This is a genomic window from Cupriavidus sp. 21MJTG02-4, assembly GCF_057798975.1.
In genome coordinates this window covers 1-57,671 of record NZ_JBYOJP010000021.1, presented here as the reverse complement: position 1 = coordinate 57,671, position 57,671 = coordinate 1, and the positions used below count along the sequence as shown (strand labels likewise).

Sequence of the window (57,671 nt, the reverse complement as noted above, 5' to 3'; positions counted from 1 at the left end):
TGCCTTCGCCCACGACGTACAGGGTGAAGCCCTTCACGGTCGTGTTGACAGCCTTGAGCATCTGCTCGACGGTCTGCTTGTCGTTCTTCACGAACGGCTGGTTGAACAGCGACACTTCCTTCAGGTACTTCTGGACCGAACCTTCCACCATCTTGGCGACGATTTCAGCCGGCTTGCCCGATTCGGCAGCCTTCTGCTCGGCAATGCTGCGCTCCTTGGCGATCAGCTCGGCAGGAACCTGCTCGGCCGACAGCGACACCGGCTTCATGGCGGCCACGTGCATGGCGACGTCCTTGGCGGCAGCTTCGTCGCCATCGAACTCGACCATCACGCCGATACGGGTGCCGTGCAGGTACGAAACCAGCTTGCCGCCGTTGGCGTAGCGCACGAAGCGGCGGATCGTCAGGTTCTCGCCGATCTTGCCGATCAGGGCGGTACGGGTGGCTTCGACGCTCACGCCATCGATTTCCAGCGCGGACAGCGCGGCCACGTCGGCCGGGTTCTGCTTGGCGATCAGCTCGGCGACCTTGGCCGAGAAAGCCAGGAAGTCGTCGTTCTTGGAGACGAAATCGGTCTCGCAGTTCAATTCGACCAGCACGCCGGTGGTGCCGTCGATGAACGAGGCGACCACGCCTTCGGCGGTCACGCGCGATGCGGCCTTGCTGGCCTTGTTGCCCAGCTTGACGCGCAGCAGCTCTTCAGCCTTGTTCAGGTCACCGTCGGCCTCGGTCAGGGCCTTCTTGCATTCCATCATCGGCGCGTCGGTCTTCGCGCGCAGTTCAGCCACCATGCTTGCGGTAATTGCCGCCATTTGTCACTCCTTGAATGGTTCGCGCCGGGTGCCCCAGTTTCCTGTCTGGCAACCGGCCGGGGTGTACAGCCTCACCCGCGGCAGAGCTTGCCTGCGGCGGATGACAACAATCCAGATACTGCAAATTTAAAAAAAGGGGGCGCCGGATGTGCCCCCTTTTCTTCTTGTCGCCGTGCCGAGGCCGGTATTCACCGGCTCCGCGCAACGCCCCGTACCTTTTGTCAGGTCCGGTGGCCGATGCATTGAGATCGTTCCGTGGCGATGCGCGTGATCGGGGTCCTCTCGGCAGCCGGCTATCAGCCTTCCTGCACTTCGACGAAGTCGTCACCGCCGCGAGCGGCTTCGACAACTTCCTGAACGGCGTTGGCACGGCCTTCCAGGATCGCGTCAGCCACGCCGCGCACGTACAGGGCCACGGCCTTGGACGAGTCGTCGTTGCCCGGGATCACGTAATCGATGCCTTCCGGCGAGTGGTTGGTATCGACCACGCCGATCACGGGGATGCCCAGCTTCTTGGCTTCGGTCACGGCAATCTTGTGGTAGCCGACGTCCACCACGAAGATGGCGTCAGGCACGCCGCCCATTTCCTTGATGCCGCCGATCGACTTTTCCAGCTTGATCATTTCGCGCTCGAACATCAGCGCTTCCTTCTTGCTCATGGTTTCCAGCGCGCCGGCTTCCTTGGCGGCTTCCATGTCCTTCAGGCGCTTGATCGAGGTCTTGACCGTCTTGAAGTTGGTCAGCATGCCGCCGAGCCAGCGGGCGTCGACGTAGGGCATGCCGGCGCGGCCAGCTTCTTCAGCCAGGATTTCACGCGACTGGCGCTTGGTACCCACGAACATGACGGTGCCGCGATTGGCAGCCAGTTGACGCACATACTTCATTGCGTCCTGGAACATCGGCAACGTCTTTTCGAGGTTGATGATGTGGATCTTGTTGCGGTGACCGAAGATGTAGGGGGCCATCTTCGGGTTCCAGAAGCGGGTCTGGTGGCCGAAGTGGCAACCGGCTTCCAGCATTTCGCGCATGGTAACGGACATGTGATTCTCCAATAGGGTTAGGTCTGAAGTCCGCCCCGACATTCCTGAAAAGGAACACCCCGGATGGGCGGACCAGCGATTTCACGATTCAAAAACGACCGGCGGCGGCAAATGTTGCACCGCAATCAGGCCAGCCCGCTATTCTAGCAATAAATGCCCGCACCACTCAAGCGGAGCCGAAAGCCGCCGATGGAGCGCGGAAAAACGGCCAGGCCCCTTTCATCTGACCCCGATTGCCGGGCGAACCGCTGCGATGGAGCCCCGATGGTGCGATAATCCCACATTCCCTATTCGATTCTGGCGCGGCCCGTGGCCTCGCCTTCACTTTTTCTGGCGAAGCAGCATGAGCATCTACCTGAACACCGCCGAAGACATCGCCCAAATGCGCGTGGCTTGCCGCCTTGCCTCGGAAGTCCTCGATTACATCACGCCGTTCGTCAAGCCGGGCGTGACCACCGGCGAGCTCGACCGCCTGTGCCATGCCTATATGCGTGACGTGCAAGGCACCGTGCCGGCGCCGCTGAATTATGCGCCCCCGGGCTACCCGCCCTTCCCTGGCGCAATCTGCACCTCGGTCAATGACGTGATCTGCCACGGCATCCCCGGCGACCGCGTGCTCAAGAGCGGCGACGCGGTCAACCTCGATATCACCGTCATCACCAAGGAAGGCTACTACGGCGATACCAGCCGCATGTTCCTGGTCGGCGAGGCCTCGATCCTGGCCAAGCGGCTCGCGCAGGTGACCTACGAATGCATGTGGAAAGGCATCGCGCAGGTGCGCGGCGGCGCGCGCCTGGGCGATATCGGCCATGCCATCCAGGTCCATGCGGAAGCGGCCGGCTACAGCGTGGTGCGTGAGTACTGCGGCCACGGCATCGGCAAGAACTTCCATGAAGATCCGCAGATCCTGCACTACGGCCGTGCCGGCACCGGCGCCGAGATCAAGGCAGGCATGATCTTCACCGTCGAGCCGATGATCAATGCCGGCAAGCGCGATATCCGCACCATGCCCGACCAGTGGACGGTCAAGACGCGCGACCGCAGCCTGTCCGCGCAATGGGAACATACCGTGCTGGTGACGGAAACCGGCTACGAGGTGCTGACGGTGTCCGCCGCCACGCCGGCACCACCGGCCTTTATTACGGAGTCGGTCGCGGCCTGAGCCGCAACATGGTTGGGGGCGCCTGACGGGCGCCTTTCTTTTTCCAGCCATGCCCACGAATCTTCCCGCACAGCCCATGGACACCACGCCGGAACTCCTGCTCGCCGCACGCGTTCGCGATCAGCTGAAAGCCGACAAGCAGGCCCTGTTTGCCGACTTCGCGCTGACGGCGCACGTCGGCACGCTGATCACGCGCCTGCGCCGTGCCGTGGACGCCGCGCTGGTCGAAGCCTGGCGCGGACTGGACATGCCCGCGGACGCGGCGCTGGTCGCCGTCGGTGGTTACGGCCGCGGGGAACTGTCCCCGTATTCCGATGTGGATGTGCTGCTGTTGCTGTCGTCCGAACCCGACGCCACCACTGCGAGCCGGCTGGAGCGCTTTATCGGCATCTGCTGGGACCTTGGACTGGAGATCGGCTCCTCGGTCCGGACCGTGGAAGACTGCATCCGTGAAGCCCGCGCGGACATCACCATCCAGACTTCGCTGCTGGAGGCGCGCCTGCTGACGGGCGAGCGCAAGCTGTTCAACGCGATGCGCGCGCAGCACAAGGCCGACCTCGATCCGGCCGACTTCTTCCAGGCCAAGCTGCTGGAAATGCGCCAGCGCCACGCCAAGTACCAGGACACGCCCTACTCGCTCGAACCGAACTGCAAGGAAAGCCCGGGTGGCCTGCGCGACCTGCAGGTGATCCTGTGGATGACCAAGGCCGCCGGCCTGGGCGACAGCTGGAAGGAACTGTTCGAGAAAGGCCTGCTGACGCTGCGCGAAGCGCAGGAACTGGCCCGCAACGAACGCCTGCTGAAGACCATCCGCGCCCGGCTGCACCTGATTGCCGGACGCCGCCAGGACGTACTGGTCTTCGACCTGCAGACCGCCCTGGCCGAATCGTTCGGCTACCGCCAGAACGACAACAAGCGCGCCAGCGAGCAGCTCATGCGCCGCTACTACTGGGCGGCCAAGGCGGTGACCCAGCTCAACAGCGTACTGCTGCTCAACATCGAGGCCTTGCTGTTCCCCAGCGAATCGCAGGTGACCCGCGTCATCAACGAGCGCTTCGTCGAGCGCCAGGGCATGCTGGAAATCACCAGCGACAGCCTCTACGAAGACGATCCGCACGCGATCCTGGAAACCTTCCTGCTGTACGAACGCACGCCGGGAATCAAGGGATTGTCGCCGCGCACGCTGCGCGGCCTGTACAACGCGCGCACCGTGATGGATGCGCGCTGGCGCAACGACCCGGAAAACCGCCGCCTGTTCCTTGCCATCCTGCAGGAGCCGCAAGGCATCACCCACGCGCTGCGCCTGATGAACCAGACCAGCGTGCTGGGCCGCTACCTGATCAATTTCCGGCGCATCGTCGGACAGATGCAGCATGACCTGTTCCACGTCTACACCGTGGATCAGCACATCCTGATGGTGGTGCGCAATATGCGCCGCTTCGCGATTGTCGAGCACACGCACGAATTCCCGTTCTGCAGCCAGCTCATGGCGAGCTTCGACAAGCCGTGGGTGCTCTCGGTGGCGGCGCTGTTCCACGATATCGCCAAGGGCCGCGGCGGCGACCACTCGAAGCTCGGCACCGTCGATGCACGCCGCTTCTGCAAGCGGCACGGCATTGCGCGCGAAGACGCCGACCTGATCTGCTGGCTCGTGGAACACCACCTGACGATGAGCCAGGTGGCCCAGAAGCAGGACCTCACCGACCCCGAAGTGGTCCACGCCTTCGCGCGCGTGGTGGGGGATGAACGCTACCTCACCGCGCTGTACCTGCTGACCGTCGCCGATATCCGCGGCACCAGCCCCAAGGTGTGGAATGCCTGGAAGGGCAAGCTGATCGAAGACCTGTACCGCATCACGCTGCGCGTGCTGGGCGGCGCCAAGGTCGACCGGCATTCCATCTGGGCGCAGCGCAAGGAAGAAACCGTCTCGCAACTGCGCCTGAACGCATTCGATCCCGAACTGGGCAAGCCGTTGTGGGCCCAGCTCGACGTGGCCTTCTTCCTGCGGCACGATTCCCGCGATATCGCCTGGCTGACGCGCCACCTGTTCAACAAGGTGGACAGTCCGGTGCCGGTGGTGAAGGCCCGCATCTCGCCGGCAGGCGAAGGCCTGCAGGTAGCGGTCTATGTCAAGGACCAGCCCGACCTCTTCGCGCGCATCTGCGGCTACTTCGAGCGCAAGGCGTTCTCGATCCAGGACGCCAAGATCCACACCACGCGCCACGGCTACGCGCTCGACACGTTCCAGGTGACCGACCCTGGCATGGTTGGCGAAGGCGGCAACTACCGCGACATCCTCGCGCTGGTGGAGCACGAGCTGTGCGACCGCCTGCAGCAACAGGCCGCGCTGCCGGAGCCCAGCCAGGGCCGGCTGTCGCGCCAGTCGCGCAGCTTCCCGATCAAGCCGCGCGTGGACCTGCGGCCCGACGAGCGCGGCCAGTACTACTTGCTGTCGCTGTCGGCCAATGATCGCACCGGCCTGCTTTACGCGATCGCGCGCGTACTGGCGAAGCATCGCGTGTCCGTGCATACGGCTCGCATCAATACCCTTGGCGAACGCGTCGAAGACGTGTTCCTTGTCGACGGCAGCCGTCTTGCCGCCGACAACCGATTGCAGATTCAGCTTGAACAGGACCTGCTCGCCGCGCTGGAAATCTGACCCGGCCGCGCAGCATTGAAGATATGACCGACAGCAATTCGCCGAAGCGCAAGACGCTCGGCATCAAGCCGCCCGAAGACAACGCCGCCCGCAAGCCGGCCGGCAACCGGCCCGTGCGCGTCTCGGACCTGAACCGCAAGCGCGTGCAGGCCGTCGCCGACGGCATCCGGCGCGCGCAAGGCGGTGCGAAGTCCGCCAAGGGTACAAAGTCACCGGGCGATCCTGCCACTGGCCGCGCCCCGCGCCAGGGCCGTCCGGCCGATGGCGAGCGGCAGGCACCTCCGCGCCGTTTCGACGATGAACAGTCGCGCCCGCGTCGGTTTGGCAATGACGATGCACGCCCGCGACGTTTCAGCGATGACAACCGGCCGCCGCGCCGCGAGGGCGGTGAAGCCCCGCGTCGCTTCGGCAACGACGACGCACGCCCGCGCCGCTTCAGCGACGACAATCGCCCACCGCGCCGCGAAGGCGGTGACGCACCGCGTCGCTTCGGCAATGACGACGTACGCCCGCGCCGCTTCAGCGACGACAGCCGTCCGCCGCGCCGCGAAGGCGGTGAAGCCCCGCGTCGCTTTGGCAATGACGACGCGCGCCCGCGCCGGTTCAGCGATGACAACCGGCCGCCGCGCCGCGAGGGCGGTGAAGCGCCCCGTCGCTTTGGCAATGACGACGCGCGCCCGCGCCGCTTCAGCGACGACAACCGTCCGCCGCGCCGCGAAGGCGGTGAAGCCCCGCGTCGCTTTGGCAATGACGACGCGCGCCCGCGCCGGTTCAGCGATGACAACCGGCCGCCGCGCCGCGAGGGCGGTGAAGCGCCCCGCCGCTTTGGCAATGACGACGCGCGCCCGCGCCGCTTCAGCGACGACAACCGTCCGCCGCGCCGCGAAGGCGGTGAAGCCCCGCGTCGCTTTGGCAATGACGATGCACGCCCGCGCCGGTTCAGCGACGACAACCGCCCGCCGCGCCGTGAGGGTGGCGAAGCGCCCCGCCGCTTTGGCAACGACGACGCGCGCCCGCGCCGCTTCAGCGACGACAACCGCCCGCCGCGTCGCGAAGGCGGTGAAGCGCCGCGCCGCTTCGGCAACGACGACACACGCCCGCGCCGTTTCAGCGATGACAACCGTCCGCCGCGCCCGCGCCGCACCGAGGGCGATGCGCCGGCGCGCCGCTTCAGCGACACCGCCGACCGCGCGCGGCCGCCTCGCGCCGACAAGCCGTCCCACGCCGACGCCGACGCGCATGAATCCAGCCACGATGACGGCCTGGTGCGCCTGTCCAAGCGCATGTCCGAACTGGGCCTGTGCTCGCGCCGTGAAGCCGACGAATGGATCCCGCGGGGCTGGGTGCTGGTCGACGGCAAGCCCGTGACCGAACTGGGCTCGCGCGTGCGGCCTGATGCCAGCATCGAGATCCACCAGGCCGCACGCTCCGAGCAAGGCGAACGTGTCACGGTACTCCTGCACAAGCCGATGGGCTTTGTCTCGGGCCAGGCTGAAGACGGCTACGAGCCCGCCGCCGCGCTGTTCACGCAAGAGAACCAGTGGCCGGAAGACCCGACGCGCAAGCGCTTTGCGCCGTGGCAACGCAAGGGCCTGGCGCCGGCCGGCCGCCTCGATATCGACTCGACCGGCCTGCTGGTCCTGACCCAGGATGGCCGCGTGGCCCGCGCCCTGATCGGCGAGGACTCCAACGTCGAGAAGGAATACCTGGTGCGCGTGCAATGGCACTCGCCCGAAGGCGTGGTCGACCGCAAGGTCAGCGAAGTCTTCCCGGAAGACCAGCTCGAACTGCTGCGCCACGGCCTGTCGCTCGACGGCGTGATCCTCAAGCCGGCCAAGGTGAGCTGGCAGAACGAAGAGCAATTGCGCTTCGTTCTGCGTGAAGGCCGCAAGCGCCAGATTCGCCGCATGTGCGAACAGGTGGGGCTGGAGGTGGTGGGCCTCAAGCGCGTGCGCATGGGCCGCATCGTGCTGGGCGACCTGCCGCCGGGGCAATGGCGCTTCCTCGGGCCGTTCGAGAAATTCTGAGGTATGGCATCACTGCCGGCGCGCTCGCATCGCCGGCAGGCACCAATGCAAACGGGGCGCCAGATGGCGCCCCGTTTGCATTGGTATCACATCCCGTCAATCGTCGCTGTTCGGCGGCAAGTTGGGAAACAGCACCTCGGTAAAGCCGAAACGCGTGAAATCGCGGACGCGCATCGGGTACAGGATGCCTTGCAGGTGGTCGCATTCATGCTGCACCACGCGCGCGTGAAAGCCCTCGGCGACGCGTTCGATACGCTCACCCCGCAGGTCATAGCCGCTGTACTTCAGCCGCGTGTGGCGCGGCACCACGCCGCGCAGCCCCGGCACCGACAGGCACCCTTCCCAGCCGTCTTCCATTTCGTCGGACAGCATCTCGAGCACCGGGTTGATCAGCACGGTCTTGGGCACCTGCGGCGCGTCGGGATAGCGCGGATTGCGGTCGAAGCCGAAGATCACCACCTGCAGGTCCACGCCGATCTGCGGCGCCGCCAGGCCCGCGCCATTGGCATGGTCCATGGTGTCGAACATGTCTTCGATCAGCGCGCGCAGTTCCGGCGTATTGAAGCGCTCCACCGGCCGCGCCACCTGCAGCAGGCGCGCGTCGCCCATCTTGAGAATCTCTCGGATCATGCCTGTTCCCCCGGTTGCCCTGCTCCGACCGATTCCAGTAACGCCAGCACGCCGGCCTCATCGAGCACCGGCACGCCGAGAGCTTCGGCCTTGTCCAGCTTGCTGCCGGCTTCCGCGCCGGCCACCACGTAATCGGTCTTCTTCGACACCGAGCCGGCCACCTTGGCCCCGGCGGCTTCCAGCATTTCCTTTGCGGCCTCGCGCGAAAGCGTCGGCAAGGTGCCGGTCAGCACGAAAGTCTTGCCGGCCAGCGGGGCCGGCGCCCTGGCGGCAGGCTCGTTTTCGGCCCAGTGTACGCCCGCCGCGCGCAACTGCTCGATGACCTCCACGTTGTGCGGCTCGCCGAAGAAGTTGACGATCGACTGCGCCACCACGGGCCCCACGTCGTTGACCTCGAGCAGCGCGGCCTCGTCAGCCACCATGAGCGCGTCCAGCTTGCCGAAATGGCGCGCCAGGTCCTTGGCCGTGGCCTCGCCAACATGCCGGATGCCCAGTGCAAAAATAAACCGGTTGAACGTGGTGCTGCGCGACGCTTCAATGGCCGCCACCAGGTTGCCGGCCGACTTGTCGGCCATGCGGTCCAGTGCGGCCAGCTTGGCCACGCCTAGCTTGTAGAGATCCGCGGGCGTATGGACGATGCCCTGGTCCACCACCTGCTCCACCACCTTGTCGCCCAGCCCTTCGATGTCCATGGCGCGGCGTTGCGCGAAATGCAGCAGCGCCTGCTTGCGCTGCGCGGCGCAGATCAGGCCGCCCGTGCAGCGTGCGATGGCCTCGTCCTCCAGGCGCTCGATATGCGATCCGCATACCGGGCAGGTGGTCGGCATGACGAACGCGCGTGCGTCGGCGGGGCGCCGATCCAGCACCACGGCGACCACTTCGGGAATCACGTCGCCGGCGCGGCGCACGATCACGGTATCGCCGATATGCACGTCCTTGCGGCGCACCTCGTCCTCGTTGTGCAGCGTGGCATTGGTCACCGTCACCCCGCCCACGAACACCGGCTGCAGGCGCGCGACCGGCGTAATGGCGCCGGTGCGGCCGACCTGCACTTCGATGTCCTCGACAATCGTGGTCATCTCCTGCGCCGGGAACTTGTGCGCCAGCGCGAAGCGCGGCGCACGCGACACGAAGCCGAGCTGCTCCTGCTCGGCCAGCGCGTTGACCTTGTAGACCACGCCATCGATGTCGTACGGAAGCTGGTCGCGCTTCTCGCCCACCTTGCGGTAAAAATCCAGCAGGCCCTGCGCGCCCTTCACCACCGCGCGCTCCTGGCAGACCGGCAACCCCATGGCGGCAAAGCCGTCCAGCATGGCGCTGTGCGTGGCAGGACGCTCCATGCCCTGCAATTCTCCAAGCCCATAGGCGAAGAAAGACAGCGGACGCCTGGCGGTAATGCGTGGATCAAGCTGGCGCAGGCTTCCGGCTGCGGCGTTACGCGGATTGACGAACGTCTTCTCGCCGGCCTCGGCCTGGCGCGCATTGAGCTTGTCGAAATCGCGCCGGTACATGAAGACTTCGCCGCGCACTTCGAGCACCGGCGGCGCCGCGCCACGCAGCTTCAGCGGAATCGCCTTGATGGTGCGCACATTCACCGTCACGTCTTCGCCGGTCTCGCCGTCGCCGCGCGTTGCCGCCTGTACCAGCCGGCCGTCCTCGTAGCGCAGCGACATCGCCAGGCCGTCGAACTTCAGCTCGCTTGCGTACTCGACGGCTTCCGCGGCGCTGAACAAATCCTGCGCGCCGCCCGCCGCGCTGCGTCCGAGCCCCTGTGCGCAGCGGCGGTCAAAGCCGATCACGTCTTCGTCGGAAAAACCGTTGTTGAGCGACAGCATCGGCACGCGGTGGCGCACCGTATCGAAGGCCGATAGCGGTGCGCCGCCCACGCGCTGCGTCGGCGAGTCCGGCGTCAGCAGTTCGGGGTGCTCGGCCTCAAGCGCCTGCAGTTCGGAAAACAGCGCGTCGTACTCGGCATCCGGGATAGTCGGGGCATCCAGTACGTAATACTGGTAGTTGTGGCGATCCAGTTCCTCGCGCAGCCATTGCACGCGTTCAGCGGCGGCTGCGGGCGACAAGCCGCCAACCGGCGCGGAGGCATCTGCCTGCGCGCCGCGATGGGTTGCGTTCATGACAGGCTCCGGCTAGACGCTGAACAACCGTACCGCGACCGGCGAACCGGCGGGCATGCCGCGTGCCTCCAGCTTCTGGTAGAGGGTCTCGAGCTGGTTGAAGATCGCGACGAACGAAGCTTCGGTCAGCGGCCGCATATTGTCGTCGACCAGTTGCGCGCCCATGCGCTGGGCCAGCGAGTAGCCGTATTCGCAGACCGTCTTGAACGGCTTGCCGCCCTGGTCCGCTTGCGGTACGTCGAGCAGCAGCGTGATCTGGCCACCGCCCTTGACGGTCAGGTCATCGCGCAGGAAGTTCGTGTCGCCGAACTGCAGCGCGAACAGCGTGCGCTGCACGCCTTCGGCATTGGCCAGGTAGCGGATGAAGCGCGTACCATCGCGCGACAGCACCAGGCCGTCCTGTGTCGCCACGCTCTGCACGTAGGCGGCCGACCACGGTGCGCCGTCCGAGATCACGTTGACGCCAAGCTGCACGTCGCAGCTTGCGGCGAACCCGTCGAGTTCGCGCGCGTTGGCGACGGTCTCGCCCATGTCGGGGAGGTCGGCCGAGGCATCCAGCGACTCGGCCAGCGCTTCGACCGCGTTCACGAATTCGGAGAACTCCAGCGCATTGAGCGGGCCGCTGCGGCTGGCCAGTTGCACGGCCACCTGCAGGTCCTCGTACTGGTGGCCGGCGGTCACCGGCTCCCAGGCATTGGCTTCCACGCGCAGGCCCTCGATATGGATCTGCTTGGTCCCGGCGCGGCGTAGCCGGCCAGTCAGCGGCAGGATGCGGTCGCCCGATGCCTTGCGCTCGAGGTGCAGCGGCACGATGCAGTCGATCAGCGGGTCGATCGTGGCCGGCTGCGGCTGGCCGTCGGGCACTACAGGTTCAGCCACCTTGGCCGACGGCACCGCTTTCTCTTCGGCCTTGCTCTGCGCCTCGCTCTCGTCTTCTGCTTCCACTTCGCCTTCGTTCGCGGCAGAGGCGGCCGGCGCGGCCGCCAGTGCCACTTCGTCGGCCACGGCTTCATCGGCGTCCGCCGAACCCGCCGCGGCGGCGGCAGCCACCGCCGCCACCTCATGCGGCGCCGGGCGCGCGGCCGGCGTCAGCGTGGGCTCGCGCCGCTCGACATGCTCCGGCGCAGGCGCCTCTTGCAGCTTGGCCGTCACCTCCGGCGTGGTGGACTCGCCCACCACGGGCTCGCGCATCGGCGGCAGGTCATCCTCGGGGCGCAGTTCGCGCGGGCGGCGCGCCTTGCGGATCTGCCACTGGTTGTAGCCGAACAGCAGCGCCAGGAAAACGAGCCCGGCGACGATCAGCGAGGTCTGCAAATCCATATTGATGTTCATGCTGCCTCCGCCATCGAAACAGCCGCGTCCATATCCACCGCCACGATGCGCGACACGCCCTGCTCCTGCATGGTCACGCCGATCAGCTGGTGCGCCATTTCCATGGCGATCTTGTTGTGCGAAATAAAGACGAATTGCGTCTTGTCGGACATGCGGGCCACCATATTGGCGTAGCGCTCCGTATTGGCGTCATCGAGCGGGGCGTCCACCTCGTCCAGCAGGCAGAACGGGGCGGGATTGAGCTGGAACATGGCAAACACCAGCGCAATCGCGGTCAGCGCCTTTTCGCCGCCCGACAACAAATGAATGGTCGAGTTCTTCTTGCCCGGCGGCTGCGCCATCACCTGCACGCCGGCATCGAGGATTTCCTCGCCGGTCATGATCAGGCGCGCCTGGCCGCCACCGAACAGCGACGGGAACAGTTCGCCGAAATGGTGGTTGACCTGGTCGAAGGTGCCTTGCAGTAGCGCGCGGGTTTCCTGGTCGATCTTGGCGATGGCGTCTTCCAGCGTGGTGATCGCATCGTTCAGGTCGGCCGACTGCGCGTCGAGGAAGGTCTTGCGTTCGCGCGCCGCGGACAGCTCGTCGAGCGCGGCCATGTTCACCGGGCCCAGCGCATTGATCGCGTTGTTGATGCGCGTGACTTCGCCCTGCAGGTAAGACGGCTTCAGGTCGGTCGTCAGCTTGTCGGCCAGCGCCGCTTCATCGACCTGGGCCTCGGCCAGCTGCTCGCTGAACTGCTCCTGGTTCAGGCGCGCGGCCTGCTCCTTGAGCTGCGATTCGGTGATGCGGTCGCGCAGCGGCTGCAGGCTGCGCTCGGCGGCCAGGCGCTGCTCATCGTGCTGGCGCAGCTGCGCCGTCAGCGCATCCAGCTCGATGCGGGCAGCGCCAAGCTTCTCTTCTTTCTCTGCGCGGCGTTCCAGCGCATCCTGCAGGCCGGTATGCGCGGTCTGCTCGTTGATCGTTTCGAGTTCCGCGCGTGCGTTCTCGAGCGATTCGGCGATGCGCTCGGCCTGGTCGCTGGCCACCTGGATATTGCGGTGCAGCTCGTCGATGCGGCTGGCCAGGTTGCGTTCGCCAAAGACCGCCTCCTGCGCCGCGCGCTCGAGGTCGCGCAGCTGGTGGCGCGCCGACGACAGCTTGCTGTCCAGCGCTTCGAACGCCATCTGCTGGTCTTCATGCGTGGCCTGCATCTCGGCCAGCGCGGCATCGTGCTGCTCGAAGCTTGCTTCGGACTCAGCCCGGATGGCGCGCTGCTCGTCGATCTGCGCGCCGATCTCGGCCAGTTCCTCGCGGATCTGGCCACTGCGCGCCGCGTAGCGCTCCATCGCCTGCGACAGCTTGAGGACGTCCATCTGCAGCGCGTGCGCGCGACGCGTGGCCTGCTCGCCGCGCGAGCGCGCCTCGGCCAGTGCCTGGCTCGCCTGCGTATAGGCCGCTTCGGCACGCACGGCCTGGCTCTTGGCCTCGTCCGAGAGCAACACCTGCGCGCGCGCCTGCTTCTGCAAGTTCTCGATTTCCTGCTCGCGGGCCAGCATGCCAGCCTGCTCGGAATCGGCGGCATAAATCTGGATGGCGTTGCGGCCGATCAGGTGACCTTCGGCCACCACGAACGACGCGCCGTCGGGCAGCGTGTTGCGCACGGCCAGCGCCTGCGCCATGTCCGTGGCCGTGTAGATATCGGCCAGCCAGTCCTGCATCACCGCCCGGATCCCGGGTTCCGTGATCTGCACCAGCGACATCAGCGCCCGCAGGCCTGCGGGCGCCTCGATGGGCCGCGCGGCCGGCGGCGGCGAATAGAACGCCAGCTTGGCGGGCGGCGCATCCGACAGGAAGGCCTTGACCCAGTCCAGGTTCGACACCTCGAGCGCGGCGAGCTTTTCGCGCAGGACCGATTCCAGCGCGCTTTCCCAACCAGGCTCGATATGGACCTTTTTCCACAGCCGCGGCAATTCCGCCAGGCCGTGCCTGGCCAGCCATGGCTGCACCTTGCCGTCGGTCTGAACGTTTTCCTGCAACTGCTTCAGCGCGGACAGGCGCGCCTCCAGCGCGGCGATCGCGGCGGCTTCGCTCTGCACGCGCTCCTGCGCGGCACGGCGCTCGCCATCGAGGCGCGGCACGCTGTCCTCGGCATCGGCCAGGATAGCCTGCGCTTCCTCCAGCACGGCTTCCTGCTCGGCCAGTTCGGCACGCGCTTCTTCCAGCCGCGTCTCGTCCGGACGATCGAGTCCCTTTTCCTCGCCCGACAGGCGTTCGCGGCGTTGTTCGAGCTGCTGCAGCATCTGGTCGGCGCTGCGCTGCTGCGCGGCTTCGAGCTTGAGCGCCTGTTCGGCCTGCATGATGCCGGAGCGCTGCTCGTTGAGCAGTTGCTGCGCGTCGCGCCACTGCGCTTCCAGCGTCGGCAGCTCATCGGTCTTCTGGGCCACCGCTTCCTGCGCTTCGACGGTGCGGCCTTCGGCCACGGCGAGGTTTTCCTCGGCCTGCGCGAGTTCGTCGCTGGCCTGCTCCGACTTGCCCTGCCATTGCTCGCGCTGCGTGGTCAGTGCCGCGATCTGGGCCTGCACGCGGTTGCGCGATTCCACCACGTAGCGGATCTCGGCTTCCAGCTTGCTGACTTCGGCATTGGCCTCGTACAGCGCGCCCTGCGCTGCGTGCATGCCGTCGGACGCCGCGTAGTGCGCGACACGCATGGTCTCGAGGTCGGCTTCGACGTGGCGCAGTTGGGCGGTCTGGGCTTCGAGGTCGATCTGGGCCTGCTCGATGGCACGCTGGTGGCGTTCCTGCTCGACCTGCGCCTCGCGCTTGCGCAGCAGCCACAGCAGTTGCTGCTTTTCTTCGCCGTCGGCCTGCAACGTCTTGAAACGCTGCGCGACTTCGGCCTGCCCCTCGAGCTTCTCGAGGTTGGTTCCGAGCTCGCGCAGGATGTCTTCGACGCGCGTCAGGTTCTCGCGCGTGTCGGACAGGCGGTTCTCGGTTTCGCGGCGGCGCTCCTTGTACTTGGATACGCCCGCGGCCTCTTCGAGGAAGATCCGCATGTCATCGGGCTTGGCCTCGATGATGCGCGAGATCATGCCCTGGCCGATGATCGCGTAGGCGCGCGGCCCAAGGCCCGTGCCCAGGAAGATGTCCTGGATATCGCGGCGGCGTACCGGCTGGTTGTTGATGTAATAGGACGAGGTGCCATCGCGTGTCAGCACGCGCTTGACCGCCACTTCGGCGTATTGACTCCACTGGCCGGCGGCGCGGCCTTCGGCATTGTCGAAGACCAGTTCGACGCTGGCCCGGCCGGCCTGCTTGCGTGCCGTGGAACCGTTGAAGATGACGTCCTGCATGGATTCGCCACGCAGTTCGGACGCACGTGACTCACCCAGCACCCAGCGGACTGCATCGATGATGTTGGATTTGCCGCAGCCGTTGGGACCTACGATCCCGACCAGCTGGCCGGGCACCTGGAAATTGGTCGGATCGACGAATGATTTGAAGCCCGCCAGCTTGATCGAAGATAGTCGCACGGTTGTCGTGTGGTATCGGCGCTGATGGCAGCGCGCGCAGCATTAGAGCGTTCAGGAATGAGCGGCGCACGCGGACAGACGGACGCGCGGCGTGCCGCCAGCGTCCCTTCTCGCCCCCCGTGCCCGAGAATTGGCGGTAATCATACCATCGCGCCCCGGCGATCCGGCCGCTCCGGCAGTGGGTTCCACGGCATTTTTGGCGGCCGGTTTCCCTTTGCTCACAGCCATTTGCAGGCGTTTTTGCAAGCACTTCTGGAGGGGCCGGTGCCTCGGGTGTCGGAATAGTTGGGTAATAACCGGGAAACTAACTAGGGTAAATGCCAGTCTCTTTGATATGCCAGCGTGACGCCGGATGCCCTCCGGGTGACAATCAGGGCGGCACCGGCCCTTTGCGGAGGATCCAGCATGACCCAGCCGTCAGCGGCAACCCTGCCGTGGTCTGTCAGCGAGATTGATTACCGGGCCATCCAGTCCGAACGCGTGCGCAACAACCGCGACCTGTTCTACCTGCTGGTATCGGCGTCGTTCATCGAAAGCGGATCGGACACCTACGCCGGCAACCTCGCCACCTACTACGCCGGCGAGCCGGAAGCGGCCAATTGGCTGTCCGACCATTGGGAAGCCGAGGAATTGCAGCACGGTCTGGCGCTGCGCCGCTATGTCGAGCATGTCTGGCCGGAATTCGACTGGGAACGCGGCTACCGGCGCTTTTTCGCGGAGTACAGCCAGACTTGCTCGATCGACCAGTTCGAGCCGACCGAGGCGCTGGAAATGGCGGCCCGCTGCGTCGTAGAGACAGGCACGGCGGCCTACTATCGCGCGCTGGAACAGGCCAGCGACGAACCGGTGCTACGCGCCCTGACGCGCCGCATTGCCGATGACGAGGTGCGCCACTACAAGCACTTCTATCGCTTTTTCAACCACTTTGCCGAGTCCGAAGGTCTGGGCCGCGCCCGGGTGCTGGGCGCCCTGGCGCGCCGGCTGCTGGAAATCAAGAACGAGGATGCGGCCATCGCGCTGCGCAATGTCCTGCGCATGGAGCGCGGACAGGAAGACATCCCGGAACATGAGGTGAAAGCACTCAACTCGCGCGTCAGCGCCGTGGTCAGGCGCCACCTGCCCGTCGAAATGACCGTGAAAATGCTGCTGCGGCCGTTGCATCTGCACAGCAAGCTGGAGCGCGCGGTGCGCAAGCCGCTCGTGGCCGTCGTGAGCCGGGTCATGCTGCACTGACGCGACGCCATGCCCAAGCCGCTCAGGCGGCGGCTTCGGCCCCGCCCGATACGGCTTCCGGCGCGCGCCGGCTGCGATGCACCAGCCCCGACAGCGCCCCGGCGGCCACGATGCAAAGGCCGCCCGCGGCCTCCTTCCAGCTCAGCGTCTCGGTCGCCAGCCACCACGACGACACGGCCGCCACCACGATCTCGAACAGCATCAGCAGCGACACGCGGTTGGCCGGCAGGCGCTGCAGGCCATACTGGACCACCGAGTTGCTGAGCACCAGCACCGCGGCCAGCGCCGCCACCAGGGCCAGCACGGCGCCACCCGCGCCCGGGACGATGGTCACCGAGGGGCCATCTAGCAGCAGCGCGCACGGCACGCCGACCGCGGTACAGCCCAGGTAGACCACCACCGTGCGAAGGCGCGCGTCCATCTCGGGAAAGCGCTGCCCGGCGCGCCGCGACAGCACGTTGTTGACGGCGAAGCCCATGCCGCCGACCAGCCCGGACCATTCGGCGGCACTGCCCGGCAGCGGCACGCCAACCTCGGGCGTCCACAGCATCAGGCCGGCGCCCGACAGCGCCAGCGCAATCAGCGCCAGGCCGCCGGCCGAGAGCCGCTCGCCCAGGAACATGCGCGCGAACAGCGCCGTCCAGACCGGAGTCAGGTAGAACAGCAGCAGCACGCGCATGACGTGCCCGTTCACGCTGCCCCAGACAAAGCCCGCATTGGTCACGCCCGCGGCCACGCCGATCGCCACGAACAGCCACGATGCGCGCATGCCGCGCAGCTGCCTGCGAAAGGCCAGCAGCGACAGGAGCGCGGCCGCACAGCTCACCAGCGCCGCGGCGCTCATGCCACCCAGGCCCCAGCCCGCCAGCACACGATACGGGAACCAGGCAATGCCCCAAACCGAGGCACCGATCAGGATGGAAAGCGAGGACTTGACCGCATGGCGGTCGGCGGCGCCATGTTGCGCCGCAATATTCTTGTTGGTCATTTGGAAATGGCTACGAGGGACCGGCTTGCCGGGGGAAACGCGGTACATCCGGCGCCGGCATCACATGCCGGTGATGCCCGGCATCCGCACACCGCATGCGCGGCGCGGACCGCGCCATCGCACGGGAAAGGGCGCCGTTCCCTTATAATGCTGCGTTTCAACCGGCCCCATCCAGAACGTGAATCCGCGCCTCGACCTGCTCCAGCCCTACCCCTTCGAGAAACTGCGGGTGCTCTTCGCGGAAGTGAAACCGGCCGACAAGCCGGCAATCAGCTTCGGCATTGGCGAGCCCAAGCACCCGACGCCCGAATTCATCAAGCAGGCGTTGGCCGAGTCGCTGGCGGGGCTGGCGAATTATCCCACAACGGCTGGTTCCGATGCACTACGACAGTGCATCGCCAGCTGGCTGGAACGCCGCTATGGGCTACCTAAGGTCAATGCCGCGACCGAGGTACTGCCGGTGACCGGCTCGCGCGAAGCGCTGTTCGCGTTCGCGCAGACCGTGGTCGACGGCACCCGCCCAGGCGCGCTGGTGCTCTGCCCGAACCCGTTCTACCAGATCTACGAAGGCGCGGCGCTGCTGGCCGGCGCCACGCCGGTGTTCGCGAACAGCGACCCGGCGCGCAACTTCGCCCCGGCGTTCGACCGCATTGCCGACGAAGTCTGGCAGAAGGTGCAGCTGCTGTTCGTCTGCTCGCCCGGCAATCCGACCGGCGCGGTGCTGTCGCTCGAAGACTGGAAGCAGCTGTTCGCGCTGTCGGACAAGTACGGCTTCGTGATCGCCTCGGACGAGTGCTACTCGGAGATCTACTTCGACGAGAGCCGCGCACCGCTAGGTGCGCTGGAGGCCGCGCACAAGCTGGGCCGCGGCTTTGAACGGCTGGTGATGTTCTCGAGCCTGTCCAAGCGCTCCAACGTGCCGGGCCTGCGCTCCGGCTTCGTCGCCGGCGACGCCGCCCTGCTGAAGAAATTCCTGCTATACCGTACCTACCACGGCGGTGCGATGAACCCGGCCGTGCAGACGGCCAGCATTGCCGCCTGGAACGACGAAGCCCACGTGCGCGAGAACCGCGCCGCCTATGTGCGCAAGTTCAGCGAGGTCACGCCGATGCTGGCCGAGGTGCTGGACGTCGCGCTGCCCGACGCCGGCTTCTACCTGTGGGCCGATGTCTCGCGCACCGGCCTGACCGATGTCGAGTTCGCCGCGCAGCTGCTGTCGGCACAGAACGTCACGGTGCTGCCGGGCAGCTATCTCGCGCGCGAAGCGGGCGGCATCAACCCCGGCGCCAACCGCGTGCGCATGGCGCTGGTGGCCACGCCCGAGGAATGCCTGGAAGGCGCGCGGCGGATCGTGGAATTCTGCAAATCGCTGGGCTGAGGGGCAGTTTGTGTCCAATTGTGTTCCCCTCTCCCCTCACGGGGAGAGGGGAGCAGACAAAAGGTCGAGGCCCTGGCCCGACGATCGAACATCAACATTCAACACCTGAGAAGACGAACATGACGCAAGCTCTGCAAGCCCTGATCGACCAGGCCTGGGAAGACCGCACCAGCCTGTCGCCGAAGTCCGCCCCCGCCGATATCCGCGAGGCCGTCGCCAATGTCATCGGCCAGCTCGACGCCGGCACGCTGCGCGTGGCCGAGAAGCAAGGCAAGGACTGGATCGTCAACCAGTGGGTCAAGAAGGCCGTGCTGCTGTCGTTCCGCCTGGAAGACAACGCGCCGATGAGCGCCGGCGGCTTTGCCCAGTTCTACGACAAGGTCCCGACCAAGTTCGCCAACTGGAGCGGCGACGACTTCGCCAAGGCCGGCTTCCGCGTGGTGCCGCCCGCCGTGGCGCGCCGCGGCTCGTTCATCGCGAAGAATGCCGTGCTGATGCCGTCGTACGTGAACATCGGCGCCTATGTCGATGAAGGCACCATGGTCGACACCTGGGCCACCGTCGGTTCGTGCGCGCAGATCGGCAAGAACGTCCACCTGTCGGGCGGCGTGGGCATTGGCGGCGTGCTGGAGCCGCTGCAGGCCAATCCGGTCATCATCGAAGACAACTGCTTTATCGGCGCCCGCTCGGAAGTCGTGGAAGGCGTGATCGTCGAAGAGAACTCGGTCATCTCGATGGGCGTGTACCTGGGCCAGTCGACCAAGATCTATGACCGCGAAACCGGCGAGATCCACTATGGCCGCGTGCCGGCCGGCTCGGTCGTGGTGGCGGGCAACCTGCCGTCCAAGGATGGCAAGTACAGCCTGTACTGCGCCGTGATCGTCAAGAAGGTGGACGCGCAGACCCGCGCCAAGACCAGCCTGAACGACCTGCTGCGCGGCGACTGATCACCCGCGGCTGGCCCGGCCAGAAGCTGCGCGATGCGCGCGGCGGCTGGCCGGGCCTTCTCACTGCATCACCCCGCCACACCGCCCGCGACGTGCCCTCCCTCCGCAAGCGACTCATGGCCCTGGATCCTGCTACCGTCAGCACCGTGCTCTCCCTCCTGCCCACGATCCTCGAACAGGCCAACAAGACCATCGACAAGATCAAGAAGGGCCGGCGCAAGGATGACGGCACCGATGGCACCGCGCCGGAAACGCGCGACCCGGCCGCACGCATTGCGGAACTGGAAGCCGCCGCCGTGCAGCAAGCCGAGGCAGTCAAGCTGCTCGCGGAGCAGCACGCCATCACCATCGACGCCCTGCGCAAGGAAGCCGCGCGGCTGGACCGCCGACTGCGCCTGATGACGACCGTTGCGATGGCTGGCGTGGCGCTTGGCCTTGGCGGCCTGGTGATCGCCCTGAACCTGCTTTTCCGCTGAACCGCTGAACCTCGGCACAAGACCCGACACGCCATGACCGTCCTGCTCTACGGCATCCCGAATTGCGACACCGTCAAGAAGGCCCGCACCTGGCTGGATGCCAACGGCGTTGCCTACACCTTCCACGATTTCAAGAAGCAAGGCGTCGATGAAGCCATGCTGCGCGGCTGGCTCAAGCACGTGCCGCTGTCGACCCTGCTCAATCGCAAGGGCACGACCTGGCGCGCGCTGTCGGACGCCGACAAGGCGCGCGCCGAGCAGGAAGCCGGCGCCATTGCGCTGATGCAGCAAAGCCCGTCGCTGATCAAGCGCCCGGTGCTCGCGCACAACGGCAAGGTCAGCGTGGGGTTTTCCGCCGACCAGTACGCCAGCCAGTTCTGAATCTCCCTGCCCTGCCATGACCGCCACTCTTGCCCTCACCGAAGACCTGATCCGCCGCCGCTCCGTCACGCCCGCGGACGAAGGCTGCCAGGCCGTGCTGGAAACCCGCCTGAAGGCGCTAGGCTTCGCCTGCGAAGCGCTCGTCAGCGGCCCCGATGATTTCCGCGTGACCAACCTGTGGGCCGTGAAGCGCGGCACGCAAGGCAAGGACGGCAAGCTGCTGGCCTTTGCCGGCCATACCGACGTGGTGCCGACCGGCCCGCTCGAGCAGTGGAACTCCGACCCGTTCGAGCCGACCCACCGTGACGGCCGCCTGTTCGGCCGCGGCGCCGCCGACATGAAGACGTCGATCGCCGGCTTTGTCGTGGCGGTCGAGGAATTCGTCAAGGCGCATCCGGACCATGCCGGCACCATCGCGTTCCTGATCACCAGCGACGAAGAAGGCCCCGCGCATGACGGCACCATCAAGGTGGTCGAGGCGCTGAAGGCGCGCGGCGAACGGCTGGACTACTGCGTGATCGGCGAACCGACGTCGGTCGACACGCTCGGCGACATGGTCAAGAACGGCCGCCGCGGCTCGCTGTCGGGCAAGCTTGTGGTCAAGGGCGTGCAGTGCCATATCGCTTACCCGCACCTGGGCCGCAACCCGATCCACGAAGCCGCCCCCGCGCTGGCCGAACTGGCCGCGCAAGTGTGGGACCAGGGCAATGAATACTTCCCGCCGACGAGCTGGCAGATGTCGAATATCCACGGCGGCACCGGCGCGACCAACGTGATCCCGGGCCACGTCACGATCGACTTCAACTTCCGCTTCTCGACCGCGAGCACGCCGGAAGGCCTGAAGTCGCGCGTGCATGCGATCCTGGACCAGCACAAGCTCGAATACTCGCTCGACTGGACGCTCGGCGGCGAGCCCTTCCTGACGCCGCGCGGCGAGCTGTCCGACGCGCTCTCGGCCGCGATCGAGGCCGAGACCGGCGTCAAGACCGAACTGTCGACCACGGGCGGCACCTCCGACGGCCGCTTCATTGCCAAGATCTGCCCGCAGGTGATCGAGTTCGGCCCGCCCAACGCGACCATCCACAAGATCGACGAGAACGTCGAAGTCCGCTTCATCGAACCGCTCAAGAACGTCTACCGTGGCGTGCTGGAACGGCTCATTGCCTGATCGCCTGCCGATCGCACCCTTATCGACACAGGATCACACGACCATGGCAACTCCCTCCCCGCTGCGCACCGTGCGCGACCTGCTGCGCCTGGCGGTGTCGCGCTTCACGGCCGCGCGTCTTTCGTTCGGCCACGGCAGCGCCAACGCCTATGACGAAGCCGCCTACCTGGTGCTGCACACGCTGAACCTGCCGCTCGACACGCTCGACCCGTTCCTCGACGCGCGCCTGCTGCCCGAGGAAATCGACGCGGTCATGCAAGTCATCGACCGCCGCGTCACCGAACGCGTGCCGGCCGCCTACATCACGCATGAAGCCTTTATGCACGGCCTGCGCTTCTACGTCGATTCGCGCGTGATCGTGCCGCGCAGCTTTATCGGCGAACTGCTGCAGGACGGACTGGAGCCGTGGATCGGCGACACCGCCAAGATCGGCCCCGTGCTGGAACTGTGCGCGGGTTCGGGCTGCCTGCCGATCATTGCCGCCCACGTCTGGCCCAACGCGCAGATCGATACCGTCGACATCTCGCCCGATGCGCTCGCCGTGGCGCGCCGCAACGTGGCCGACTACAAGATGCAGGACCGCATCCACCTGTTCGAGGGCGACCTGTACGCACCGCTGCCGCCGGGCGCCACGTACGACGTGATCCTGACCAACCCGCCGTACGTCAACGAAGCCTCGATGCAGGCGCTGCCGCCCGAATACCAGGCCGAGCCGCGCATCGCGCTGGCTGGCGGCGACGACGGCATGGACATCGTGCGCCGCATCATTGCCGGGGCCAAGGCTCGCCTGAACCCGGGCGGCGTGCTGGTGGTGGAAATCGGCAACGAGCACGCCAATGTCGAAGCGGCGTTCCCGGACCTGGAGATCGTCTGGCTGCCCGTCAGCGCGGGCGACGAACAGGTCTTCCTGCTGACCTACGACGCTCTGCCGGGGTAATTCCTCGTTCTACATGATCGCAACCCTGTGCCGCGGGAGAAGGAGTTGTCCGCCGGCACAGGCTACGCCCACGCAATCTGGGCGAACACCGGCCATGTATTGATTCCTCAACACGCGCAGGCTCTACACTCGCGGCAGAGATAGCGCCACTGACGCCGTGACCCCTAGCCCCACCCCACTTCCCGGATCCCCCGCCCTGCCCGCCCGTGCCGCAACGACGCACGCTTTGCGCGGCATCGCCATCCTGACCTTCGCCTTCGCGCTCAGCCAGTTCTTCCGTTCCTGCCTGGCGGTCATGGCGCCGGAACTGCAGCACGATTTCGGTCTGTCCCCGGCCGGATACGGGGCCCTGTCCTCTTCGTTCTTCCTGGCCTTTGCCGTGGCCCAGATCCCGGTTGGCATCGCCTTCGACCGCTATGGCGTAGGCCGGCCCACGGCCGGAATGCTGGCGATCGGCGCGGGATCGTCGATCCTCTTCGTCCTGGCGCCCAACGGTGCAGTGGCCACGCTGGCGCAAGTGGGGCTGGGGCTGGCGTGCGCGCCGGTATTCATGGGCCTGCTGCATTTCGCCTCGGAGCAGCTGTCCGAGCGCGACTACACGCAAGTGGTCAGCAAGTCGAACGCCATGGGGATGATCGGCGCCTTGTGCGCGACCGCGCCGCTGGGCTGGGCGACCGAACTGGTGGGCTGGCGCCCGTCGATGGCGGTATCGGCACTGGGCATGGTCGTCGCCGCGTGGGGCGTCTGGCGCTTCGTGCGCGACACCGGCCACGCGGAGGCGCGCAGCGCCTCGTGGCCATCCATGCTCACGCAAAGCGCCCGGCTGCTGGGGCTGGTGCCGCTGTGGACGCTGATCCCGCTGTGCGTGGCCATGTCCGCGGGCACGGCCTTCCGCAATGCATGGAGCGGGCCTTACCTGGCCGATGTCTACGGGCTCAGTTCGGGGTCCCGCGGCGTGGCGCTCACGCTGCTGAGCGTGGCCGGATTCCTCACCGCTTTCCTGCTGCCCGTCCTGGTACGGCGCAGCACGCTCAAGACCGCCATCCTCGCGTGGTCCGTCCTGTCGATGTCCGGTGGCGTGCTGCTGACGCTGTGGCCCGCGTCCGGCGTCGCGAGCGGCGTGGCGATGATGGCCCTGCTCTCGACCATCGGCATGCTGCATCCGCTCGTGATGGCGCAGGGCCGCAGCCTGATCCCGCCGTCCAAACGCGGGCGCGGGCTGGGGTTGCTCAATACCTTCGTGTTCCTCGGCTCGGCGCTGACGTCGTGGGGCTATGGTCTGATCGCCAATATGGGGCATCTGCAGCGTTGGGGCGAGCCGGCGACGTATGCGGCGATCTTCCTGTCGGCGGCCGTGCTGGTGGCTGCAGCGCTGGTGCCCTATTTCTTCAGTCCGGCGCAGGGCAATCATTAGTTTCAGGGCTGAATAAGCCCGAACGCAGCCATTCCGCCTGCAGGCATGCGGGCTCCTGTACACGAATCTTCATCCTTTCACGTTAAGCCTCCGGAAGCGGATCAGCCGGCGTCCTGCGCGGACCATGAGCTCCCGCTTGGTCAGACAAAAACAACCCGGAAAACGTGAGAAAGAGCCTCCTCGCATGCGCCGCGACGTCTGCCGTCGTCGCGGTTTGCGCCAGCATTGACAGCGCTGGCGCCACGCCTCAAACCATCGTCGCAAACCTGTCGCGCAAACCGACCGTCAGCAAGGAACTGACTTCGCCTGCTCCGGCCGGAATCGCGCATAGATCCACGTACTTCCGAACCGACCCGCGCTTCGAATTCTTCAACGCGCTCAACGCCCTGCGGGTCGCAATGGGGGTCGGGGCGTTGCGCCAGGACCCCGCCCTGGACGCTGCGGCCGAAAACCACCTCGAGTATATGAAGCTCAATGCGGTGATGAGCCATACGGAGATCCCCGGGAATCCCGGCTTCACCAGCCCCGATCCGTACCGCCAAGTGCTTGCCGTGGGCGGCGCGCACCAGCAATGGGTCGGACAGAATGCCTACAACGGCGATATCGGCCGCTGTCTGGCCGCGCTGGCGAACTCGGTTTATCACTTGCAGGGAATCACCAGCAATCAGGAGACCATCGGCCTCGCCATGCGTGACAACTACTGCGTGGCGAACTTTGGCGTGGTGACCGCGGCGGGTACGGGTGGCTATGGCCTCGCCCAATGGGGCGGCCAGCAATTGCCTGCTGGCGCTGCCGCGCACTACCCCGCCAACAATGCCAGCGTGCACGGCCTGTTCATTCCCGCGGACGAGACCCCGAATCCGGCGCCCGACCTGGCCGCCGCGGGCACCCCGATCATGTTCCGGGTCAACGTGGAAAAACCGGCTGACGTGCTGACGGTTTCAAGCTTCACGCTAACGGGCCCGCGCGGCGATGCCGTGCCCGCTCGCATCCTGGTGCCTGCCGAATCGAAGGCTGGCTCGGTGGCTTCGGCCATCGCGGACGCGAGCCTGTATCGAGGCGTGGTGTTCCTGCTGCCGACGCAGCCCATCGCTGCCGGCACTTATACCGCGAGCTTTGCCGGTGCGCGAAATGGCGTGGCGATCAACAAATCGTGGCGCTTTACGGCGTATTGAGGCGGCTGCGCCGGCGGTTCAGCCGCGAAACTGCTGGTCGATTTTCTTCAGGGCCGAGCAAGCGGCAGATGAAGTCGACCATCCAGGCAGGCGTTTCAATCGTGATTCAGCCTTGGGCGGTTGCTATCGCCCGTTTTCACGATAGGCGCACGTGCCGCGTTGCACTACGCTCGAAGCAAAGAATCACACCAGTGAAACCGGGGGAATCATGGGTGAACGAATGTCGCGCGCGACGGATCGGCGATCGGGGGCAGACGATCCGCTGCTGGGCTGCTTGCTGTTGGTGAACCGTGCCTTGCAACGGCCGGTGTCGTCCACAGCCCTGTCGGAAACGGGCGCTGTGGACGGCATGCACCTGACGTTACCGCTGCTGGACGTCGCAGCGGCGCATCTCGGCTTGTCGACCCGGCCGGTGGATTGCAATCTCGATGAGATCTCCGACACCACGCTGCCCGCCATCCTCTTGCTCGACGGAAACAGGCCATGCGTGCTGCTTCGGCGCTGCGATAACGGACGGCTGATCGTTGCCCTGCCAGGTTGGGGCGGCGGCGTGCAGGAGGTCGATCACGATGAACTGCTGGCCCAGTACAGCGGACACGCAGTGTTGGCACAGCCCGCTTCAAGACTCGATTCGGCGGCCGATAGTGAAATCCCGCAGCCTTGCCCGTCTGGCGCGGCGCCGCAGCCAGCATGGCTTCGCCACGGCGGACGACTGCTTGCTTCGACCGTTACGAGGCTATGTCGCGCGGGCAGTCGGCTGAAGATGTGGTCCCCACTGCTTGCGAGCATGGCATCCCGCAAGCAGGTTTAGGATCGCTCAGGCCACGCAGCCGTCCACCGGTGCATGGACCGATGACCGAATCACGTTGACGGCGGCGTCTCTGCACGCAGCTCTCCCTCGTCAGGCCGCCCGCAGCGCGAGCGCGTAGTACGACACGCCGTCCTCGCTGCGCTCCAGTATTGCGCGAACCGTCACCGCCAGCGCGCTTCCGTCCCCCCGTTGCAGTTCGGCGCCGAACTCCGCCCGCGGCCGGGCGCGCGTCGTCCTGCGCAGGCGCGCCGCGGCATCGGGGAGACGTCCGGCGAACCCATCGCCCAACAGATCACCTGCATCGCAGCCGGCCATCTCCACCAGCGCCGCGTTGACCGACTCGCAGCGCAAGTCCGCGTCCAGCAATGCCATGCCTTCCGATGTCAATTCGAACACCGCCCGGAACCGCGCCTGCTGGTCGCGCAGAGACTGCTCGGCGAGCTTGCGCGCGGTGTTGTCCATGCTGATGCCGACGATCTTGACGATGCGCCCGTCCAGTTCCCGCACCGGCGTGGCGCGGGATGAAATCCAGCGGATGCTGCCGTCGGGCTGGTACAGGCGGAAGTCGAACTCGTGCGCCTTGCCCGTGCGCACCGATTCCTCGTAGGCGGCGTTCATCATGGCCACGTCGTCGGCATGCACATGCTTCCAGAAGCTTTCGTTGCTGACGATGCGCCAGCCGTACACGGCTTCGACGTTGGACGAGTAGGTCACGTCGTCCGTGATCAGGTTCCATTCCCACGTGACGATGCGCGCGCCCTCCTGCGCCAGTTTCATGCGCGCCTCGCTCTCCATGATTTCGGCCGTGTAGCGGCGGCGCACGTCGGTCATGGGAATCTCCATCGCGCTTGAGGTTTCCGCCTCTTGCCGCGCCTGCTCGCCGTAACGCAGCCAGATCCAGTTGACGCCAAGGAACCCCGCCAGCTTGCGGAGCTTCTCGTAGTCGATCTCACCGCCCTTCGTCCATTTGTGGACGGCCGGGCGCGACACGTCGAGCGCGTTCGCCACCGCTTGCAGCGTGAGTTTCTTGTGTTCGAGCAGTTCCTTGAGGCGGAATGCAAAGCTGTTTTCTGTCATGTCCTCGATTCCCCGGTGGCATCCCCGAGATGCCGCATGAAAAACTCGACGCAGGCGCGCAGCCGTGCGGAGCCGGAAAGCCGCGAAGGATACACCGCCCAGATATCCGCGTCCTGGCGGTAGTCGGGCAGCACCTGCACCAGGCGGCCGGCCTGGAGGTCAGGCTCGACGTCCCACATGGAGCGCAGCATGACGCCATGCCCGGCCAGCGCCCAGCTCGTGACAATCTCTCCGTGGTTGGACGACAGGCGCCCGCCGACCTTGACGTTGCGGTCGCCTTCCGGCCCGGTCATGCGCCAGATGCCAAAGGGATGGTCGCGCTCCTTGGTGACGAGGCAGTCGTGCTCCGTCAGCGCGTCGAGCGTCTGCGGCACGCCACGCGCCGCGAGATAGGACGGGGCCGCGCACAGCACCCGCCAGTTGCGCGCCAGCCGGCGCGCGATCAGGTGCGGGGCGATATCGTTACCGATGCGGATGTCAAGGTCGATCCCCTCGGCCACGAGGTCGACCAGCTTGTCGAACACGTCGAAGCGGATTTCCAGGCCGGGGTACTGCTCGCACAGCGTGGCGATCAGCGGTGCGACATGCCGCCTGCCGAAGCCCACACTGCTGCCGATCCGCACCAGCCCGCGCGGCGCGCCGCCGGCAGCAGAGACGTCGTCCATCAACTGGCCGATCTCGTCGAGCATGTGGCGCGCCCAGCGGCACACGCGGTCGCCGTTTTCCGTCAGCGACACCTGGCGCGTGCTCCGGTGCAGCAGCTGCGCGCCCATCGCCTGCTCCAGCGCCTTGACGCGCTTGCTGACATAGGCCGGCGAGCTGCCCAGTTCCTCCGCAGCGGCGACGAAGCTGGCGCGCTGGGCAACCAGGCAGAACACCCGCAGGTCTTCCAGTGGGGGCAGATTGTTCACGGTTCGTGTTTCCTGTATCCACGGTTGCGCGGATGATCCGCGCGGAGTTTCCCGGCATCCTCGATCGCGTCCTGACCACCAGACACGAGCGAGACACCGCCATGACCAAACCTTCTCCGAATGCATTCCGCATCGCTGCCATTGCCGGTGACGGCATCGGCAACGAAGTCCTCCCCGAAGGACTGCGCGTCGTCGAAGCCGCCGCGCGCAAGTTCAGCCTGCCCATTGAAGTGCGTCACTTCGAATGGGCCAACTGCGACTACTTCCTCCGCCACGGCAAGATGATGCCTGACGACTGGAAGGAACAACTCGACGGCTTCGACGCCATCTACTTCGGCGCAGTGGGCTGGCCGGACAAGGTGCCCGACCACGTCTCGCTGTGGGGCTCGCTGCTCAAGTTCCGCCGCGAGTTCGACCAGTACGTCAACCTGCGCCCGGTGCGCCTGCTGCCTGGCGTGCCTTGCCCGCTGGCGGGCAAGAAGCCCGGCGACATCGACTTCTACGTGGTCCGCGAGAACACCGAGGGCGAGTACAGTTCGGTCGGCGGCCGCATGTACGAGGGCACCGGGCGCGAGATCGTGATGCAGCAGTCGATCTTCAGCCGCCACGGCACCGACCGTATCCTGAAGTACGCCTTCGAACTGGCACAATCCCGCCCCCGCAAAAAGCTGACCTCGGCCACCAAGTCCAACGGCATTGCCGTCAGCATGCCCTGGTGGGACGAGCGCACCGCCGCGGTGGGTGCCGAGTATCCCGAGGTCAAATGGGACAGCCAGCACATCGACATCCTCTGCGCCCGCTTTGTGCTCCAGCCCGAACGGTTCGACGTGGTGGTCGCCTCCAACCTGTTCGGCGACCTGCTCTCCGACCTCGGCCCGGCCTGCACCGGCACCATCGGCCTGGCCGGTTCGGCCAACCTGAACCCGGAGCGCAAGTTTCCCTCGCTGTTCGAGCCGGTGCACGGCTCGGCGCCGGACATCTACGGCAAGCAGATCGCCAACCCGATCGGCATGATCTGGTCGGGCGCGATGATGCTCGATTTCCTTGGGGGTGCCGCAGGAAAGCAAGCGCATGACGCCATCCTCGCCGCCATCGAGACCGTGTTGCGTGAAGGCCCGCTGACGCCGGATGCCGGCGGCAAGGCCGGAACGAGCGACGTGGGCAAGGCCATCGCCGAAGCGCTCTGATCCCGCTTGCGCGTGGGGACGTGACGCACGGTTCGCGCGACATGTTTTCCACGCCAGGGGAGGCAGGGCCCATCCGGCACATACGCAGTTTTTTTCAGCGCGGAGCTTGTGCATCCCCGGAATTTTGCATAGAGTTTCCGTAAACCAATAGTTACTGTAAACCATTGGTTTACATAAAGCAAATCAAAAAACGCGGCACCCCACCGCGCCGGCAGACAAGCTTCACCACAAAGCACCCATGCGCAAAGACGCATCGGAGGAGATCAACTTGAAAACGTCCACGCCCCGCCTCGACGGATTCCTGACCGTCTGCACGCTCACCGCCGTGCTGGTCACCGTCATCGCCATGGTTCGCTGGCCCGCGGAAGCGGCCGCCACCGCCACCCAGCTCTTCGAATGGTCCACGCGCTCCTTCGGGTCGCTGGTCCAGATCTTCGTCTTCGGCTGCGTCATCGCCTGCCTGGCGCTGGCCTTCAGCAAGTACGGCAACGTGCGCCTGGGCGAAGGCAAGCCCGAGTACTCCACACTGTCGTGGGTCTTCATGTTCATCTGCGCAGGCATGGGGTCGTCGACCATGTACTGGGGCGTGATGGAGTGGGTCTACTACTACCAGTCGCCCGGCCTGAACGTGCCCACCGGCACGCGCGAGGCGCTGGAATACTCCATCAGCTACTCGTTCTTCCACTGGGGCCTGAGCGCCTGGGCGGTGTACGCCCTGCCGTCGCTGGCGATGGCGTACCACTTCCACGTGCGCAAGAACAAAGGGTTGAACCTGGCGTCCATCGTCGAAGCCATCACGGGCTTCCGCGCTACCGGGCCGGTGGGCCGGCTGGTGGACCTGATCTTCCTGCTGACGATGTTCGGGGCGCTGACGGTTTCCATCGCGCTGACCGCGTCGACCTTCACGCGCGGCCTGTCCGGCCTGTTCGGCGTGCCGGATACGTTCGTCACGCAGTTGATCGTGATTGTCGGCGTGTCGGTGCTGTTCTCCGCGAGCGCCTACATTGGCATCAACGGCGGCATGCAACGTCTGAGCCATATGGTCTGCTGGGGCGCGCTGCTGCTGGCCGCCGTCGTGTTCGCGATCGGGCCGACCTTGTTCTCCGGCAACAACATCGTCAACGGCCTGGGTCTGATGTTGCAGAACTACGTCCACATGAGCCTGTTCACCGACCCCACCGGCGACGGCGCCTTCAGCCGCGGCTGGACCGTGTTTTACTGGCTGTGGTGGGTGTCGTACTCGCCGGGCGTGGCGATGTTCGTGGCGCGCGTGTCCAAGGGTCGCAAGATCAAGGAAGTCATCTACGCCCTGCTGCTGGGCGGCAGCGTCGGATGCTGGTTCTTTTTCGGCGCGCTGGAAAGCTACAGCATGCACCAGTTCATGTCAGGCGCCATCGACGTGCCGCGCATCCTGAAGGAGCACGGCGGCGAGACGGCGGTGGAAATGCTGCTGAGCGCGCTGCCAGCTGGCAAGGTGTTCCTGGCCGTGTACCTGGTGATCATGATCGTCTTCCTCGCCGCCCACGTCGACGCCGTGGCGTACGCCGTGGCCGCCACGACCACCCGCAACCTGGAGGAAGGACAGGACCCGTCGCCGACCAGCCGCGTGTTCTGGTGCGTGATGCTGACGCTGGTGCCACTGGCGATGCTGTTCATCAAGGCGTCGCTGGAGACCATGAAGACTGCCGTAGTCCTGACCGCCATCCCGTTCCTGGTCATCCTCTCGGTCAAGCTTTTCGGCCTGTTCCGCTGGTTGCTGCAGGATCACGCCGACACGCCGGCACACCTGATCGAGTCACGGCCCGAAGGCGAAAGCCGCGCCGTGAGCGCTGTGGCCACCAGCCGCGAAACCGCCGGCGCCAAGGTCTGACGGATTGATTGACAGGGCGGCGCCCCTGCCGCCCGTTACCGACACATTGCCCGCCCGCGGGCCTTTTCTTCCGCGTTGTTGTTAAATGTTATTTAACTCTTAACTAACGTTTAACGAACGATTAACCAACGATTAACCAAAGGAAACAGAATCATGGAGAAGACCCTGGACAATGCCGCCGTCAAGCTGCCCGCTGACTTCTGCGCCGACGACGAAAACGCCTGGACCCTGCCCGCCTCGTACTACACGAAGGATGCCGTCTTCGAGTACGAAAAGGAAAAGATCTTCGCCGACAGCTGGATCTGCGTGGCTCACCGCAGCGAACTGGCCGAGTCGAACGACTACGTGACCCGCGAGATCATCGGCGAGAGCATCGTCGTGCTGCGCGACCGCGAAGGCGTGCTGCGCGCCTTCTACAACGTCTGCCCCCACCGTGGCCACCAGCTGCTGCAAGGCAGCGGCCGCGCGAAGAATGTCATCACCTGCCCGTACCACGCCTGGACCTTCAAGCTCGATGGCGAACTGGCGCTTGCCCGCAATTGCGACAACGTCCCCAATTTCGACAAGAGCAAGTCCAGCCTGGTCCCGGTCAAGGTCGAGGAATACGCCGGCTTCGTCTTTATCAACATGAACCCGGAAGCCGGCACGGTCGAGGAGCAGCTCCCCGGCCTAGAAGCCCGCATGCGCGCCGCCTGCCCGGTCATTGACGAACTTCACCTCGGCGCCCGCTTCGTCACCGAAACGCCGGCCAACTGGAAGTCGATCGTCGACAACTACATGGAGTGCTACCACTGCGGCCCGGCCCACCCCGGCTTCTCGGACTCCGTGCAGGTCGACCGCTACACCCACACGCTGCACGACAACTGGTCACTGCAATTCGGCCACGCCAAGTCGTCGGAGAAGTCCTTCAAGCTGGACGAGTCCGTGAAGGACCCGAGCTTCAGCGGCTTCTGGGCCTGGCCTTGCACGATGTTCAACGTGCCGCCGGGCGCCAACTTCATGACGGTGATCTACGAGTTCCCGGCGAGCGCCGAAGTCACGCTCCAGCACTACGAGATCTACTTCCTGAACAAGGAACTGACCGAGGACCAGCAGAAGCTGGTCGAGTGGTATCGCGACGTGTTCCGCCCGGAAGACCTGCGCCTGGTCGAAAGCGTGCAGAAGGGCCTGAAGTCGCGCGGCTACCGCGGCCAGGGCCGGATCATGGTCGACCGCCAGCGCAGCGGCATCAGCGAGCACGGCATCGTGCATTTCCACCGCAAGGTGGCGAAGGAATACGAGGGCGCCTGAGCCCCATCCCACCGAATCGGAGACCAGACCCATGCAACTGAAGGACAACGCCCTCTTCCGCCAGCAGGCCCTGATCGGCGCCGAATGGACCGACGCCCCCGACGTCGCCACCGTAGCCGTGTCCGACCCCGCCACGGGCGAGCAGGTCGGCACCGTGCCGCTGATGCGCGAGGCCGGCGCCGTGGCCGCCATCGAGGCCGCCAACGCCGCCCTGCCCGCCTGGAAGGCCCGCACCACCAAGGAGCGCGCCGCGCTGCTGCGCAAGTGGTTCGACCTCATCATCGAGAACGAGGACGACCTCGCCGCCATCATGACCCGCGAGCAGGGCAAGCCCCTGGCGGAAGCGCTTGGCGAGGTGCGCTACGCCGCCTCATTCATCGAGTGGTTCGGCGAGGAAGCCAAGCGCCTCTACGGCGACGTGATCCCGTCCCCGGCCGCCGACAAGCGCCTGGTGGTGGTGCGCGAGCCGATCGGCGTCTGCGCCGCCATCACGCCGTGGAATTTCCCCGCGGCGATGATCGCCCGCAAGGCCGCGCCCGCGCTGGCGGCAGGCTGCACGATGGTGGTCAAGCCCGCCAACGAGACGCCGTTCAGCGCGCTGGCGCTGGCCGAGCTGGCGCTGCGCGCAGGCATCCCGGCGGGCGTGCTGAACATCGTCACCGGCGACGCGGCGGCCATCGGCAGCCAGTTCACCGGCCATCCGCTGGTGCGCAAGCTGTCGTTCACCGGCTCCACGCCGGTCGGTCGCCTGCTGATGCAACAGTGCGCCGGCACGGTCAAGAAGGTGTCGCTGGAACTGGGCGGCAACGCGCCGTTCATCGTGTTCGAGGATGCCGACATCGACGCGGCGGTCGAGGGCGCGATCCAGGCCAAGTACCGCAACGCCGGCCAGACCTGCGTCTGCGTCAACCGCCTCTATATCCACGACGCCGTGTATGACCAGTTCGTCGAGCGCTACGTGAAGAAGGTGGCCGAACTGCGCGTGGGCAACGGCTTCACGGCCGGCAGCGAGATCGGTCCGCTGATCACCGAAAAGGCGGTCGCCAAGGTCGGTGAACTGGTGGCCGATGCCGTCAGCAAGGGCGCGCGCATCGCCATCGGCGGCGGCGTGCATGAGGCTGGTTCGCAGTTCTTCGCGCCGACGGTGCTGGCCGATGTCAAACCCGGCATGCGCGTGCTGGACGAAGAGATCTTCGGGCCGGTCTCGCCGATCGTGCGCTTCACTTCGGAAGCCGACGTCGTGCACATGGCCAACGACACCATCTACGGCCTCGCCGCCTACTTCTTCAGCCGCGATATCGGTCGCGTCTGGCGCGTGGCGGAGCAGCTGGAGTACGGCATCGTCGGTATCAACACGGGCCTGTTCTCGAACGAGGTGGCGCCGTTCGGCGGCGTGAAGCAGTCGGGCCTGGGCCGCGAGGGCTCGAAGTACGGCATCGAGGACTACCTCGAGATGAAATACCTCTGCATGGCGCTGTAACGCGCGGCAGCACACCCGGAAGACAGCAGCATGGGCAATACCTACCAAACCCTCCAGGTGCGGGTTTCGCGCATCGAGCACGTGACCCCGCTGATCAAGCGCTTCACCATGGAAGCCATGGACGGCAGCGATCTGCCGCCCTTTACCGGCGGCAGCCACGTCATCGTGCAGATGCGCGACGGCGAGCGCCAGTACAGCAACGCCTACTCGCTGATGAGTTCGCCCGATGCACTCGGCAGCTACCAGATCGGCGTGCGGCGCGAGGAGAAGTCGAAAGGCGGCTCCGCGTTCCTGCACGACAAGGTGGCCGAGGGCGACGCGCTGACCATCACCACGCCGAACAACCTGTTCGCACTGGATGATGGCGCGCATCACCACGTGCTGATCGCGGGCGGCATCGGCATCACGCCGTTCATGTCGCAGATGCACGAACTGCGCAAGTGCGGCGCGTCGCACGAGTTGCACTATGCATTTCGCGCGGACGAGCACGGCGCGTTCCGCGATGAACTGGCGGCGCTTGCGCAGGAGTCTTCCGGGGGACGCATCCGCTTCTATGTCGACAGCAAGGGACAGAAGCTCGACCTGGCCAGCCTGCTGGGCGGCATGGCGGCCGGCGCGCATGTCTATGTCTGCGGTCCCGCCCCGCTGATCGATGCCGTGTGCCAGGCCGCGCAGGACGTTGGCCTTGATCCGTCGCGTGTGCACTGGGAACAGTTCGCCGCGCCGGAGCAGGCGGGCGACGCCTTCACCGTGGTGCTGGCGAAATCCGGCAAGACGGTGGAAGTGGCTGCCGGCGAGTCGATCCTGAAGGCCATCGAGCGCGACAGCACCGTCCCGGTCGAATGCCTGTGCCGCGAAGGCGTGTGCGGCACCTGCGAGACCCGCATCCTCGAAGGCGAAGCCGTCCACTTCGACCAGTACCTGAGCGACAAGGAGAAGGCGTCGCAGAAGACGATGATGATCTGCGTGTCGCGGGCAAAGGGCGGCAAGCTCGTGCTCGACCTGTAAGTCACAAGAAAGGCCGGCGCACAGGACGCCGGCCGCCATCCCTCCCGAGGAGACCCCATGAGGAAACCAGCCAGCCTCTGGCTGCTGGCGGGCACGCTGCTGCCTGCCGCTTTGCCTTCCACATCGCATGCACAGTCGAACGTGATGCTCTATGGCATCGTCAGCACTGCCGTGCGCTACACGTCGAATATCGACGGCCGCCACAATGACAAGACCGAACTCGTTTCAAGCGGCATTGGCGGAAGCCGCTGGGGCCTGAAAGGCAACGAAGACCTCGGCGGCGGCAACAAGGCCGTTTTCCTGCTGGAGAACGGCTTCGGCACCGACGACGGCAAGACCGCCTACAACGCCCTGTTCGGCCGCCAGGCCTACGTCGGCCTCTCCGGCGACTGGGGCGCCCTGACCTTCGGCCGCCAGTACAACGCCCTGAACAACATCGGCTGGGCCTTCGACCCGCTCGACCAGAGTTGGGGCAACTTCTGGTCGGACCCGCTCTACACCGGCGGCGACATCTTCTTCCAGGGCTACCGCATCAACAACAGCCTGGTCTACAAGAAGACGGTCGGCCCGGTGAGCATCCAGTTCGACTACGGCTTCGGCGAACAGCCAGGCAGCATGGCGCGCGGGGCAACTTTCGGCGGCGGCGTGATGTTCCAGCAAGGGCCGCTGTCCGCCGGCGTGGCCTATGACCAGCAACGCCCGGGCATCGGCGACAACACGCTGCACAACTACTCGGTCGGCGCGTCCTATGTCATCGGCAAGGCGACGGGCTACGTGGGCTACATGGGCCGCCGCGAGACCAACCCGGACGCGCGCTTCGGCATCGCCTTCGTCGGCCTCGGCTACCAGCTCACCCCGGCCCTCCACCTGTCGGGCGCGTACTACCGCTACAGCCAGAGCGGCAACGTAACGACGCAGTTCCAGTCCACGCCCATCCCGCTCGGCAGCGGCAACGCCGACGCGGTATCCGCCGTGGCGGACTACGCCCTGTCGAAGCGCACCAGCCTGTTCGTGGAGGCCGACGCCACCTTCGCGCGCGGCGGCACGGTCGGGCGGGAGACGGAGTACTGGGGCGGGACGCCGGTCACAGATGCCCACAGCACGAACCGCGTAGGCGTGATGGCCGGGATTCGCCACCTGTTCTGAGGGCCTGCGCACACCGTCTCATTGTCCCCGCGCAAGCGGGGACCCGATACTCAAAGGACAAGGGCAGCAAGACGAACCGGAACCCGTCCTTTGCATTTCGGCCGCTTGTGAAGAGCCCTAAACAATCATAGGCAGCAGTGGGACACCCGCAAGAGCCTGGCTCGTTTGTAAACACGGTGCAGCCGGCGAGCATCGCACACGCCCCAAACATTCACCGCGACAGCACTCTCAACATGTCGCCAATCACCGTGAAGCGAATCACGCGCAAGCAGGCCAGTTCACCAGCCAGCCCGCCACGCAGTGCCGGATCCTTCGCTGCCATGGCGGTGTTTTCCTGTTCCGCCTGCGCATAGAGGCTTTCGACGGCGACCCCGATGGCCTTCAGCATGACATCGAGGCGACGCTCCGCGGTCGGCGCCGCCAGCCCCATCACGCGTCCGGCCTCAAGCACCAGCGCACGCGAAAAGTCGCCATAGAATTCGACGCCCAGCACCGGCCAGGCAAAACGGTGTCCATCCGGCCAGCCAGTCTTGTCGTAAGTGCGCGTGCCGTATGCCGCTTCGCTCAGCAGGTCATAGAACGGCGCCAGCGCAATGCCCTCGCCGGAAACCAGAAAGCTCAGGTTCTTCAGATGCGCGTCGGAATTGCCGGTCAGGATATTGAAGACCAGCCAGTCGAACAGCCGTGCCCGCACCATTGCCGGCGCACGGCACAGCGCGGCCAGCTCCGCGAGCCTTTCGACGCTGCCCTGGTCGTACTTGAACGCGCGCGAGAGGTTCAGCAACTGACATGCGTCGATGGCATGCAGCCGTCGCCAGCCCTGCGGAAGGTGGCGCCGGTCGAAGCGATCGACCAGGTAGACGGGGGATGGCACATAGCGCCGGTGCACGGCCGGCACGTCGAGCCTCAGCCTGGCGGCCAGTGACATCACGAACCACTCGTTAGCGACCGAGTGCGGATAGAACGTGTTTTCCTGATGCGTCGGCTTGAGGATATGCGTCGATGGCGTGTCCGCACCGGGTTCATACAACTGGCCGTCTTGCAGCACTACCGCCAGCTTGTGCTGGGCGCCCGCCAGCGACATGCGCTTGAGCGCATCGTGCGTCAGCGGAACGCGCGGCAGATTGCGGATGCGCGCATCGAGCTCGGCGTCCGACAACGGGCGCAGCGCCGGCGCCTGCTGCAAGGACTTGCCCGGCGGCAGCAACGTCAGCGAGCCGGCCGATTCCGCGCCATACCACGCCAGCAAGGCGAAGGCGTCCGCTTCGTTGCGGATGCCTGCGTCACGGGCCAGCAAGACGCGCTGGCCCTCTTCGGGCAGCAGATTGTCGAAGTACCACTGGACCGGACGCACGCTGCTGCCGTCGATTTGCCGGCCGGCCTGCAATGGCAGCGCCGGGCTCAGGGGAAAGCCTTGCGGATCCGCCAGCCAGCCGGGCGTGTATTCGAATGACCAGACGTCGTGCTCATCGCGCAGCGTGCCCACCAGTGCGCCGTTGATGCTCGCCAGCAGGACACGATCAGCCATGCTCATCCTTTGCTGCAGGCTCCGTTTCCGCCGAAGCCCGGCGCCGGCGGCTACGGGCCTGGCGATGCCGGAGCTTGTCGCGCTCGGCGTCGACCAGCGGGAAAGCGGCCTCCGGCACGTCCACCACGATGCGGATGCCCAATCCACTCAGCACCTGGAACAACTTGCCCCACTGGATGCCCTCGGCGCCGTTTTCGACCCGGACCATAAAGTTCTCGCTGACACCGATCGCGCCAGCGGCGTCGTCCTGACGCATGCCGTGTGCCTTCCGGGAGGCACGTACGACCGCACCGATGTCGGCGGCATCGCCAAGCTGGAATTGCATAAGAATCTCCCTGATTGCAAAGATTTTAGGTTGCCACGCTAGCAGAAGCAAGAAATCTCCCTGATCCCAGAGATTCTGCTTGCTCAAACGAACAAAACGCCAAAATCTCCTCAAACACCAAGATTCCGGATAAGCAACGCGTTGCAGAAGCCAGCCTTAGCCATTTCCGAATTCCCACGCTCGCGCGCGCGATTTAAGGTTTCCCACATAAGTGTCCCAGCCGCCACGCGAGAGGACGCTCCGGCACAACCGGTATAAGAAACCGAAGGAGACAGCGATGAACACGCATTCGAGCACTGGAACACAGCGCCGCGCCTGGCTGCTGGCAACCGGCCTGGCACTTGCCGCTGCAGCCACGCTTGGCCACGCCGGCCTCGCCAAGGCAGAGACCTGGCCTTCCCGGCCGATACAGCTTCTGATTCCGTACCCGCCCGGCGGCAGTGCCGACCTGCTGGCGCGCCCGGTGGCCGCACGGCTACAAGAACGGCTGGGCCAGCCCGTGGTGCTCGACTACCGTCCCGGCGCCGGCGGCACCATCGCCACGCAGATGCTGGCGCGCGCCAAACCCGACGGCAACACGCTGATCATGGTGCTGGCCGCGCATGCGATCAACGCCAGCCTGTATCCCAAACTGCCGTATGACACGCGCAAGGACTTCGCACCGGTCTCGCTGGTGGCCAACCTGCCGATGATCCTGGCCGGCAGCAGTTCGCTGCGCGCCAACACGGTGCCTGAGCTGATTGCCGAAGCCAAGGCGTCGCCGGGCAAGCTCACGTTCGCCTCGGCCGGCAACGGCAACACGGGCCACCTCGCGGGCGAGCTGCTCGACTCGGTGACCGGCATCAAGATGACCCATGTGCCATACAAGGGCAGCGCGCAGGTTGTGACGGCGATGCTGTCGGGCGAAGTCCAGCTTACCTTCGACAGCATCTCGACCACGCTGCCGCATGTGCGCGCCGGCAAGGTGCGCGCGCTCGCCGTGACCGGCGCGAAGCGCGCGGCCATCGCGCCCGATGTGCCGACGCTGGCCGAGGCTGGCGTGCCGGGCATCAACATCACCGGCTGGTATGCCGTGCTGGCACCGGCCGGCACGCCGGCTCCGGTGGTCGACCGCCTCAGCCGCGAGATTGCGACGGTATTGAAGGAGCCCGAGCTGAAGGCCAATCTCGCCTCCAATGGCTATGAACCGGTGGGCTCGACGCCTGACGCACTGCGCACGCACATCGACGCCGAGATCACGCGCTGGAGCAAGGTTGTTAAAGACTCCGGCGCCCAGGTGCAATAAGCTTTCCCGAACTGAATCCCTGATCGCCGGCGCAAGAATAACTTCCGCCAGCCTGTATGCCATGACCGACACTTCCCCGATGCAACGTCCCTTCACCAGCATGTCCGCCCTTGTGCGCGGCCACGCTGCGAGCCATCCCGCGCATGCCGCCCTTGTGCAGGGCGAGCAATCGATGTCTTATGGCGAACTCGATGCCATCATGACCCGCATCGGCGCCGCGCTCCATCGCGACGGCGTGCAGCCCGGCGGCGCGGTCTCGATCTGTGCGACCTCGTCCATCGAATATGCCGCCGTGTATCTCGGCGCCATCCGCGCCGGCGTGGTCGTCGCACCGCTCGCGCCCTCTTCCACCGCGCAAAGCCTGGCCGACATGGTGGCCGATGCGGGGGCCGGCATCCTGTTCGTCGATGCCGCGGTAGCCGCCGCCCTGCAGCCCGTGCTGCCGCAGCTTGGCGCGACCCGTATCGTGACGCTGGACAACAGCGCCGCAGGCCAGCCTTTCCAGGCCTGGCTGGCGCCGGTGGGAGCGCCATTCACGGAGCCGGAAGTACGGCCGGAACTGCCGCTCAACATCATCTATTCGTCCGGCACGACGGGCATGCCCAAGGGCATCGTCCAGTCGCACGGCATGCGCTGGGCGCACGTGTCGCGCGGCGCGATGACCGGGTACGGCACCGACGCCATCACGCTGCTCTCCACCCCACTCTATTCAAACACCACGCTTGCAAGCTTCTTCCCGACGATCGGCCTGGGCGGCACGGCCGTGCTGATGCCGAAGTTCGACGCCGGCAAGTACCTGGAACTGGCCCAGCGCCATCGCGTCACGCACACCATGCTGGTACCGGTGCAATACCAGCGCCTGATGGCTCATCCGGACTTCGACAAGTACGACCTGTCCAGCTTCCGGCGCAAGTTCTGCACGAGCGCGCCGTTCAGCGCTGCCCTCAAGGCCGAAGTGCTGCGCCGCTGGCCGGGCAAACTGATGGAGCTGTATGGCATGACCGAAGGCGGTGGCGGCTGCATGCTGGCCGCCGATGAGTTCCCCGACAAGCTGCACACGGTCGGACGTCCCGCAACAGGCGCGGACGTGCGCATCATCGACGAAGACGGCAAGGAACTGCCGCCCGGCAGCACCGGTGAAGTCGTCGGCCGCTCCGGCGCGATGATGAACGGCTACCACAACCTGCCGGCCAAGTCGGCCGAGGTGGAATGGCATGACGCCGAAGGTAACCGCTTTATCCGCACGGGCGATATCGGCCGCTTCGACGAAGACGGCTTCCTGGTGCTGATGGACCGCATGAAAGACGTGATCATCTCGGGCGGCTTCAACATCTACCCGAGCGATATTGAAGCCGTGGTGCGAACGCACGAGGCTGTGCTGGATGTATCCGTGGTCGGCGTGCCGTCGGAGCGCTGGGGCGAGACGCCGGTCGGCTTTATCGCGCTGCGCGAGGGGCACGGCGACACGGCGCAAACGGTGCTCGACTGGGCCAACGAACGCCTTGGCAAGACCCAGCGGCTGAGCGCGATGCATGTCGTCGACAGCCTGCCCCGCAGCGCCATCGGCAAGGTGCTCAAGCGCGAGCTGCGCGACCGCATCACCGGCTGAACAAAAACATTTCCGAAACACTTGCACCGCCGCGAAGGCATCTCTATAATCTGCGGCTTCGCTAGGCTCGTAGCTCAGCTGGTTAGAGCACCACCTTGACATGGTGGGGGTCGTTGGTTCGAGTCCAATCGAGCCTACCAACGCACAACGCAAACACGGACGGTCGCCACTTCGGCACCGTCCGTTTTTGTTTTGCGGCGCTTTTTTCCGGAATCAAGCTTTCCAGGCCGATGCATCGGGCACCACCGTCGCAAAGCGGTCGTGCAAGGCCGCGAGCGTGGCGCGGTGCAATTGCGCAGCGCGCAGCGGCTCGCCGCCGAGCGGATCGGGCAGGTCGCGCGTGGCACAGGCATTGGCCACCAGCGTGACGCGATAGCCATGATCGAGCGCCGAACGCACCGTCGCGCTGATGCACATGTGAGTCTGGAATCCGGCCACGATCAGCTCCTTGCGGCCCAGCTGCGCAAGCCGCGCTGCCAGGTCCGTACCGGCAAAGCTGTTCGGCAGGTGCTTGACCACAGTCTGCTCATCGGCCTGCGGCGTCAGCCCTTCGATGAACGACACATAGGGTCCCGCCGGATCGAAAGCGCCCCTGCCCTTGCCGTGATGCATGACGTGGATAACGGGCGTTCCCTGCTGCCGCGCCAGCGCCAGCAGGTCGGCGCAGGCGGCCACGGCCTCCGGCATGCCGACCAGCGGCAGCACGCCGTCCGTGTATTCGCGCTGATGATCCACCAGGACCAGCACAGAGTTCTCCCAGGCAGAAGGTGTGCGGCTGGCGCCGACGGCATCGAGCAGCGTAACGGGGGTGGTAGCGGACATCGCGGATTCTCCGGTTGAGTAGGTTGTGCAGGCATCGTAGACCACGCTATGCTGTGCGCCAATTACCCACTCACACACAGCCGCTGTGCAAAAACGTACAGTTTCGTGGGATGACCTGCTGACCCTGTCCACGCTCATTCGCGCCGGTAGCTACTCGGCCTGCGCACGCGAGCTCGATATCACGCATGCCACCGCCATCCGGCGCATTCGACGACTGGAAGCCGCGTTGGGCAAGCCCGTTGCCACACGCGCCGAAGGCGCCTTCGAACTGACCTCGGCGGGCCGCAACGCGCTGACGGCGGCGCGGCAGATGGAGCAATCCGCCGACCGCCTGATGCGCGAGCTTGAAGGCACGGGCAGCGGCACGTCCGGCGTGGTGCGCGTGGCCGCGACGGCCGCGCTGGGCAGCCACTTCCTGATTCCGCGCCTGCCGGGGCTTTACGCGGCCAATCCCGACATCGTTGTCCGTCTCGAACTCGATGACCGCCGGGCCAGCCTGGCGCGGCGGCATGCGCATCTCGCCGTGCGGCTTGCACGACCGCAGGAAGACGATATCGTGGCGCAGCGCGTCGGCACGGTGCGGTTCGGACTCTATGGCTGCGCCACGATCGCGATGGACGACAGCACGCCGCTATGCGCGCTGCTCGATGAAGGCTACGGCATTCCCGAGGCCACCTGGCCGCATGGAGCGAAGCGCCGCATTGCCTTTCACTCCAACAACCTCCTGGCGGTCCGTGAAGCGGTGCGTGCAGGTCTCGGGACCGCCTTGCTGCCGCATTATGTCGCCCACGGCGATGCGGGGCTGCGGCTGCTGCGCGAGGTGCCCGAAGTCATGCGCGAGATCTGGCTGGCCTACCCAACCGAGTTTCGCGGCGCGTCGCGCTTCCGGCCGGTGATCGAATGGCTGGCCGATACGCTGTCCCAGTGCTGACGACAGCCGGCCAGCGCCTGCAGGTCAGGCAACAAGCCCGAACTCGGCAAGCACCGAGGCCGTGTGCTCCCCCAGCAGCGGAGCCGGGCCATGCGGCCGCACGGTGCCCGCCAGGCCAGGCAGGTTCGCCCACGGCAACTGGCCAATCCCTGGCTGCGCCACATTGCCGAACACGCCGGCCTGCGCGCACTGTTCACTCGCCAGCATCTCGCGCGGATGCGCGACACGTCCGAACAACACATCGTTCTCAGTAAAGACCGACTCCCAGTACGACAGCGGCTTCTGCACCAGCGCGGTAGCCAGGCGCTGGCACAGTTCGGCCGCGCGCGGCAGGCGGCCCGCGCTGGTGCGCAGGCTCGCATCGGCGAGCCAGTCGTCGAAACCTAGCACGCTAGCCAGCCTCACGAACATGGCGTCGTTGAGCATGCTCACATAGAGCGCACCATCCGCGGCCTGGAACAAGCCCGTGGGCGCGTTGGCGGCGGCCATCTCGGCGTCCGGGAACATGGCATCGTCGAGCATCAGGTAGGACTGCAATGCCGCGCTCGCTTCCAGCAGCGACATCTTGACGTGTCGTCCCTTGCGGCTGCGCGCCGCGCGGAACAGCGCCGCCGACGCATGCTGCGCCGCGTACAGCCCCGTGCTCAGGTCCACCAGGAAAAAGCCAATGCGGCGCGGCTGGCCGGCCGCGTCGCGATTCACGTGCATCAGGCCGCTGAAAGCCTGGATGGTGGTATCGACGGCCGGCAACGCGGCCAGCGGACCGTCCTGCCCGTAGCCACTGATCGAGACATAGACCAGCGCCGGGTTGTGCGCGGCCAGCGCCTCATAGCCCACGCCCATGCGCTCGGCCACGCCGGGGCGATAGTTCTGGATGACCACGTCGGCCTGCTCGGCCAGCCTGCGCAGCGCCGTCCGGCCGGCCTCGGTGCGCGTATCGAGCACCACGCTTTCCTTGCCGGCGTTGTACGCAATGGCGATCGCCGTCATCCCTTCGCGCGCGCGGCCCATCTGGCGGCCCCAGTCTCCGGCGGGCGGCTCGACCTTGATCACGCGCGCGCCCTGCTGGCGCAGGATCAGGCCGCAGTACGGGCCGGCAATGCCCTGGCTCAGGTCCAGCACAGTCAGGCCGGCGAGCATCGGCTCGTCGTCGCGCGCCGCGGCTGCCGCAGGGGTCTTGTTCATGTCTGTCTCCGGTATATTTTTTGACGGCTTGCGCCGCCGCGTCACGGCATGTCGAGCATGACCTTGCCGATGGCGCGGCGCGACATGGTGGTGTCGACGGCTTCGAGCCACTGGTGCAGGCCAAAATGCTGCAGCACCGGCTTCGGCATCTCGCCATGCGCCACGGTTTGCATGATCTTGCCCACCACCTCCTGCACCTGCGGCGCAAAGCGGCTGCGCTCATCCGTCAGGCCCCAGCCGATGTAGTAGCCGTAGTTGAAGCCGATCATCGACAGGTTCTTGACCAGCAGCAGGTTGGCCGGCACCTCCGGAATCCGTCCACTCGCGTAGCCGATCGACAGCAGGCGCGCGCCCGGTGCCGCGCAACGCAACGAGGCATCGAAGAGATCGCCGCCGACCGGGTCGAACACCACATCGACGCCTGCGGGCGGGCACAGCGCCTTGACTTCGGCTGGCAGCGACTGCGGATCGGATGTCAACGCATGCACGGCGCCATTGCGCACGGCGGCCTCCCGCTTGGCCTCGGTGCTGGCCGTGGCGATGACACGCGCGCCCATCAGGCGGCCCACGTGCACCGCTGCCGTCCCGAGCGAGCCGCTCGCGCCGTGCACGAGCATGGTGTCGCCTGGTTGCAGCGCGGCACGCCATGCGAGCGCGGCCCAGACGGTGCCGTAGGTGATGGGCAATGCCGCGGCGCTGGCCAGGTCCAGTTCATCGGGCACCGGATACACGGTATCGGCGGCGGTCACCACTTCCTGCGCGAACCCGCCCCAGTCCAGTGCGGCGGCCACGCGCTGGCCGGGCCGCAAGCGCGTCACGTCGGGCGCCACTTCGATGATGTCCCCCGCGGCCTCTGTGCCCGGCGTGAACGGCAGCGGCGGCTTGCGCTGGTATTTGCCTGATACGAACAGGCTCAGCGCAAAGCCCACGCCCGCGTGCCGCACGCGGATGCGAACCTGCCCGGGCGCCAGCGGGCGCCGTTCGATACGCTGCAGTTCCAGTTCGCTCCAGTGACACCAGCGGGAGCACACCAGTCCAAGGTAATCGCTCATTGCGTGCTCAAGCCTCCCTCATTCCATCGCGATGCCGACATCGCGGATGATGCGGCTCCATTTCTCCTGGTCACTCTTCATGACCGCGGCAAACGCTTCCGGCGAATTGCCGACCGGCACCAGGTTCAGGTCCTTCATGCGCTTCGACACCTCCGGCATCCGCACGATGCGCGCGACCTCTCGCGACAATGCATCCACACGCGCCTTGGGCACGCCTGCCGGGAACATCAGGCCCATCCAGGCATCGGGCTCGAAGCCCTTGTAGCCGGCCTCGCGGAACGTCGGCACGTTGGGCAGCAGTGCCGAACGCTCGGCGCCGGCCAGCGCGATGGGGATGATCTTGCCGCTTTGCAGCAGCGACATGGCCGTGCCGACCGGGACGAGCCCGATCTTCACATGCCCTGCGGCCAGGTCCGTCACCAGCGGCGCGCCACCCTTGTACGCCACATGGGTCATGTCCAGCCCTGCCTCGCGCTTGAACAACTCGCCCAGGATATGGCCCGTGGTCCCGGCGCCATAGGAGCCATACGGATATTTGCCGGGACTGGCCTTGACGAGTGCCACCACATCTTTCAGCGTGCGCGCCGGGAAATCCGACGACACCGCCAGCACGGTGTAGGAAACGGCTACCTCGCTGACCGGCGCAAAATCCGCGATCGGGTCATAGCCGATGCGCTGGTACAGCGACGGGTTCTGTACATGCGCGGTGAACGTCAGCAGCACGGTATAGCCGTCCTTGTCCGCGCGGGCGACATACTTGGTGCCCGTGGTAGTGCCCGCGCCGGGCTTGTTCTCGACGATCACGGGCTGGTTCCAGGTCCTGGTCAACTCCTGTCCGATCAGCCTTGCCACGGCATCGTTGACGTTGCCGGCCACGGACGGGACCACGATCGTCAATGGCCGCGATGGATACGCGTCGGTGTCTGCCGCCATGGCGGCGGTCGCGGCCACGGCACTCAGCATGATGCCCAGCAAGGCGGCACGCAGGCGCGCGCCGCGTGCGGCGGATTGGTTCTGCATTGGCTTGTCTCCTGTGTATGGCGCCTGATTTTTTTCGTGCATCGACTGTCAGCGCCTTGGCCGGAGTCTATGGCAGCCGTCGGGCTGGCGCGATTCCCGCTAGTACCGACGCGATTCCCGGCAGGAATGGCCCGCCAACGGCTGCTATACAATGCCCCGACCCACTCTTGCGCCCTCTCCAAACCAACGCGATGCGATTCGAGGACCTGGAAGCCTTCCTGGTAGTGACCCAGCATGCCAACCTGCACCGCGCCGCCACCGCGCTGGGCGTGACGCAGTCCGGCCTGTCCAAGACACTGGCGCGGCTGGAGGCGGAGGCCGGCATGCCGCTGTTCGAGCGCACCCCGCGCGGGCTCGTGCTGACGAGCGTGGGCAAGACCGTGCATGGGCATGCGCGGCGGATCTCGCTGGCCGCCAGCGACATGCGGCAGGAGCTGGCCGAGCAGCGCGTGGCCAAATCCGGCACGGTGCGAATCGGGGCGATCCCGTACCTGGTGCCTTCGTTGCTCTCGCCGTTGCTGGCGCAGTTCTTTGTGAGCCGGCCGCTGGCCGTGTTTTCGATCGAGACCCACCTGAGCGCCCGCTTGCTGGCGGTGCTGCAGAACGGCGACGTCGACCTGATCCTGGCCGCGCGCCCCACCATCGTTCCCGAAGAGGTATGTGGATTGCCGCTAGGCCCACTGACGATGCAGATCGTGGCGCGCAGCGAGCACCCACGCCGAGCGCGGTTCCACACGCTGGCGGACCTGACCGAAGAACGCTGGGCCGTGCCCGCGAGTTCGCTCTACCTGCGGCAATGGCTTGAGGAACGCTTCACCGCCGTGGGCCTGCCGCCGCCGCGTGTTGCCGTGGAAAGCACGGCATCGCCGGTTGCGTTCGGCGAATTGCTGCGCCATTCGGACCTGCTCGGCATCATGCCGCCACGCATCCTCAAGCAGGCAGAAGGACAAGGGCTCGAGGCCATTGAAGGCCCCGGCATGGCGTGGCAGCACGAACTGGAGATCTTCTGGCGTGCAGAGGGCTATCTGTCGCCGATATGCCAGGATTTTCGGGATGCGGTGGTGGCGTGGTGCGAGCGGGCGGATATTTGAGGTCTGGAGGTCTGCGGCGACCTGGATTCAGCTCTGCTGCGGAGCCGTTCGCCTGATGGGCTCCGACCCGCCCAGTTCGAGCATGTTGTCCCGGACTTCAATCCTCATTGGGTCTGTCTTCTTCCACTGCGCTTTCGGGATCGCGAGTTTCCACACGGCATCCTTTCCGGCTTCCCGAAACAACGCGACCACACCGACATATTCGGTGTCATTCTTCATGGGTTCGCTGATGCTCACCGCAGCGCCCGGCCGGAGCACCACATCCTTGACCGCCAACAGGTCTGGCTTCAGCAGTTCGAGGTCGGCGGCCTGAAGCTGTTCATAGCTGAGCTGTTCAAAGCCTTGCGCGTTCCTCAGCTGATAGAGCCTGACCACCGTCGACAACGATCGTCCGCCGCCGCTGGGATTCAACGACGACCGGCTGACGAGATCGAGGTTCATGGTCTTGACCTGGGTCGTGAAGGCCCATTTTGCCGCCTCCACCGTGCCGTCCTTCACCGCCTGCCCAACGCCGCAACCGGCCATAAGGGTGGCAAGGAGCAGTGCGGCACCGTGCTGGAGCTGTCGCCTCATCGTCTTTATCCTCAACGTTAATCAAGCTACTGTTTCGCATTCGTTTGCGTGCTGCGGGCTCGCACCTGCGTGCGGCTGTTGCGAGCTGCGCCCATTCCAGATACCGAGTTGCACGCGCGTTGTTTTTCGTACGGCGTTTCCCGCGTCATTAACATCTGTTTTCGCACGGTGTTCGAGTAGCGTGGTGTACCCCAGGCTTACCTGGTCCGAGTTCAACGCCGGGACTGGCATCAGCGCCGGCCTCACCTGCATCTCCAGATGCGCATGCGCTGCATAGCCGAGATAGAAGCGCAGCAACGCCATCACTTCCCTGTGCATGGCCCGGCCTGGCATCAGGTCCAGCACCGATTCGCGCGTCTGCGGCGTGATCACCACGCGCACGGCATTCGTGCGATCGTAGAAACCACGTCCCAGCACACAGTTCTCGCCGAGCGGCATGCGCTCGCTCGCATCAAGTTGCACCCACACGGGATGGAATTCCTCCACCGCGATGTGCGCGTCCGGCACTGCGTGCCGGAGCACGCCGGCCAATCCCTCGGCGGTGCGCGTGCGCTGGCTGGCCAACCCCAGCATCGACAGCAACTTGCGCGGCTCGACGGTCTCCTGGACTCGACCCTGCCCGCCGCCCTGCTGGCAGAAGCCCAGCCCCAGCAGACCTAGCAGATAGCGCGAAACCTCATCCTGCCCACCCGGCCGGAAGCCCACCGGATAGCGATACTTGCGCGCGACACGGTAGAACTGCGTGACGATGCGGTGATGGAACAGATCCAGGAAAGCCGCCAGCGGCTCCGCGCCATCGCGGCGCTGTGCAATCTCGTCCACGAAGTAGGATGGCATGCGTGCGTCGACGCCATACAAGCCCAGGAAAGTCGTCCGAACCACAGGGGGCCGAGCGGGGAAGTCGCTGTCGCGCTCAACCGATTGAATCTCGCGTCCAGGAAAACCCAATCCCCCTTGCGAGCGAAAACGCACCGGTTCGTTGGCCGGGGAATCGGTCGAGCCAAGCGACGGCCGCTGCGGCGCGGACAGCTCGATCAGCTCGCAGAACCGGAAGAAGTTCATCTGTGGCGCGTCGGCGAGCAACGCCGGCAACAAGGCGCTTGCAGGCGCAGATGGCATCGTCAGGTCCGGCGCGTTCAAAACGGCGCCCCCTCGCCCTTGCTGTCGAGCCACGTCAGACGCTTCCCATCTGGCTGGGACACAATCACCAGGCGCGTATAGAGATTCACGGCGGCGTACAACGACAGGAAGCGATTGAGCATGTCTCCAAACAGTTCTACGTCGCCCGCGCCCGCAAAGCGGCTACTGTCTAGCGTCACCTCGATCTCCACGCCGCGCAGCAACCCGCCCTTGACGAGCTTCTGCAGCGGCCGATGCCGCACGTCCATGATGGCATCGATACGCCGCCGGTTCAGTTCCCCGTCGGTCCAGTCATACAGCGCCAGGCTGCCGCGCAAGACCTCGGCGTCGAGCAATGAAAGATAATTCGGCGCGAGGTGCGAGAGCACGCGCCAGTGGAAGCGGTCGCCGGTGGGCGGATAGACCGGCAGGGTTGGTGCGGTCAGGTTGCGCACCGCGCCGATCTTGGCAAAGCCTCCGCGCATGCGGGTGATGCCAGCCTCGCGCAGGCCCTTGCGCGGCAGCATGCCGTTGGTGCCGGTAACCGACAGCGACAGCGTCTCTTCGGGCACCGACTGCTGCTGGTCCCAGGCGTGGCCCCCCAACACGACCCAGGTGTCGAAACGGCCGGATGGACCGCGGCGCACGCGGGTGTGGAAATAGCGCTCAGGCATCTCGTGGCGCAGCATGCCGCCCCGGTGTCGGAAAGCGGCAAACGGCGCGTACTCGAAACGCCTGCCGTTGCCCGCCTCGAAGCCCCGCACGGTGTCAACCGAATAGGCCTCTACGTGCTGCCCGTGCCGCTCCATTGCCCGCACACGGTATTCGGTCTCGAAGTGGGTGACGGTGACCGGGTCCGCTTCCAGTTGGAACAGGTTGATGATCGGTGTGCAGAAGAGCCGCACATTCTCGGCCGAGAAGCGCATGTCGTCCGGGAACGGCCTGGCCAGCACCACCTCCACGTCGAAGTGCGCCGCGTCTTGCGGAATGGCGTTCATGTCGAGCCCGACCAGGTCGACGAACATGAACTTCTCGGGGAAGGTGAAGTACTCCAGCAGCAGCTGATAGCCGCCAAAGGCGTTGTCGGGCTTCGGCCATAAGCGCTCCTCGGCTGCGAATCCCGCAGGCTCAAGGTGCAGATCCGCCATCGGCCGAGGCGTGCCGGGCCGGTCGGCGGGGTAACCTGGGACGCGCACCTGCACTGCCAGCGGCTTGGCGGTGAGCGCCGCATAGAGCGCCAGTGCCAGCGGACGGTCCGCATGGAAGTAGATGCGCAGACGCGGCACGGCCCACGGCTCGCGGCGCCCCTGTGTTTGCAGCGCAAGTCGCAGCCGGATCACGGAACGGCCATCCTCGCGCGCGTAGGCATTGGCCTCGGTCAGCCGCAACGGGTACAGGTCCACCGCTTGCGTGGTCCGGTAGATGCACTCGACACTGTCGCCACCGTCGCTTGGCCGGGTGCCCAAAGCGATAGGATCGGACGTGACTTCCAACCCTGCCGGCAGCGTCTCGTGCCGCTGCACCGACGCGCTGTCCGGCATCAATTCAAGAATCGACAGCGATGGAATCATGCGCAGGTAATGCGGCCAAAGCATGCTGACGAGCCCTTCGGTCAGTTCCGGCAGTTCGTCGTCGAGCTTATGGCGCAGCCGCCCCATCAGGAAGGCGAAGCCCTCGAACAGCCGCTCTACGTGGGGATCGCGCTCACCGATGCGGTCGATATTGAGCATCCGCGCGCGGTCCGGAAAGGCCTGGGCAAACTCCTTGCCGGCCTCTCGCAGGTAGCGCATTTCTGCCTCGTAGTAGCGCAGGATCTCATTGTCTTGGGTCGGATGGTTCATAAGACAGATAGTTGGCTCGTCATCTGGACGAGCGCCACGGCGCGGGCCGGGTCAATGGCGGTGAGTTCGCCTACCAGGGTGTCGATGCGCTGAGCCAGCGCCACCTTGTCCGCGTCCTTGCGTTTCATGCGCGTCTTCAGCAGTCGCAGCTGTTGCTGCTTGGCTTCGAATGCAAGCACCGGTTCCCACGCGGACAGCTGGTAGCGCTGGGTGGGCTGATCAAGAGCGGACAACAGATGCAAGGCCGTGTCGGCCCGGTCAGACCGCTCGGCGACACGCGCCATCACAAGTTGCCGTATGAAGCGGTCACGCTCGCCGTCCTGTACCGGCAAGGCTTGCAGCCACGCCAGGGCGGCTTCAAGGCCCTGCTGAGCGGCGAGATCCGTTGCCTGGGCTTCAGTCTCCGCCCAGTCCGTGCTGGCGGATGCAACGGAAACCGGCGCCATGGCCTCGCCGCGTTCGACATCGCGAACGGTGGCATAACGCGCAATCCACTGGAGCGTGGTGTCATCCGCGAACGGTGTGCCATCCGTGAAGGCCAGTTGCTCGAGACCGGGCAAGCGTTCGAGCATCAGCGCACAGTCGGTCGCCAGCAGGTCACGCACACGGGTGTACTCGCCGCCCGCTTGGTCCTGCGCGGTGAAGGCGTAGTACTGCAAGTCCAGCCAGAAATGGTTGGCCCCTTCGGCGAAGGCCTGCTCGACGCGGTCGAGCAGTTCCGGCCATTGCCTTTGCAGCAGCAGGCGCTTGAGTTGCGCGCGCAATTCGGCGCGCGGCGCCACGAGGCGGGTTCTGCCGCTCGCCTCATGCGGTGGCACGTCGGTCAGCGTATCCCAGCGCACGCAACGCATCAGGCGGTAGGCGCAGAGATAGCCTTGAGGCTGCTCGCGCAGGAAGAACGCCATCTGCCGCGCGCGGTCAAGCAGGTCGCGCACAGACGCTACTTCACCGGCTGCAGGCAGGGACGATGACGGCGGGGATGGGTAAGGTCTTGTTGGTTCGCCCGAGCCCGGGCTCACTGTGGCCGACGGGGACTCGAGCCGGGCTTCGAAGCGGCGGAAGAGTCCATCCAGTGCCGGGCGTGCCGTCTCCGGCCACTGCGCGGTGCGCTCCAGGATCAGCGCGAGCGCCGACAAGGTGCGCTCGAGCGGCGCATCGGTGAGGCTTTGCACCCGATCGAGCCGATCGGTAAAGGTCGCCCCCGCCAGCCATTCGAGCGCGGCCTTGCGGCTCTCGGCACGGGCGGGCAGCAGCTGCGCGCCAAAGCGGTCGATCAGCGCCGAGAGCAACTCGAAGCCATCGCCGATGCCTTCGGCACCGTCGCGGCGCATGCGGGCATAGACATAGTAGACGGCCAGCCGCACGTCCTTCGCGTTGGCCTTGAGCAGGCGCTCGGCGGCCTCGACGATCAAGGTATCGTTGATTCCCGATAGCTTCGCTACCTCCTCCTTGATCGCGAGGAAGTCGTCGTCGTAGCGGGGATCGTCGCCGACGGGAGCATCCGGGCGGATCGGTTGCAGCCACGGCTCCCAGCGAGCCTGCGTGGACCGAGCCAGGTCCGCGGGCGCGCGGGAGCCGAAGAGCGCATTGAGAAGGTTGTTGAACATGGTGTTTCCGCCTCTACTTCCGCGTGGCCAAGTTGGCTTGCGCAATGGCCTGCGGCTCGCGGCCGACGAAGATGCGCGCCGGCAGCACGAAGCCCCGCAGCGCCAGCATCTCCAGCGGCCCCTGGCCGACTTCGGTGCGCATCTGGTAGCTCAGGGGATAGACCACTTCGGCCGGCGGCGGCAGTTTTGCGGCCCGGGCCGTCAGGCTTTCGGGATCGTAGCTGTCTTGCTCGCCCCCTTCGCCCGGACGATCGTTGCTGCCGGTCTTCGTCGCCTTGGTGTCCACGTGTGTATCCGGCATCCCCTGCCAGGTCAGCTGGTAGGTTGCGCTGTCCAGCGGCTCGACCCGCGCCCGCTCAAGCATACGCACCAGGCCCCAGCGGCCGCCGAACTCATAGCTCTTGTTGGTACCGGCTTTCTCGGTCTGCCATTGCAGGCGGGTGCCAAGGTCCTGGGTATTGTTCGCCCGCCACGCCATCATCTGCCAGGTTTCGCGCTGGTTGTAGTAGTGCAGCTTCTGCCCATCGAGCGTCAGCAGCGTGTCCGTCAAGCCGGGCGTGGGGATTGGCTTGAGTTCGAAGCGGTACTGCGGCTCGCCTTGCGCCAGCATGTGGGCGGCGATGCGCTGCAGAGTGTTGATCGCCTTGAGGAACGCCGGATCGAAAGCCAGTGCCTGGCCGCCGGTAGCAGCCGGCACCCATTGATCGCCCTGCAGCTCCAGCACGCCGGCCAGTTGCGTGCCAAGGAACGCTGCAATCAACCCGGTCTGCGGGCGCAGGAAGCGCGCCAACTCTGGCAGCGAGGCATCATTCGCTGTGTCGGCGAACGGATAGCGTCCGGCGAACGCGCGGCCCCACGTCATCGCGATGCCTTGCCGCCAGGCGTCGTTCAGGCTCGCTTGCGCAGGCTGCAACACGGTCTGCGTAGCCTGCGCGATGGGTCTCACGAACAGCGCCTCGCCCATGCCTGCCCATTGGCTGCCGAGGCTTGCCGCCATCAACTGCGCATAGGCCTGGGTGTCGGCCAACTCCGAGCCCTTGCCCTGGAACAGCGCCTGCGCCATCTGCCGGGCCTGCGCGTCGGCATCCGCGCTGTTGCTGATCTGCTGCAGCCGCAGGCGCAGCGCCGTGGCGCGGTCGAGGAAGCGTTGCAGACTCAGGTCTCCATTGACGCCGGGATTAAGATTGGCGCTCTGGCCCTGTCCTACCAGCCGCAGCACAGGGCCGAACGCGGCGCCAAGCGGGCCCGCCGTATCGGGCTTGATCGCCTCGGGACCAACATTCTTCTTGCCGAGCAGATCCTGCGCCTTGGCTACCAGCGTGTCGGACAGGGAATCCTTCCGGGCACCGGCGCCGCCCTGGTATTCGAGCGATTTCATCAATGCGATCACCGGCGACTGGCGCGTGTCCGCCATCAGCTTGAGCTGGTTGATCGCGGCCGGCAGCGTGGGCGCGGGCTCCCATTGCAAGCTATTCATGAAGCCCTGCCAGCGGTCTGCGTAGTCGGCGAAGTATTGTTCGGTCAGAGCCGCCTGCAGCGCTTCGGCGGAGCGGCCTGTTGTCGGTTGCGTCTGGGGCTTGCCGTCGGTCAGCACCCAGTCGCTGGCGATCTCTGCCCGCTTTGCAGCCGTCTCGATCGCGGGGGCGACATATCCCTCGTAGGCCTGGCGGGTAAAGACGCCGGGCATGATCGCCGCCGTGCGCAACAGCCCGCGGGGATCAGCGCCTGATGTGAGCGATACCAGGTTCTGGTCAGGGTATTTGGTGCGGCCGTTGTCATCGAAGGATTTGATGATGCCCTGGTAGACCGTGTCCTCGGCATTGCGCTCACCGATCACCGCCAGCAAGGTCTGGCGCGCACCAGCCACCAGTTCAGGCCGGGGCTCGATGCGCCACGCCGGATTGGCCTTCAGGTGCTGCGCGTAGAACCTGAGCAGGCGTTCGGCGAGATCCTGCTGCTCGCCTGGCGTGATGCGCGCGTCTGTGGACCAGTGCTGCGCCAATTGCGGGGCAAGGAAAGCGGCGTCGGCGCGCTCGGGGTTGGCGAGCATCAAATACGTCTTGAGTTTCTGGTGGCCGCCGAGCGCCCAGCGGCTGGTTTGCTCGTCGAGCGAGTCAGTTCGCATTTGCGCGAGATCCACCAATGATGCCTCCAGGTCCTGTTGCACGGGAGTGATGAGTAACTGGCGGCTGGCCTCCATGTAGGGCTTCCACAAGGCGTCGAGGGCGGCGCGATCGCGATTCAGGCCGAAGCGAGTCGCCAGCGGTGCGTGATGCTCGGTGCGGTACTCGTAGCGCTCGATCTGCTGCTGCAGGGCCAGCAGCGCATGCAGGCGTGCGGCGGCATTGGGGGCTGATTGAACGTAGGTCACGGTCTGCCGGGCGGCATGTAAGTCGCGCCCGTTCAGTACCCCGGACATCAGCATGCCGGCGCACCACAGACCGATCGCGGCCAACGCAACGGTGGAGAACACTGTAACCGGGTGCCAGCCGATGCGCCGGCCCGGGTGGCGGCGAGCGGCTTCGCCCAGGTACTGCCAAAGCGGCAGGTCGGCACTGGTCTCGCCGTTCGCATCGGCCGCAGCGGGGCTGGGATATGGCGCGAATACGATGCCGTTGAGCGCGATGCGCCCGCGCTGGTTGTCGACTATGCCGCCGATCCAGTCGGCGAGCGCCTTGGCACGAGTGTCGAGCCGCACGGAAAGCTCGCCCATGTAGCGGTCGCGCTTGTTGCGGATCAGTTGTTCGATGCTGCGATCCGACAGTTGATCACGCAGGGAAGCAAGTGCTTGCGCGATGGCGTCTGTGTTCGCTTGACGCGGCAGTTCACAGCCGATTACCGGCGTATTGCCGTTGGCTGCTGCGTCGGTCTGCGCGACATCGAGCAGGTAGACCGGGGCGGACCAGTGCAGGACTTCGGCGATCCGGGCCACGCTGATGCCGTAGGGGACGGTGCCGCGGCGTTGCGCGGGCAGATCGGACTCGCCATCGGTGGTGAGGATGACCGCATCGACCGGGCGACGGCGGCGTAGCTTGTGGAGTTGCTGAAGCCAATCGTTATCCGGCTGACCGTCCTGGCCGCTCTTGCCCCATAGCAGCACCGCATCGGCGGTGATCAGCACACCCTCCTCGGCGAGACCAGGAAGCAGGCCGCGAATTACGTCATCGTCGCCGATCAGCAATAGCCACGGCTGGCGATATCGCCAGCGCATGCCGTATGCACCGCGCAAACGCGATTGCAGCAGTTCAAAGGCTTGTACCGATGCTGGCGACGGCACGGGCTGCATTGCCTTGGGCGCGAGGCCATTACTTGAGACAAACTCGCGGAAACGCAAACGGAATGTCCGCAAGCGGAGCGAATAGACGAGTACGCCAACGGCTGCAACAAGGAGCGCGAATACAACGGCTTGGCGATGCTCGCGCAACCAGGACTCCACCTCGTCAACAGAGAAGAACAGCAAGGAGGTGCATGCTGCCAGCAATGCACTCGTCACGATCAAGAGAACCAGCCAGAAACGTCCAGTTTTCACGCTTATCAACCGCTCAATGAAAGAAACATGACGGCCAACGCCGTTGGCCGCCTCGATCGCCTGCCGACGATCAGCTCACGACTGCTGCCTGCGCCATGTAAAAAGATCCACTGCACTGATTCTCGGGCTGACCGACACGCGAGAGCGTGATCAATCCCTCGTACCCGGTAGCACAACACTGATCGGCTCCAGACAGCGATGCGGCGTGGCACGACATCGCCAAGGCGATCCACTCCCGCAGCGGCCCCGGCACGCCGGCGAACTGATCAATGGCAGTGGCGTCGATCTTCTCCATCCCCTTGCCGGTCGCGGCATTCGCAGCAGACCACTGGATGAGCAAGGCGTCTATCGCCGTTTGATCCAGGCCGCTCAGCCATAATCTGGAAACGGCAGGAAGATCACGGTGTGACGCCTGCATGGTCACGATGTCATCCTGAATGGTCCTAACCGTGGTTGGCATCGGCCGATACAGCCACGCCATGGGCTGGATGTCCATCGATTCGGCCATCGCCTCGGGCATCAACAGCACGGCCGCCCCTGCTTCCGTGAACTCGCATGGCAGTTCGTTGCCCCACAACTGCGTGGCGACCACCAACTGACACTGCGGCCGTTGCGCGTCAGCACTCCGAGAAAAGCAAACGGCTGGCGACTCGTCCGCTTCTGGCATTGGTTTCATACCGCGCACCTTCCCATCGCTCAGCCCTTCGAGTACATCTCTGATGCCTGGAGCGTCGTCCCACCGCGTTGTACCGATGACGGCCGGCGCGACGATCTCCAAACCTGGCGGAATCCGCATCAGCGCATGCCCTAATGGCCCAAGAAGCGCGGCAACCAACGCCGTCCGCCGGTCTTCTGGCTCGGCATCTCCGTCGAGACGTTCTATTTGACGGTGACTGCCCGGATGCGCCTCCGTATCGCCGGACGCGTCGACAATCCGCTCGACCAGATCGGCATCCGGCATCACCACAGCCGCAGCGATGATCGCGACGCGCCGCGCACCCCACTGGCGCCACTGCCCGCTCACCGCTTCGCACTCTGACTTCAGCACAGCCGCCGCCTGGCAGGCATTGGCATGCAACAACATGCGCACTGCGAAAGCCATCATCCAGAAGAGAATCGGTATGCCGGCGAGCGCGCCCCAAAACCGAACACCGCCGGCCGGCTTAGCGGGTGGCCAGAGCGCCAGCGTGGCACAAGCCCCAATGACAAGAAAAGCTGCAAGCAGCACGGCCCATCGCCACAATCCCGGCGACGGTGGTGGACCAGCAACCGTAAGCGAAGGAACTGGCCAAGCCATCGGCTACTCCCCAAATCCCGTGGTACTGGATATCAGGCTGCAACCGCACCCTGCCTTGAAGCCATGCAGTGCAACCTGCTTGCTATCAGAGAAGATGCTGCCTTCTCCCGGCATGATCGATGTCGTGCCTTGCCCCTTCCTCGGGCAGGAAACAAGATCGCCAACCAACGCTGCAGGCATACCATCAATGATCATCGTCGAACTCGCGGTTTCAACATGTCCGCCATGGTCGGTCCTGTCTCTCAAGCGAATCACACCTCTCATCGTTGCCTCTCTTTCTGGTCATTGTCTGGTCATTGGCTTCCAGGCACATCCAAGCTCAGTTCGACACCGCTGTGCCATATCCTTTTCCCAACGCCTTCACTTCCGGCAGCGCCGGCGTCGTGGCGCGCAACCGCATGCTGCGCAGCAAGCCTTCGAAGCGCGGCAAGCTCTGTGCGAACGGCGGTGGATCGGATTCCAGCTTCTCCTCCTCCGTCACCTGGTTCCGCGCGAACGTGCGCATCCTGATATCCAGCCACGGCAACGCCTGCGAGTCCCGCTTGCCGTTAGTGCCCGCGTACAGCGTGTACACCTCGTAAGGCGCCCGGTCGAGAACCCGTTTCAACTGCGCAGGCGTGTAGTCCGCGCGGGCATTCGCCTTGCGCTTCTCTTCGGCGTCCAGGCCGTTCACCCGCG

General features: G+C 65.8%; 45 protein-coding genes, 1 tRNA gene and 1 pseudogene (1 of these 47 running past the window's edge). 24 read left to right on the top strand and 23 right to left on the bottom strand.

Annotated elements, in window-relative coordinates:
* Positions 1–811: the 5' portion of a translation elongation factor Ts gene (tsf, locus tag AC3FKH_RS29980; protein ID WP_488679325.1), read on the bottom strand. It extends 68 nt beyond the left edge of the window; 811 of the gene's 879 nt are visible here — the first part of the coding sequence; it begins with the start codon at positions 809–811; its stop codon lies beyond the left edge, outside the window.
* A 296-nt stretch (positions 812–1,107) separates the two neighbouring features.
* On the bottom strand, positions 1,108–1,851 hold the full coding sequence (gene rpsB, locus AC3FKH_RS29975) for a 30S ribosomal protein S2 (protein ID WP_483708252.1): 744 nt from the start codon (positions 1,849–1,851) through the stop codon (positions 1,108–1,110).
* Between the two features lie 253 nt (positions 1,852–2,104).
* Here rpsB and map point away from each other — a divergent pair, with 253 nt between their 5' ends.
* From map to AC3FKH_RS29960, 3 genes are all read left to right on the top strand, one after another.
* The gene (gene map / locus AC3FKH_RS29970) at positions 2,105–3,013 is read left to right on the top strand and encodes a type I methionyl aminopeptidase (RefSeq protein ID WP_488679324.1); all 909 of its coding nucleotides are present in this window, start codon (positions 2,105–2,107) and stop codon (positions 3,011–3,013) included.
* A gap of 76 nt (positions 3,014–3,089) precedes the next feature.
* Positions 3,090–5,672, top strand: coding sequence for a [protein-PII] uridylyltransferase (locus AC3FKH_RS29965; RefSeq protein WP_488679323.1), 2,583 nt, complete (start codon positions 3,090–3,092; stop codon positions 5,670–5,672).
* Positions 5,673–5,695: 23 nt separating this feature from the next.
* Positions 5,696–7,699: a pseudouridine synthase gene (locus AC3FKH_RS29960; protein WP_488679322.1), complete on the top strand. Its 2,004-nt coding sequence runs from the start codon at positions 5,696–5,698 to the stop codon at positions 7,697–7,699.
* Positions 7,700–7,795: 96 nt separating this feature from the next.
* Here the strand turns inward: AC3FKH_RS29960 and def are convergent, their stop codons facing one another.
* Genes def through smc form a run of 4 tightly spaced genes read right to left on the bottom strand, consistent with a single transcriptional unit; the run spans position 7,796 to position 15,302 of the window.
* The gene (gene def, locus AC3FKH_RS29955; RefSeq protein ID WP_488679321.1) at positions 7,796–8,329 is read right to left on the bottom strand and encodes a peptide deformylase; all 534 of its coding nucleotides are present in this window, start codon (positions 8,327–8,329) and stop codon (positions 7,796–7,798) included.
* Positions 8,326–10,458, bottom strand: coding sequence for an NAD-dependent DNA ligase LigA (ligA, locus tag AC3FKH_RS29950; RefSeq protein ID WP_488679320.1), 2,133 nt, complete (start codon positions 10,456–10,458; stop codon positions 8,326–8,328). Before ligA ends, def begins: the two co-directional genes overlap by 4 nt.
* Before the next feature lie 12 nt (positions 10,459–10,470).
* A complete protein-coding gene (locus AC3FKH_RS29945; protein WP_488679319.1) occupies positions 10,471–11,790 on the bottom strand; it encodes a cell division protein ZipA C-terminal FtsZ-binding domain-containing protein in 1,320 nt (439 codons plus the stop codon).
* The gene (gene smc, locus AC3FKH_RS29940) at positions 11,787–15,302 is read right to left on the bottom strand and encodes a chromosome segregation protein SMC (RefSeq protein WP_488679318.1); all 3,516 of its coding nucleotides are present in this window, start codon (positions 15,300–15,302) and stop codon (positions 11,787–11,789) included. The genes AC3FKH_RS29945 and smc overlap by 4 nt, the downstream gene beginning before the upstream one ends.
* A gap of 405 nt (positions 15,303–15,707) precedes the next feature.
* Here smc and AC3FKH_RS29935 point away from each other — a divergent pair, with 405 nt between their 5' ends.
* Complete coding sequence (locus AC3FKH_RS29935) at positions 15,708–16,535, top strand: ferritin-like domain-containing protein (protein WP_488679316.1); 828 nt, start codon at positions 15,708–15,710, stop codon at positions 16,533–16,535.
* Positions 16,536–16,557: 22 nt separating this feature from the next.
* On the opposite strand, the gene AC3FKH_RS29930 is transcribed toward AC3FKH_RS29935, so the two are convergent.
* On the bottom strand, positions 16,558–17,523 hold the full coding sequence (locus AC3FKH_RS29930) for a DMT family transporter (protein ID WP_488679315.1): 966 nt from the start codon (positions 17,521–17,523) through the stop codon (positions 16,558–16,560).
* A 178-nt stretch (positions 17,524–17,701) separates the two neighbouring features.
* Here AC3FKH_RS29930 and dapC point away from each other — a divergent pair, with 178 nt between their 5' ends.
* From dapC to AC3FKH_RS29885, 9 genes are all read left to right on the top strand, one after another.
* On the top strand, positions 17,702–18,901 hold the full coding sequence (gene dapC, locus AC3FKH_RS29925; protein ID WP_488679314.1) for a succinyldiaminopimelate transaminase: 1,200 nt from the start codon (positions 17,702–17,704) through the stop codon (positions 18,899–18,901).
* A gap of 119 nt (positions 18,902–19,020) precedes the next feature.
* The gene (gene dapD / locus AC3FKH_RS29920; RefSeq protein ID WP_011298055.1) at positions 19,021–19,848 is read left to right on the top strand and encodes a 2,3,4,5-tetrahydropyridine-2,6-dicarboxylate N-succinyltransferase; all 828 of its coding nucleotides are present in this window, start codon (positions 19,021–19,023) and stop codon (positions 19,846–19,848) included.
* 116 nt (positions 19,849–19,964) lie between these two features.
* Positions 19,965–20,324, top strand: a complete 360-nt coding sequence (locus AC3FKH_RS29915) for a hypothetical protein (RefSeq protein WP_488679313.1) — start codon at positions 19,965–19,967, stop codon at positions 20,322–20,324.
* A 33-nt stretch (positions 20,325–20,357) separates the two neighbouring features.
* Entirely contained in the window at positions 20,358–20,705 is a 348-nt protein-coding gene (locus tag AC3FKH_RS29910; protein ID WP_140949518.1) for an ArsC family reductase, read from the top strand.
* Between the two features lie 16 nt (positions 20,706–20,721).
* The gene (gene dapE, locus AC3FKH_RS29905; RefSeq protein ID WP_483729543.1) at positions 20,722–21,873 is read left to right on the top strand and encodes a succinyl-diaminopimelate desuccinylase; all 1,152 of its coding nucleotides are present in this window, start codon (positions 20,722–20,724) and stop codon (positions 21,871–21,873) included.
* Between the two features lie 43 nt (positions 21,874–21,916).
* Positions 21,917–22,810: a 50S ribosomal protein L3 N(5)-glutamine methyltransferase gene (gene prmB, locus AC3FKH_RS29900; protein WP_488679312.1), complete on the top strand. Its 894-nt coding sequence runs from the start codon at positions 21,917–21,919 to the stop codon at positions 22,808–22,810.
* Positions 22,811–22,967: 157 nt separating this feature from the next.
* Complete coding sequence (locus AC3FKH_RS29895) at positions 22,968–24,224, top strand: MFS transporter (RefSeq protein ID WP_488679311.1); 1,257 nt, start codon at positions 22,968–22,970, stop codon at positions 24,222–24,224.
* Positions 24,225–24,388: 164 nt separating this feature from the next.
* Positions 24,389–25,399 (top strand): CAP domain-containing protein, encoded by a 1,011-nt coding sequence (locus tag AC3FKH_RS29890; RefSeq protein ID WP_488679310.1) that lies wholly within the window; start codon positions 24,389–24,391, stop codon positions 25,397–25,399.
* Between the two features lie 208 nt (positions 25,400–25,607).
* A complete protein-coding gene (locus AC3FKH_RS29885) occupies positions 25,608–26,210 on the top strand; it encodes a cysteine peptidase family C39 domain-containing protein (RefSeq protein ID WP_488679309.1) in 603 nt (200 codons plus the stop codon).
* Positions 26,211–26,300: 90 nt separating this feature from the next.
* Here AC3FKH_RS29885 and AC3FKH_RS29880 read toward each other — a convergent pair whose 3' ends face one another.
* Both AC3FKH_RS29880 and AC3FKH_RS29875 read right to left on the bottom strand, forming a co-directional pair.
* Positions 26,301–27,287, bottom strand: a complete 987-nt coding sequence (locus AC3FKH_RS29880) for a PAS domain-containing protein (RefSeq protein ID WP_488679308.1) — start codon at positions 27,285–27,287, stop codon at positions 26,301–26,303.
* Positions 27,284–28,198 carry a LysR substrate-binding domain-containing protein gene (locus tag AC3FKH_RS29875; protein ID WP_488679307.1) on the bottom strand — a complete coding sequence of 305 codons (915 nt, stop codon included), beginning with the start codon at positions 28,196–28,198 and terminating at the stop codon, positions 27,284–27,286. Before AC3FKH_RS29875 ends, AC3FKH_RS29880 begins: the two co-directional genes overlap by 4 nt.
* 101 nt (positions 28,199–28,299) lie before the next feature.
* Between AC3FKH_RS29875 and AC3FKH_RS29870 the strand changes: the two genes are divergently transcribed.
* The 6 genes from AC3FKH_RS29870 to AC3FKH_RS29845 all read left to right on the top strand — a co-directional run bounded on the left by AC3FKH_RS29870 (position 28,300) and on the right by AC3FKH_RS29845 (position 36,179).
* Positions 28,300–29,385, top strand: coding sequence for a tartrate dehydrogenase (locus tag AC3FKH_RS29870; RefSeq protein ID WP_488679306.1), 1,086 nt, complete (start codon positions 28,300–28,302; stop codon positions 29,383–29,385).
* A 268-nt stretch (positions 29,386–29,653) separates the two neighbouring features.
* Entirely contained in the window at positions 29,654–31,255 is a 1,602-nt protein-coding gene (locus AC3FKH_RS29865) for a BCCT family transporter (protein WP_488679305.1), read from the top strand.
* A gap of 153 nt (positions 31,256–31,408) precedes the next feature.
* On the top strand, positions 31,409–32,545 hold the full coding sequence (locus AC3FKH_RS29860) for an aromatic ring-hydroxylating oxygenase subunit alpha (protein ID WP_488679304.1): 1,137 nt from the start codon (positions 31,409–31,411) through the stop codon (positions 32,543–32,545).
* Positions 32,546–32,576: 31 nt separating this feature from the next.
* Positions 32,577–34,025, top strand: coding sequence for an NAD-dependent succinate-semialdehyde dehydrogenase (locus AC3FKH_RS29855; RefSeq protein WP_488679303.1), 1,449 nt, complete (start codon positions 32,577–32,579; stop codon positions 34,023–34,025).
* 30 nt (positions 34,026–34,055) lie between these two features.
* Positions 34,056–35,033: a PDR/VanB family oxidoreductase gene (locus tag AC3FKH_RS29850; RefSeq protein ID WP_488679302.1), complete on the top strand. Its 978-nt coding sequence runs from the start codon at positions 34,056–34,058 to the stop codon at positions 35,031–35,033.
* A gap of 57 nt (positions 35,034–35,090) precedes the next feature.
* Positions 35,091–36,179, top strand: coding sequence for a porin (locus AC3FKH_RS29845; protein WP_488679301.1), 1,089 nt, complete (start codon positions 35,091–35,093; stop codon positions 36,177–36,179).
* A 211-nt stretch (positions 36,180–36,390) separates the two neighbouring features.
* On the opposite strand, the gene AC3FKH_RS29840 is transcribed toward AC3FKH_RS29845, so the two are convergent.
* Both AC3FKH_RS29840 and AC3FKH_RS29835 read right to left on the bottom strand, forming a co-directional pair.
* A complete protein-coding gene (locus AC3FKH_RS29840) occupies positions 36,391–37,707 on the bottom strand; it encodes a HipA domain-containing protein (RefSeq protein ID WP_488679300.1) in 1,317 nt (438 codons plus the stop codon).
* The gene (locus tag AC3FKH_RS29835) at positions 37,700–38,032 is read right to left on the bottom strand and encodes a helix-turn-helix domain-containing protein (protein ID WP_488679299.1); all 333 of its coding nucleotides are present in this window, start codon (positions 38,030–38,032) and stop codon (positions 37,700–37,702) included. The genes AC3FKH_RS29840 and AC3FKH_RS29835 overlap by 8 nt, the downstream gene beginning before the upstream one ends.
* A gap of 277 nt (positions 38,033–38,309) precedes the next feature.
* Here AC3FKH_RS29835 and AC3FKH_RS29830 point away from each other — a divergent pair, with 277 nt between their 5' ends.
* The 3 genes from AC3FKH_RS29830 to AC3FKH_RS29820 all read left to right on the top strand — a co-directional run bounded on the left by AC3FKH_RS29830 (position 38,310) and on the right by AC3FKH_RS29820 (position 41,066).
* Positions 38,310–39,317 carry a tripartite tricarboxylate transporter substrate binding protein gene (locus AC3FKH_RS29830; protein ID WP_488679298.1) on the top strand — a complete coding sequence of 336 codons (1,008 nt, stop codon included), beginning with the start codon at positions 38,310–38,312 and terminating at the stop codon, positions 39,315–39,317.
* A gap of 61 nt (positions 39,318–39,378) precedes the next feature.
* On the top strand, positions 39,379–40,926 hold the full coding sequence (locus AC3FKH_RS29825; protein ID WP_488679297.1) for a class I adenylate-forming enzyme family protein: 1,548 nt from the start codon (positions 39,379–39,381) through the stop codon (positions 40,924–40,926).
* A 63-nt stretch (positions 40,927–40,989) separates the two neighbouring features.
* Positions 40,990–41,066 (top strand) — tRNA-Val (locus tag AC3FKH_RS29820).
* A gap of 73 nt (positions 41,067–41,139) precedes the next feature.
* Here AC3FKH_RS29820 and AC3FKH_RS29815 read toward each other — a convergent pair.
* Complete coding sequence (locus tag AC3FKH_RS29815) at positions 41,140–41,748, bottom strand: cysteine hydrolase family protein (RefSeq protein ID WP_488679296.1); 609 nt, start codon at positions 41,746–41,748, stop codon at positions 41,140–41,142.
* Positions 41,749–41,833: 85 nt separating this feature from the next.
* Here AC3FKH_RS29815 and AC3FKH_RS29810 point away from each other — a divergent pair, with 85 nt between their 5' ends.
* Positions 41,834–42,679, top strand: coding sequence for a LysR family transcriptional regulator (locus AC3FKH_RS29810; RefSeq protein WP_488679295.1), 846 nt, complete (start codon positions 41,834–41,836; stop codon positions 42,677–42,679).
* A 24-nt stretch (positions 42,680–42,703) separates the two neighbouring features.
* Here the strand turns inward: AC3FKH_RS29810 and AC3FKH_RS29805 are convergent, their stop codons facing one another.
* Genes AC3FKH_RS29805 through AC3FKH_RS29795 form a run of 3 tightly spaced genes read right to left on the bottom strand, consistent with a single transcriptional unit; the run spans position 42,704 to position 45,936 of the window.
* On the bottom strand, positions 42,704–43,864 hold the full coding sequence (locus AC3FKH_RS29805; protein ID WP_488679294.1) for a CaiB/BaiF CoA transferase family protein: 1,161 nt from the start codon (positions 43,862–43,864) through the stop codon (positions 42,704–42,706).
* A gap of 41 nt (positions 43,865–43,905) precedes the next feature.
* Positions 43,906–44,916: an NADPH:quinone oxidoreductase family protein gene (locus tag AC3FKH_RS29800; RefSeq protein ID WP_488679292.1), complete on the bottom strand. Its 1,011-nt coding sequence runs from the start codon at positions 44,914–44,916 to the stop codon at positions 43,906–43,908.
* Positions 44,917–44,934: 18 nt separating this feature from the next.
* Entirely contained in the window at positions 44,935–45,936 is a 1,002-nt protein-coding gene (locus tag AC3FKH_RS29795) for a Bug family tripartite tricarboxylate transporter substrate binding protein (protein ID WP_488679291.1), read from the bottom strand.
* 191 nt (positions 45,937–46,127) lie between these two features.
* Between AC3FKH_RS29795 and AC3FKH_RS29790 the strand changes: the two genes are divergently transcribed.
* Positions 46,128–47,027, top strand: a complete 900-nt coding sequence (locus tag AC3FKH_RS29790) for a LysR family transcriptional regulator (protein WP_488679375.1) — start codon at positions 46,128–46,130, stop codon at positions 47,025–47,027.
* Positions 47,028–47,054: 27 nt separating this feature from the next.
* Here the strand turns inward: AC3FKH_RS29790 and tssJ are convergent, their stop codons facing one another.
* From tssJ to AC3FKH_RS29750, 8 genes and pseudogenes are all read right to left on the bottom strand, one after another.
* The gene (gene tssJ, locus AC3FKH_RS29785) at positions 47,055–47,600 is read right to left on the bottom strand and encodes a type VI secretion system lipoprotein TssJ (protein WP_488679290.1); all 546 of its coding nucleotides are present in this window, start codon (positions 47,598–47,600) and stop codon (positions 47,055–47,057) included.
* A gap of 21 nt (positions 47,601–47,621) precedes the next feature.
* The gene (gene tssG, locus AC3FKH_RS29780) at positions 47,622–48,662 is read right to left on the bottom strand and encodes a type VI secretion system baseplate subunit TssG (RefSeq protein ID WP_488679374.1); all 1,041 of its coding nucleotides are present in this window, start codon (positions 48,660–48,662) and stop codon (positions 47,622–47,624) included.
* 74 nt (positions 48,663–48,736) lie between these two features.
* On the bottom strand, positions 48,737–50,560 hold the full coding sequence (tssF, locus tag AC3FKH_RS29775; protein ID WP_488679289.1) for a type VI secretion system baseplate subunit TssF: 1,824 nt from the start codon (positions 50,558–50,560) through the stop codon (positions 48,737–48,739).
* The gene (gene tssA / locus AC3FKH_RS29770; protein WP_488679288.1) at positions 50,557–52,167 is read right to left on the bottom strand and encodes a type VI secretion system protein TssA; all 1,611 of its coding nucleotides are present in this window, start codon (positions 52,165–52,167) and stop codon (positions 50,557–50,559) included. Before tssA ends, tssF begins: the two co-directional genes overlap by 4 nt.
* A 13-nt stretch (positions 52,168–52,180) precedes the next feature.
* Positions 52,181–55,378 carry an ImcF-related family protein gene (locus AC3FKH_RS29765; RefSeq protein WP_488679287.1) on the bottom strand — a complete coding sequence of 1,066 codons (3,198 nt, stop codon included), beginning with the start codon at positions 55,376–55,378 and terminating at the stop codon, positions 52,181–52,183.
* 388 nt (positions 55,379–55,766) lie between these two features.
* Positions 55,767–56,924 (bottom strand): hypothetical protein, encoded by a 1,158-nt coding sequence (locus AC3FKH_RS29760; protein ID WP_488679286.1) that lies wholly within the window; start codon positions 56,922–56,924, stop codon positions 55,767–55,769.
* Positions 56,925–56,996: 72 nt separating this feature from the next.
* Complete coding sequence (locus AC3FKH_RS29755; RefSeq protein WP_488679285.1) at positions 56,997–57,257, bottom strand: PAAR domain-containing protein; 261 nt, start codon at positions 57,255–57,257, stop codon at positions 56,997–56,999.
* 55 nt (positions 57,258–57,312) lie between these two features.
* Positions 57,313–57,671 (bottom strand): annotated as a pseudogene (locus tag AC3FKH_RS29750) (hypothetical protein); the annotation flags it as partial.

Coding starts and splice junctions, on each gene's coding strand:
- rpsB (WP_483708252.1), bottom strand. CDS start 1,851: ATGTCCGTTACCATGCGCGAAATGCTGGAAGCCGGTTGCCACTTCGGC.
- map (WP_488679324.1), top strand. CDS start 2,105: ATGGAGCCCCGATGGTGCGATAATCCCACATTCCCTATTCGATTCTGG.
- AC3FKH_RS29965 (WP_488679323.1), top strand. CDS start 3,090: ATGGACACCACGCCGGAACTCCTGCTCGCCGCACGCGTTCGCGATCAG.
- AC3FKH_RS29960 (WP_488679322.1), top strand. CDS start 5,696: ATGACCGACAGCAATTCGCCGAAGCGCAAGACGCTCGGCATCAAGCCG.
- def (WP_488679321.1), bottom strand. CDS start 8,329: ATGATCCGAGAGATTCTCAAGATGGGCGACGCGCGCCTGCTGCAGGTG.
- ligA (WP_488679320.1), bottom strand. CDS start 10,458: ATGAACGCAACCCATCGCGGCGCGCAGGCAGATGCCTCCGCGCCGGTT.
- AC3FKH_RS29945 (WP_488679319.1), bottom strand. CDS start 11,790: ATGAACATCAATATGGATTTGCAGACCTCGCTGATCGTCGCCGGGCTC.
- AC3FKH_RS29935 (WP_488679316.1), top strand. CDS start 15,708: ATGACCCAGCCGTCAGCGGCAACCCTGCCGTGGTCTGTCAGCGAGATT.
- AC3FKH_RS29930 (WP_488679315.1), bottom strand. CDS start 17,523: ATGACCAACAAGAATATTGCGGCGCAACATGGCGCCGCCGACCGCCAT.
- dapD (WP_011298055.1), top strand. CDS start 19,021: ATGACGCAAGCTCTGCAAGCCCTGATCGACCAGGCCTGGGAAGACCGC.
- AC3FKH_RS29915 (WP_488679313.1), top strand. CDS start 19,965: ATGGCCCTGGATCCTGCTACCGTCAGCACCGTGCTCTCCCTCCTGCCC.
- AC3FKH_RS29910 (WP_140949518.1), top strand. CDS start 20,358: ATGACCGTCCTGCTCTACGGCATCCCGAATTGCGACACCGTCAAGAAG.
- dapE (WP_483729543.1), top strand. CDS start 20,722: ATGACCGCCACTCTTGCCCTCACCGAAGACCTGATCCGCCGCCGCTCC.
- prmB (WP_488679312.1), top strand. CDS start 21,917: ATGGCAACTCCCTCCCCGCTGCGCACCGTGCGCGACCTGCTGCGCCTG.
- AC3FKH_RS29885 (WP_488679309.1), top strand. CDS start 25,608: ATGGGTGAACGAATGTCGCGCGCGACGGATCGGCGATCGGGGGCAGAC.
- AC3FKH_RS29880 (WP_488679308.1), bottom strand. CDS start 27,287: ATGACAGAAAACAGCTTTGCATTCCGCCTCAAGGAACTGCTCGAACAC.
- AC3FKH_RS29870 (WP_488679306.1), top strand. CDS start 28,300: ATGACCAAACCTTCTCCGAATGCATTCCGCATCGCTGCCATTGCCGGT.
- AC3FKH_RS29860 (WP_488679304.1), top strand. CDS start 31,409: ATGGAGAAGACCCTGGACAATGCCGCCGTCAAGCTGCCCGCTGACTTC.
- AC3FKH_RS29855 (WP_488679303.1), top strand. CDS start 32,577: ATGCAACTGAAGGACAACGCCCTCTTCCGCCAGCAGGCCCTGATCGGC.
- AC3FKH_RS29850 (WP_488679302.1), top strand. CDS start 34,056: ATGGGCAATACCTACCAAACCCTCCAGGTGCGGGTTTCGCGCATCGAG.
- AC3FKH_RS29845 (WP_488679301.1), top strand. CDS start 35,091: ATGAGGAAACCAGCCAGCCTCTGGCTGCTGGCGGGCACGCTGCTGCCT.
- AC3FKH_RS29840 (WP_488679300.1), bottom strand. CDS start 37,707: ATGGCTGATCGTGTCCTGCTGGCGAGCATCAACGGCGCACTGGTGGGC.
- AC3FKH_RS29835 (WP_488679299.1), bottom strand. CDS start 38,032: ATGCAATTCCAGCTTGGCGATGCCGCCGACATCGGTGCGGTCGTACGT.
- AC3FKH_RS29830 (WP_488679298.1), top strand. CDS start 38,310: ATGAACACGCATTCGAGCACTGGAACACAGCGCCGCGCCTGGCTGCTG.
- AC3FKH_RS29825 (WP_488679297.1), top strand. CDS start 39,379: ATGACCGACACTTCCCCGATGCAACGTCCCTTCACCAGCATGTCCGCC.
- AC3FKH_RS29815 (WP_488679296.1), bottom strand. CDS start 41,748: ATGTCCGCTACCACCCCCGTTACGCTGCTCGATGCCGTCGGCGCCAGC.
- AC3FKH_RS29805 (WP_488679294.1), bottom strand. CDS start 43,864: ATGAACAAGACCCCTGCGGCAGCCGCGGCGCGCGACGACGAGCCGATG.
- AC3FKH_RS29800 (WP_488679292.1), bottom strand. CDS start 44,916: ATGAGCGATTACCTTGGACTGGTGTGCTCCCGCTGGTGTCACTGGAGC.
- AC3FKH_RS29795 (WP_488679291.1), bottom strand. CDS start 45,936: ATGCAGAACCAATCCGCCGCACGCGGCGCGCGCCTGCGTGCCGCCTTG.
- AC3FKH_RS29790 (WP_488679375.1), top strand. CDS start 46,128: ATGCGATTCGAGGACCTGGAAGCCTTCCTGGTAGTGACCCAGCATGCC.
- tssJ (WP_488679290.1), bottom strand. CDS start 47,600: ATGAGGCGACAGCTCCAGCACGGTGCCGCACTGCTCCTTGCCACCCTT.
- tssG (WP_488679374.1), bottom strand. CDS start 48,662: ATGAACTTCTTCCGGTTCTGCGAGCTGATCGAGCTGTCCGCGCCGCAG.
- tssF (WP_488679289.1), bottom strand. CDS start 50,560: ATGAACCATCCGACCCAAGACAATGAGATCCTGCGCTACTACGAGGCA.
- tssA (WP_488679288.1), bottom strand. CDS start 52,167: ATGTTCAACAACCTTCTCAATGCGCTCTTCGGCTCCCGCGCGCCCGCG.
- AC3FKH_RS29765 (WP_488679287.1), bottom strand. CDS start 55,378: ATGCGCTGGCGATATCGCCAGCCGTGGCTATTGCTGATCGGCGACGAT.
- AC3FKH_RS29755 (WP_488679285.1), bottom strand. CDS start 57,257: ATGAGAGGTGTGATTCGCTTGAGAGACAGGACCGACCATGGCGGACAT.